The 56,762-nt window shown below is 65.7% G+C and carries 56 protein-coding genes (1 of these 56 running past the window's edge); 34 read left to right on the top strand and 22 right to left on the bottom strand.

The genetic code is table 11. The features are described from left to right. Positions 1–103 carry the 3' end of a universal stress protein gene (locus HQ354_RS16170; protein ID WP_068424587.1) on the top strand. It extends 767 nt beyond the left edge of the window, so the window shows 103 of its 870 coding nt (coding positions 768–870); its start codon lies off the left edge, out of view; the stop codon is at positions 101–103. Here HQ354_RS16170 and HQ354_RS16165 read toward each other — a convergent pair. The 3 genes from HQ354_RS16165 to HQ354_RS16155 form a co-directional block, all read right to left on the bottom strand. After that, complete coding sequence (locus HQ354_RS16165) at positions 100–426, bottom strand: cupin domain-containing protein (protein WP_068424584.1); 327 nt, start codon at positions 424–426, stop codon at positions 100–102. The two genes, HQ354_RS16170 and HQ354_RS16165, sit on opposite strands and share 4 nt — an antisense overlap. A gap of 61 nt (positions 427–487) precedes the next feature. After that, the gene (locus tag HQ354_RS16160) at positions 488–991 is read right to left on the bottom strand and encodes a dihydrofolate reductase (RefSeq protein WP_308115184.1); all 504 of its coding nucleotides are present in this window, start codon (positions 989–991) and stop codon (positions 488–490) included. Further along, positions 988–1,788, bottom strand: coding sequence for a thymidylate synthase (locus HQ354_RS16155; protein ID WP_308115183.1), 801 nt, complete (start codon positions 1,786–1,788; stop codon positions 988–990). The genes HQ354_RS16160 and HQ354_RS16155 overlap by 4 nt, the downstream gene beginning before the upstream one ends. Before the next feature lie 54 nt (positions 1,789–1,842). Here HQ354_RS16155 and HQ354_RS16150 point away from each other — a divergent pair, with 54 nt between their 5' ends. Beyond that, on the top strand, positions 1,843–2,709 hold the full coding sequence (locus tag HQ354_RS16150) for an Fpg/Nei family DNA glycosylase (protein ID WP_167676822.1): 867 nt from the start codon (positions 1,843–1,845) through the stop codon (positions 2,707–2,709). Here HQ354_RS16150 and HQ354_RS16145 read toward each other — a convergent pair. Then, positions 2,702–4,246, bottom strand: coding sequence for a carboxylesterase/lipase family protein (locus HQ354_RS16145; protein ID WP_167676820.1), 1,545 nt, complete (start codon positions 4,244–4,246; stop codon positions 2,702–2,704). The two genes, HQ354_RS16150 and HQ354_RS16145, sit on opposite strands and share 8 nt — an antisense overlap. A 52-nt stretch (positions 4,247–4,298) precedes the next feature. On the opposite strand from HQ354_RS16145, the gene HQ354_RS16140 reads away from it, so the two are divergent. The 5 genes from HQ354_RS16140 (at position 4,299) to HQ354_RS16120 (ending at position 9,478) form a co-directional block, all read left to right on the top strand. Further along, a complete protein-coding gene (locus HQ354_RS16140; RefSeq protein ID WP_167676818.1) occupies positions 4,299–4,889 on the top strand; it encodes a molybdenum cofactor biosysynthesis protein in 591 nt (196 codons plus the stop codon). Positions 4,890–4,975: 86 nt separating this feature from the next. After that, positions 4,976–6,355 carry a GntP family permease gene (locus HQ354_RS16135; RefSeq protein WP_167676816.1) on the top strand — a complete coding sequence of 460 codons (1,380 nt, stop codon included), beginning with the start codon at positions 4,976–4,978 and terminating at the stop codon, positions 6,353–6,355. Between the two features lie 14 nt (positions 6,356–6,369). Next, positions 6,370–7,569 (top strand): CaiB/BaiF CoA-transferase family protein, encoded by a 1,200-nt coding sequence (locus tag HQ354_RS16130; protein WP_167676814.1) that lies wholly within the window; start codon positions 6,370–6,372, stop codon positions 7,567–7,569. Further along, positions 7,569–8,492 (top strand): hydroxymethylglutaryl-CoA lyase, encoded by a 924-nt coding sequence (locus HQ354_RS16125; protein ID WP_167676812.1) that lies wholly within the window; start codon positions 7,569–7,571, stop codon positions 8,490–8,492. The genes HQ354_RS16130 and HQ354_RS16125 overlap by 1 nt, the downstream gene beginning before the upstream one ends. Further along, positions 8,489–9,478 (top strand): D-glycerate dehydrogenase, encoded by a 990-nt coding sequence (locus HQ354_RS16120; RefSeq protein ID WP_167676810.1) that lies wholly within the window; start codon positions 8,489–8,491, stop codon positions 9,476–9,478. The genes HQ354_RS16125 and HQ354_RS16120 overlap by 4 nt, the downstream gene beginning before the upstream one ends. Here HQ354_RS16120 and HQ354_RS16115 read toward each other — a convergent pair. Together HQ354_RS16115 and HQ354_RS16110 are read right to left on the bottom strand one after the other, a co-directional pair. Further along, positions 9,466–10,242, bottom strand: a complete 777-nt coding sequence (locus tag HQ354_RS16115; RefSeq protein ID WP_254303481.1) for an IclR family transcriptional regulator — start codon at positions 10,240–10,242, stop codon at positions 9,466–9,468. The genes HQ354_RS16120 and HQ354_RS16115 overlap by 13 nt on opposite strands. Before the next feature lie 9 nt (positions 10,243–10,251). Further along, the gene (locus tag HQ354_RS16110; RefSeq protein WP_167676808.1) at positions 10,252–11,688 is read right to left on the bottom strand and encodes an NAD(P)/FAD-dependent oxidoreductase; all 1,437 of its coding nucleotides are present in this window, start codon (positions 11,686–11,688) and stop codon (positions 10,252–10,254) included. A 29-nt stretch (positions 11,689–11,717) separates the two neighbouring features. Here HQ354_RS16110 and HQ354_RS16105 point away from each other — a divergent pair, with 29 nt between their 5' ends. Beyond that, positions 11,718–12,476, top strand: a complete 759-nt coding sequence (locus tag HQ354_RS16105; protein ID WP_167676806.1) for an SDR family oxidoreductase — start codon at positions 11,718–11,720, stop codon at positions 12,474–12,476. 10 nt (positions 12,477–12,486) lie between these two features. Here HQ354_RS16105 and HQ354_RS16100 read toward each other — a convergent pair whose 3' ends face one another. Genes HQ354_RS16100 through HQ354_RS16090 form a run of 3 tightly spaced genes read right to left on the bottom strand, consistent with a single transcriptional unit; the run spans position 12,487 to position 14,729 of the window. After that, positions 12,487–12,732: a DUF2630 family protein gene (locus HQ354_RS16100; RefSeq protein WP_068426010.1), complete on the bottom strand. Its 246-nt coding sequence runs from the start codon at positions 12,730–12,732 to the stop codon at positions 12,487–12,489. Positions 12,733–12,747: 15 nt separating this feature from the next. Further along, entirely contained in the window at positions 12,748–13,968 is a 1,221-nt protein-coding gene (locus tag HQ354_RS16095) for a hypothetical protein (RefSeq protein WP_222634660.1), read from the bottom strand. After that, positions 13,965–14,729, bottom strand: coding sequence for a crotonase/enoyl-CoA hydratase family protein (locus HQ354_RS16090; protein WP_222634659.1), 765 nt, complete (start codon positions 14,727–14,729; stop codon positions 13,965–13,967). Before HQ354_RS16090 ends, HQ354_RS16095 begins: the two co-directional genes overlap by 4 nt. Before the next feature lie 61 nt (positions 14,730–14,790). On the opposite strand from HQ354_RS16090, the gene HQ354_RS16085 reads away from it, so the two are divergent. Both HQ354_RS16085 and HQ354_RS16080 read left to right on the top strand, forming a co-directional pair. Further along, a complete protein-coding gene (locus HQ354_RS16085; RefSeq protein WP_222634658.1) occupies positions 14,791–15,390 on the top strand; it encodes a TetR/AcrR family transcriptional regulator in 600 nt (199 codons plus the stop codon). Continuing rightward, the gene (locus HQ354_RS16080; RefSeq protein ID WP_068424554.1) at positions 15,387–17,012 is read left to right on the top strand and encodes an acyl-CoA dehydrogenase family protein; all 1,626 of its coding nucleotides are present in this window, start codon (positions 15,387–15,389) and stop codon (positions 17,010–17,012) included. The genes HQ354_RS16085 and HQ354_RS16080 overlap by 4 nt, the downstream gene beginning before the upstream one ends. A gap of 25 nt (positions 17,013–17,037) precedes the next feature. Here the strand turns inward: HQ354_RS16080 and pgi are convergent, their stop codons facing one another. Continuing rightward, entirely contained in the window at positions 17,038–18,687 is a 1,650-nt protein-coding gene (pgi, locus tag HQ354_RS16075; RefSeq protein ID WP_222634657.1) for a glucose-6-phosphate isomerase, read from the bottom strand. A gap of 80 nt (positions 18,688–18,767) precedes the next feature. Here pgi and HQ354_RS16070 point away from each other — a divergent pair, with 80 nt between their 5' ends. Then, on the top strand, positions 18,768–20,219 hold the full coding sequence (locus HQ354_RS16070; protein WP_068424547.1) for an NAD-dependent succinate-semialdehyde dehydrogenase: 1,452 nt from the start codon (positions 18,768–18,770) through the stop codon (positions 20,217–20,219). A gap of 96 nt (positions 20,220–20,315) precedes the next feature. Here HQ354_RS16070 and HQ354_RS16065 read toward each other — a convergent pair whose 3' ends face one another. Then, a complete protein-coding gene (locus tag HQ354_RS16065; RefSeq protein WP_068424545.1) occupies positions 20,316–20,606 on the bottom strand; it encodes a chorismate mutase in 291 nt (96 codons plus the stop codon). A 316-nt stretch (positions 20,607–20,922) separates the two neighbouring features. Here HQ354_RS16065 and pcrA point away from each other — a divergent pair, with 316 nt between their 5' ends. Beyond that, positions 20,923–23,370, top strand: a complete 2,448-nt coding sequence (gene pcrA, locus HQ354_RS16060; protein ID WP_222634656.1) for a DNA helicase PcrA — start codon at positions 20,923–20,925, stop codon at positions 23,368–23,370. Between the two features lie 296 nt (positions 23,371–23,666). Here the strand turns inward: pcrA and HQ354_RS16055 are convergent, their stop codons facing one another. After that, entirely contained in the window at positions 23,667–24,728 is a 1,062-nt protein-coding gene (locus tag HQ354_RS16055) for a M23 family metallopeptidase (protein ID WP_222634655.1), read from the bottom strand. Between the two features lie 247 nt (positions 24,729–24,975). Between HQ354_RS16055 and HQ354_RS16050 the strand changes: the two genes are divergently transcribed. The 10 genes from HQ354_RS16050 (at position 24,976) to larC (ending at position 37,288) form a co-directional block, all read left to right on the top strand. Beyond that, the gene (locus tag HQ354_RS16050; protein WP_261768838.1) at positions 24,976–26,793 is read left to right on the top strand and encodes a hypothetical protein; all 1,818 of its coding nucleotides are present in this window, start codon (positions 24,976–24,978) and stop codon (positions 26,791–26,793) included. Between the two features lie 146 nt (positions 26,794–26,939). After that, positions 26,940–28,103, top strand: a complete 1,164-nt coding sequence (gene sucC, locus HQ354_RS16045; RefSeq protein ID WP_068424535.1) for an ADP-forming succinate--CoA ligase subunit beta — start codon at positions 26,940–26,942, stop codon at positions 28,101–28,103. Between the two features lie 8 nt (positions 28,104–28,111). Next, the gene (gene sucD / locus HQ354_RS16040) at positions 28,112–29,023 is read left to right on the top strand and encodes a succinate--CoA ligase subunit alpha (RefSeq protein WP_068424533.1); all 912 of its coding nucleotides are present in this window, start codon (positions 28,112–28,114) and stop codon (positions 29,021–29,023) included. Between the two features lie 133 nt (positions 29,024–29,156). Further along, positions 29,157–30,215, top strand: a complete 1,059-nt coding sequence (locus HQ354_RS16035; RefSeq protein WP_222634654.1) for a sugar diacid recognition domain-containing protein — start codon at positions 29,157–29,159, stop codon at positions 30,213–30,215. Positions 30,216–30,310: 95 nt separating this feature from the next. Then, positions 30,311–31,504, top strand: coding sequence for a glycerate kinase (locus HQ354_RS16030; RefSeq protein ID WP_222634653.1), 1,194 nt, complete (start codon positions 30,311–30,313; stop codon positions 31,502–31,504). Positions 31,505–31,523: 19 nt separating this feature from the next. Beyond that, positions 31,524–33,206: an L-lactate permease gene (locus HQ354_RS16025; protein WP_068424528.1), complete on the top strand. Its 1,683-nt coding sequence runs from the start codon at positions 31,524–31,526 to the stop codon at positions 33,204–33,206. 140 nt (positions 33,207–33,346) lie between these two features. Continuing rightward, positions 33,347–34,654: a nickel-dependent lactate racemase gene (larA, locus tag HQ354_RS16020; protein ID WP_261768837.1), complete on the top strand. Its 1,308-nt coding sequence runs from the start codon at positions 33,347–33,349 to the stop codon at positions 34,652–34,654. After that, positions 34,651–35,472, top strand: a complete 822-nt coding sequence (gene larE / locus HQ354_RS16015) for an ATP-dependent sacrificial sulfur transferase LarE (RefSeq protein ID WP_308115182.1) — start codon at positions 34,651–34,653, stop codon at positions 35,470–35,472. Before larA ends, larE begins: the two co-directional genes overlap by 4 nt. After that, positions 35,469–36,143, top strand: a complete 675-nt coding sequence (gene larB / locus HQ354_RS16010; protein ID WP_222634652.1) for a nickel pincer cofactor biosynthesis protein LarB — start codon at positions 35,469–35,471, stop codon at positions 36,141–36,143. The genes larE and larB overlap by 4 nt, the downstream gene beginning before the upstream one ends. Beyond that, positions 36,140–37,288, top strand: a complete 1,149-nt coding sequence (gene larC / locus HQ354_RS16005; RefSeq protein WP_167676787.1) for a nickel pincer cofactor biosynthesis protein LarC — start codon at positions 36,140–36,142, stop codon at positions 37,286–37,288. Before larB ends, larC begins: the two co-directional genes overlap by 4 nt. Here the strand turns inward: larC and HQ354_RS16000 are convergent. The 3 genes from HQ354_RS16000 to HQ354_RS15990 form a co-directional block, all read right to left on the bottom strand. Next, positions 37,282–37,779 (bottom strand): hypothetical protein, encoded by a 498-nt coding sequence (locus HQ354_RS16000; RefSeq protein WP_222634651.1) that lies wholly within the window; start codon positions 37,777–37,779, stop codon positions 37,282–37,284. The two genes, larC and HQ354_RS16000, sit on opposite strands and share 7 nt — an antisense overlap. Positions 37,780–38,077: 298 nt before the next feature. After that, positions 38,078–39,082, bottom strand: a complete 1,005-nt coding sequence (locus HQ354_RS15995; protein WP_167676783.1) for a hypothetical protein — start codon at positions 39,080–39,082, stop codon at positions 38,078–38,080. Between the two features lie 7 nt (positions 39,083–39,089). After that, complete coding sequence (locus tag HQ354_RS15990; protein WP_167676781.1) at positions 39,090–39,605, bottom strand: hypothetical protein; 516 nt, start codon at positions 39,603–39,605, stop codon at positions 39,090–39,092. 286 nt (positions 39,606–39,891) lie between these two features. On the opposite strand from HQ354_RS15990, the gene HQ354_RS15985 reads away from it, so the two are divergent. The 9 genes from HQ354_RS15985 to HQ354_RS15945 all read left to right on the top strand — a co-directional run bounded on the left by HQ354_RS15985 (position 39,892) and on the right by HQ354_RS15945 (position 51,755). Continuing rightward, positions 39,892–41,115, top strand: a complete 1,224-nt coding sequence (locus HQ354_RS15985) for an acyl-CoA dehydrogenase family protein (RefSeq protein WP_167676780.1) — start codon at positions 39,892–39,894, stop codon at positions 41,113–41,115. A gap of 25 nt (positions 41,116–41,140) precedes the next feature. After that, the gene (gene sfnG / locus HQ354_RS15980; RefSeq protein ID WP_222634650.1) at positions 41,141–42,253 is read left to right on the top strand and encodes a dimethylsulfone monooxygenase SfnG; all 1,113 of its coding nucleotides are present in this window, start codon (positions 41,141–41,143) and stop codon (positions 42,251–42,253) included. A gap of 82 nt (positions 42,254–42,335) precedes the next feature. Beyond that, positions 42,336–43,523, top strand: coding sequence for a DUF5336 domain-containing protein (locus HQ354_RS15975; RefSeq protein WP_222634649.1), 1,188 nt, complete (start codon positions 42,336–42,338; stop codon positions 43,521–43,523). 69 nt (positions 43,524–43,592) lie between these two features. Further along, positions 43,593–45,125, top strand: a complete 1,533-nt coding sequence (locus HQ354_RS15970) for a DUF6350 family protein (protein ID WP_261768836.1) — start codon at positions 43,593–43,595, stop codon at positions 45,123–45,125. Positions 45,126–45,240: 115 nt separating this feature from the next. Further along, positions 45,241–45,861 carry a phosphoribosylglycinamide formyltransferase gene (gene purN / locus HQ354_RS15965; RefSeq protein WP_240931091.1) on the top strand — a complete coding sequence of 207 codons (621 nt, stop codon included), beginning with the start codon at positions 45,241–45,243 and terminating at the stop codon, positions 45,859–45,861. After that, entirely contained in the window at positions 45,858–47,408 is a 1,551-nt protein-coding gene (gene purH / locus HQ354_RS15960; protein WP_222634648.1) for a bifunctional phosphoribosylaminoimidazolecarboxamide formyltransferase/IMP cyclohydrolase, read from the top strand. The genes purN and purH overlap by 4 nt, the downstream gene beginning before the upstream one ends. A gap of 148 nt (positions 47,409–47,556) precedes the next feature. Further along, positions 47,557–48,399, top strand: coding sequence for a hypothetical protein (locus tag HQ354_RS15955; protein WP_222634647.1), 843 nt, complete (start codon positions 47,557–47,559; stop codon positions 48,397–48,399). Between the two features lie 21 nt (positions 48,400–48,420). Further along, positions 48,421–49,806, top strand: a complete 1,386-nt coding sequence (locus tag HQ354_RS15950; protein WP_167676772.1) for a sigma 54-interacting transcriptional regulator — start codon at positions 48,421–48,423, stop codon at positions 49,804–49,806. After that, positions 49,806–51,755, top strand: a complete 1,950-nt coding sequence (locus HQ354_RS15945; RefSeq protein ID WP_222634646.1) for a VWA domain-containing protein — start codon at positions 49,806–49,808, stop codon at positions 51,753–51,755. Before HQ354_RS15950 ends, HQ354_RS15945 begins: the two co-directional genes overlap by 1 nt. Before the next feature lie 4 nt (positions 51,756–51,759). Here the strand turns inward: HQ354_RS15945 and HQ354_RS15940 are convergent, their stop codons facing one another. The 7 genes from HQ354_RS15940 to rpmB form a co-directional block, all read right to left on the bottom strand. After that, positions 51,760–52,317 carry a DUF1707 domain-containing protein gene (locus HQ354_RS15940; RefSeq protein WP_068423872.1) on the bottom strand — a complete coding sequence of 186 codons (558 nt, stop codon included), beginning with the start codon at positions 52,315–52,317 and terminating at the stop codon, positions 51,760–51,762. Positions 52,318–52,331: 14 nt separating this feature from the next. After that, positions 52,332–52,793 (bottom strand): hypothetical protein, encoded by a 462-nt coding sequence (locus tag HQ354_RS15935; protein ID WP_068423873.1) that lies wholly within the window; start codon positions 52,791–52,793, stop codon positions 52,332–52,334. A gap of 56 nt (positions 52,794–52,849) precedes the next feature. After that, complete coding sequence (locus tag HQ354_RS15930) at positions 52,850–53,773, bottom strand: AEC family transporter (RefSeq protein WP_068423874.1); 924 nt, start codon at positions 53,771–53,773, stop codon at positions 52,850–52,852. A gap of 113 nt (positions 53,774–53,886) precedes the next feature. Beyond that, positions 53,887–54,141, bottom strand: a complete 255-nt coding sequence (rpsR, locus tag HQ354_RS15925; RefSeq protein ID WP_008719028.1) for a 30S ribosomal protein S18 — start codon at positions 54,139–54,141, stop codon at positions 53,887–53,889. A gap of 14 nt (positions 54,142–54,155) precedes the next feature. Then, positions 54,156–54,461 carry a 30S ribosomal protein S14 gene (gene rpsN, locus HQ354_RS15920; protein WP_068423876.1) on the bottom strand — a complete coding sequence of 102 codons (306 nt, stop codon included), beginning with the start codon at positions 54,459–54,461 and terminating at the stop codon, positions 54,156–54,158. Positions 54,462–54,463: 2 nt separating this feature from the next. Continuing rightward, on the bottom strand, positions 54,464–54,634 hold the full coding sequence (gene rpmG, locus HQ354_RS15915; RefSeq protein WP_174551391.1) for a 50S ribosomal protein L33: 171 nt from the start codon (positions 54,632–54,634) through the stop codon (positions 54,464–54,466). Beyond that, positions 54,631–54,867 carry a 50S ribosomal protein L28 gene (rpmB, locus tag HQ354_RS15910; RefSeq protein WP_019664486.1) on the bottom strand — a complete coding sequence of 79 codons (237 nt, stop codon included), beginning with the start codon at positions 54,865–54,867 and terminating at the stop codon, positions 54,631–54,633. The genes rpmG and rpmB overlap by 4 nt, the downstream gene beginning before the upstream one ends. 110 nt (positions 54,868–54,977) lie before the next feature. On the opposite strand from rpmB, the gene mrf reads away from it, so the two are divergent. The 3 genes from mrf to rpmF are packed head-to-tail and all read left to right on the top strand — an operon-like array spanning position 54,978 to position 56,653. Next, a complete protein-coding gene (gene mrf / locus HQ354_RS15905) occupies positions 54,978–56,228 on the top strand; it encodes a ribosome hibernation factor-recruiting GTPase MRF (RefSeq protein ID WP_068424017.1) in 1,251 nt (416 codons plus the stop codon). Further along, positions 56,225–56,485, top strand: a complete 261-nt coding sequence (locus tag HQ354_RS15900) for a type B 50S ribosomal protein L31 (RefSeq protein ID WP_068423879.1) — start codon at positions 56,225–56,227, stop codon at positions 56,483–56,485. Before mrf ends, HQ354_RS15900 begins: the two co-directional genes overlap by 4 nt. A gap of 3 nt (positions 56,486–56,488) precedes the next feature. Beyond that, on the top strand, positions 56,489–56,653 hold the full coding sequence (rpmF, locus tag HQ354_RS15895; protein ID WP_084423653.1) for a 50S ribosomal protein L32: 165 nt from the start codon (positions 56,489–56,491) through the stop codon (positions 56,651–56,653). Positions 56,654–56,762 lie beyond the last annotated feature (109 nt).

The raw sequence follows: 56,762 nt of genomic DNA, 5'->3' as shown, positions 1-56,762 counted from the left end.
CGGACGCGGCGGGTTCGCCGGCATGCTTCTCGGGTCGACGAGTTACGCGCTCGTCCACACCGCGGACTGCCCGGTCATGGTGGTGCGAGGACCCGGGGGCTAGACCGCCACCGTCAACAGGAACGCGACGTCTTCGATTGCTTCGACGCTGTGACGGGCGTCGGGAATGACGAGAAGGTCACCCGCGGAACCCTTCCAGGACTTCTCGCCGCTGGCGAGTTCGAGTTTGCCGCTGAGAACGAACACCGTGGATTCGCCGTTCAGATCGTGCTCGGCCATCTTGTTTCCCGCTGCGAGCGCGACGACGGTCTGCCGAAGATGCCGTTGGTGACCGCCGTAGACGGTCTGCGAGCTGCGGCCACTGGACGCCCCCACGGCCAGTTTGAGCTGTTGTCGGGCAAGGGCGGTGAGTGACTTCTTGTCCATGTGCCCAGTATGACCCCAATGTCCGTCCGGCAAGAGCGGAGTCGACGGAAGTCGGTGCGAATCAAGCGGTTCGGTAAGCCTTGCCGTACTGGACGAAGCGGTAGCGGATGCCGTCGTTGCTGCTCGTCTGCCACTCTCCGGGGGACGCCGTCCATTCGTCGGACACCTCGGGTGCGACGGTGTCACCCTCGATGTCGAGGTCGATGTCCGTCACCTGAAGCTCCGACGCGAAAGGCAGTGCAGCGCGGTAGATTTCGCCTCCGCCCATGATCCAGACAGTGTCGTCGACCAGTGACAGTGCGTCGTCGATGCTTCCGACCCCCTCGGCGCCGTCGGCCGACCAAGCGGGATCGCGCGTCACGACGATGTTCCGACGGCCGGGCAGGGGACGGAATTTCGGCGGTAGCGAGTCCCACGTCTTGCGGCCCATGACGACGGGGTGGCCCTGCGTCGTCGACCGAAAATGCTTCATGTCCTCGGGGACGTGCCACGGGATGGTCCCGCCGTCACCGATGACACCGCCGCGGGCCTGCGCCCAGATCATGCCGACGTGGCGAGCAGTCACACCGCCACCGGCGCCTTGATCGCCGGGTGGTGCTGGTAGTCCAGGATCTCGATGTCCTCGAATCGGTAGTCGAAGATCGAATCCCGGTGCGCCAGCTTCAGAGTCGGGTAGGCGAACGCCTCACGGGAGAGCTGTTCGGTGACCTGCTCGCGGTGGTTGTCGTAGATGTGGCAGTCACCGCCGGTCCAGATGAACTCGCCGACCTTCAGCCCGACCTGATCGGCGACCATGTGGGTGAGCAGCGCATAGCTCGCGATGTTGAACGGCACACCGAGGAACATGTCGGCACTGCGCTGGTACAGCTGGCACGACAGGGTGCCGTCGGCGACGTAGAACTGGAAGAACGCGTGGCACGGCGCGAGGGCCATCTGCGGGATGTCGGCGACGTTCCAGGCCGAGACGATCATGCGTCGTGAATCGGGATCGGTGCGCAGGGTCTCGATAACCTGACTGATCTGATCGATGTGCTCACCCGACGGCGTCGGCCACGACCGCCACTGCACGCCGTAGACGGGACCCAGTTCTCCGTTCGGACTCGCCCACTCGTCCCAGATGGTGACGCCGTGATCCTGCAGCCACTGCACGTTGGAGTCGCCGCGCAGGAACCACAGCAGTTCGTACACGATGGACTTCAGATGCACCTTCTTGGTGGTGATCAACGGAAATCCCCGAGACAGGTCGAAGCGCATCTGGTGGCCGAAGACACTGGTCGTGCCGGTGCCCGTGCGGTCGGACTTCGGGGTGCCGGTCTCGGACACGAGCCGCAAGAGATCCTCGTACGGGGTTGGAACCATCACGGTGAGCCAGTCTATATCCCGTGCACGAGCACGGCGGGCCCGCATAATGGGGCAATGCCTGAGCTACCCGAGGTCGAAGCGCTCGCCGGGTTCCTGCGCGAGCACGCAGTCGGTTCCGTCGTCGGTCGTGTCGACATCGCGGCGCTGAGTGTTCTGAAGACGTTCGATCCGCCGATCACCGTGCTGCAGGGGCGCGACGTCACCGATGCCGCGCGGTTCGGCAAGCACCTGGCGCTGCAGGCGGGTGACCTCTGGATGATCACCCATCTCTCGCGCGGCGGGTGGCTGCGCTGGACGGACAACCCCAGCGCCGCACCGCCGAAGCCCGGCAAGGGGCCGCTCGCGTTGCGGGTGCACTTCTTCACCCCGGAGGGTCTGACACCCGCGATCGACCTCACCGAGGCGGGCACGAAGAAGCGGCTCGCGGTCTGGGTGGTGCACGACCCGAGCGAGGTGCCGGGCATCGCCCGACTCGGACCGGACGCGCTGGCTGTCACCGAGCCCGAGTTCGCCGAAATTCTCGGCGGCACGACGGCCAGGTTGAAGACGTCGCTCGTCGACCAGGCTCTGATCGCCGGTATCGGCAACGCGTATTCCGACGAAATTCTGCACGTGGCGAAGTTGTCGCCGTTCGCGTCGTCGAGCAAGCTCGATGCGGAGTCCGTTGCCACGCTGTATCGGGCGATGCGCGACGTGCTGACCGATGCAGTCGCGCGCTCGGTGGGCCAGGACGCAGCCCGACTCAAGGGGGAGAAGCGGTCCGGCATGCGGGTACATGCCAGGACCGGCCTGCCGTGCCCGGTGTGCGGCGATCCGGTCCGCGAAGTCTCGTACGCCGAGCGTTCGTTCCAGTATTGCGCGACGTGTCAGACCGGCGGCAAGATCCTCGCCGACCGCCGGATGTCGCGCCTGCTCAAGTAGTGCTCGGCTCGGTCTTCAGGCTCGCGTAGCCGCGGTAGCCCTCCCATGCTCGACGACGGTCACGCCGCGGATCGCGCTGCACACGGGTGCGGGCGTCGAAGATCATCGTCTCGCGGCTCTGCTCGTCGTACTTCGGCCAGGGCGGAAGGGGCGCACCGGTTCTCGCGAACTCGAGCCACTGCGACTGCACACGTTCGGTGACGTCGGCGAAGGCCTTCCGGCCGCCCGGCAGCGTCATCGCTTTGCCGAACGCCGTGTTGCTGATGCCGAACACCGCGAACAATTCGAATCCGTGGGTGGCGTCGAGACCGAGCCACCGCATGATGCGCGGCGCGAAGTCGAAGCGGTAGCTGTAGGTCGGCGCGTACACCGAATGTGCTTCCGCCACTTCGAGCGACGGCTTCCAGAACGTGAAGTCGCCGCCGACGTCGATGGCAGCTGCCTCGGACGGGTAGCCCGGATAGGCTTCCAGCACAGCATCTTTGGCCGACGGGTCGGTCAACGAGAAGAGCTTGTCGATGCGCTCGGGGTTGGTGGGTAACGCGTCGAGCACCTTCGGGAACAGCGTGCCTTCGCGGGCATTCGTACCGATGATCAGGGGGACGCGATGCGCCGACCCGTCCTGGTACGCGTCGAGCGGATTCTTCGGTAGGTAGTCCCCGTCGACGACGGGCCCGAACGGATGCAGACCGGGAGTCGCCGACGCGACCGTGAGGGCTAATTTCGTTCCTGCTCGGCCGAGACGCGTGACGTCGGCGGTGTCGAGTGCGTGGGCAGGGTCGCCGTCGTGGCCCAGGAAGTCGAGGAACTGCGTGGCCCACTGCGTCGCGTTCGCGTGCGTGCCGACGAGACCGGGTGCCGAACTCTCCGCGATCGCCTGCGTGAAAAGCCCTTTCGCGGCGGGCGTCGCCAACAAGGTCGTGACGGCGTTTCCTCCGGCGGACTCCCCGAAGATCGTCACGTTGTTCGGATCTCCGCCGAACTGCGCGATGTTCCGCTGCACCCATTCGAGGGCTGCGACCTGATCTCGCAGACCCAGGTTGGAGTCGAATTGCCGTGCCTCGGTGGAGAACTGGGTCATGTCCAGATAGCCGAGCGCACCGAGCCGATAGTTGATCGACACGTAGACGATGCCGTGAGAGTCCTTCAGCGACCGTCGGACCAGTGAGCCGCCGCCGTACAGGGGCGTCGCCGACGTGCCGAGCGTGTACGCGCCGCCATGGATGAACACCATCACCGGCCGTGGCGTCGCACTGCGCCTGCCAGGGGCCAACACGTTGAGCGTCAGGCAGTCCTCGCTCGACGGCTGATACTTGCCGATCGAGAGCATCGTGCCGCGCTTGTGCTGCACCGACGCGTTACCCCACTCGGTCGCGTCGCGAACTCCTGTCCACGGCTCGACAGGCTGAGGCGCGCGCAGCCGACGTGGTCCGACGGGTGGCGCCGCGTAGGGGATGCCGCGCCAGGTGACGAGATCGCCCACGGTCTTGCCCTCGACGACGCCGTCCAGCGTGGCGATTCTGGTGTTGAAAGCCATGTCGGCGAGTGTACAAATTTCCCCACGCCGACGGTCGTGGACACTGAAGGTCATGGTGTTCGAATATCGAGCCGACATTCTCCAACTCCTGGTCTCACCTGCCCATGCGTATTTCGGTAGGTCGAAGGACGGGCCTGCCGACGACGTGAGTACCGACCTCGTCGAGCGGGTCGAGATCGTCGCGAACAAGGGCATTCGCGGCGACCGATTCTTCGGCGTCAAGGCCCATACCGAGGCCGCGGTGACGTTCTTGGCCGTCGAGGCGTGGGAAGCCGTCGGCGACGCGTTGGCGACGGAGATGCCCGACACAGCCGTGGCCAGGCGAAACATCGTCGTACGCGGTATCGAACTCGACCCGCTGCGCGGCGTCGAATTCGAGCTGGATTCCGGTGACGGCCCGGTTCGCTTCCGTGGCGGCAGACCGGCCCATCCGTGCGCCTGGATGGATTCGATGATCGTCGACGGTGCCCGAAAAGCGCTCATCGGGCGCGGCGGCCTGCGGGCGGAGCCGCTGACCGACGGGATGTTGCGGACTGGGCCGGTGATCGTGCGGTCGCCCGTCGAGCTGGACGCGTCGAAGGCAGCGGCGCAGGTGACAAGGGCCCAACCGCAGGTGGCGCAGCCATCCTTGCCCATGAAGTGAATCTGTGCCCATAATGTGGGTGATGGTGTGGCTCGTCACATCTACGCGCCTCGGATGGCGCCACTCACTACGTGGAAAGAACCCAAATGTCCGATATGTGGATCGTGATTCATACGGTGATCGCCGTACTCGCGGTGGTGATCTTCATCGTGCGCTTCCATTTCAACCCTGTGGTCTCGCTGGTGCTGGGCGCCGCCTACCTCGGGCTTGCGACGAAGCTCGGGGTGTCGACGACCGTCGAGACCATCACCGGAGGCTTCGGCGAGATCATGGCCGAGGTCGGTCTGCTGATCGGGTTCGGAGTGCTCATGGGGGCGGTGCTCCAGGAGATGAAGGCGATCCAACGCCTCGTCGGGACGCTGTTGAAGACGTTCGGCCCCAAGAGGCTGCCGTATGCGCTGTCCCTGACCATCGCGACCGTGCTGCAGTCGATCTTCCTCGACGTTCTGCTGGTCATCTCGGCGCCGCTCGCACGCAATCTCGCACCGAAGATCGGCAAGCTCGGCACCGCGCGCATGGCGACGGCGCTCGCGATCGGTCTCGAATGCGGCATCGTCTTCATGGTCCCCGGCGTCGCGGCGCTGGCCCTCGCCGGACTGCTCGGCGTACCGCTGGGGAAGATGATGATCTACGGCCTGATTCTGATCGTCCCCGTCGTGATCATCTCGATCGCTGTCATGACGTTCGCGTTCCGCCGCGGATGGTGGAACGAGGAGAAGGACGAGCAGGAGTTCATCTCCGTCGCGGTGGAAGAAGACGAGGATCCCGCCGACGAGCCGTTCGTTTCCGGCGGAGTCGCGCAGGCCGTACGCGCTGAGAAGCGCACGCGTCTCGTCGTGCTGTTGTCTCCTCTGCTTCTGGCGCTCGTGCTCATCGCGACCGGAGCACTACTCGAGGTAGCCGAAATCTCCATCCCCGTCGTCGAATTCGTTGCGAGTCCGGTGATCGCACTGCTCATCGGACTGGTCGGAACGTGCCTCGTCGCGCGCTACACCGTCGGCCAGAAGCGCGTCGAGAAGGCGTTGGCCCGTGGTTTCGCCGAGAGCGGCCAGATCCTGATCCTGACGGGCGTCGGTGGTTCGCTCGCCGCGATGATCAAGGAAGCCGGGCTCGGTGACATTCTCGGTCAGTACTTCACGGCGAGCACGGCGGCGCCTCTGCTGATGGTGTGGGTCATCGCCGCTGCGCTGCACATCGCCGTCGGCTCGGTGACGATCTCGGCCATCACCTCTGCAGGCATTCTCGCTCCCGTCGCGCCGCTGATCGGCCTCGACCCCGTGTTCATCGCGCTCGCGGCGGGCGCAGGATCGCTGTTCGCGGTGCACGTCACGAGCAACACGTTCTGGCTGCTGCAGTCGTTGATGGGACAGAGCACGAGGGGCACACTGAAGACGTGCTCGGTCGGCGTGTCCGTCGCCTCCGTCGTCGCCATCCTGCTGATCCTGCCCATGAGTCTGGTTCTCTGAGAGGGTAATTGACCATGAACGCACTCCCACTGAGCGGAGTTCGAGTACTCGAACTCGGTAACTACATCGCCGCACCGACCGCGGCCCGAATGCTGGCCGACTTCGGCGCCGAGGTGATCAAGGTGGAGCGTCCCGGTACCGGCGACGAACTCCGCAACTGGCGCCTCTACTCCGGCACGACGTCGATGCTGTACCGCACGATCAACCGCAACAAGAAGTCGATCGTGCTGGACCTGCGCACCGAGCAAGGCCGGCAGGACGTCATCGACCTCGCCGCGAAGTGCGACATCGTGCTCGAGAACTTCCGGCCGGGGACACTGGAGAAATGGGGGCTGTCGCCCGAGATTCTCAGCGAGAAGAACCCCGATCTGATCATCACCCGCATCTCGGCGTTCGGGCAGACCGGACCGATGTCGGAACGGCCGGGCTTCGCCGCGGTCGCCGAGTCCTACGGAGGATTCCGCAACCTCGTCGGCGATCCCGACCGGCCGCCGGTCCGCGTCGGCGTGTCCATCGGAGACTCGATCGCAGGCCTGTACGCCGCATTCGGTTGTGTCATGGCCCTTTTCCAGCGGCAGACAGCCAAGGACACGCTGTCGCTGGAGCAGCGCTCGATCGACGTCGCTCTCAACGAGTCGATTCTGTCGATGATGGAGTCGCTCATTCCCGACTATCTCGCGTACGGCGTCGAACGCGAACGCACCGGCGGCCGCATGGAAGGTATCGCGCCGTCGAACGCGTACATGTGCAACGACGGCAAGTCCGTCGTCGTAGCGGGCAACGGCGACGCCATCTTCCAGCGCTACATGAACACGATCGAACGTCCCGATCTCGGAGCCGATCCGGAACTGGCGACCAACGCAGGTCGCTGGAAGCGTCGTGACGAACTCGATGCGGCCATCAGCGCGTGGACCGGAATGCGTTCTCGTGACGAAGCTTTGAAGCAGCTCGACGCCGCAGGAGTGCCGTCGGGACCGATCTACACCGCGGCCGACGTCGTCGCCGACGAACAATACGCGGCACGAAACATGATCCAGCACTTCGAGGTCGACACCGGCGCGGACGAGCCGGCCGACGTGGGGTTCGTCGGGGTGGTGCCCGTCATCGGCGACCGCTCGCTCCCCATCCGATCGGTGGGCCCCGACCTCGGCGAGCACACCCGCGAAGTACTCTCGACCTTGCTCGGACGCACCGACGAAGAGATGGACGCCTGATGTTCCAGTTCACCCCCACCGCCGAACTCCGGGACGTCACGTTGCGTGACGGTCTGCAGCTGACCGGAAAACTACTGTCGACGGAAAGAAAGCTCGACGTCGCCAGAAGCCTGCTATCAGCCGGTGTTCCGTCGCTCGAGATCGGATCCATGGCACGCGGTGATCTGGTGCCGCCGATGGCGAACACGCTCGAGGTCATCGGCGAACTGACGGACGAGGAACTGGAGAAGTGCTGGGTCTGGGTGGCCACGCCCCGGCACATCGAGAAAGCCGCCGCGGCAGGGGCGCGCAAGTTCCAGTACTGCTTCTCGGCGTCGGATTCCCACAACAAGGCCAACATCGGCCGCCTCACCGAGGACAGTCTCGCGGCGATGCCCGACGCCGTGGAGATCACCCGCAGCGTCGACGGGCAGATCCAGCTGTGCATCGCGACGTCGTTCACCTGCCCGTTCGAAGGACAGGTGCCGCAGGAGCGTGTACTCGACATCGCCCGCGACGAGCGTACGCACGGGGCAACGGACATCGTCGTCTGCGACACCCTCGGGCAGGCCGTTCCGGCGCAGGTATCGTCGCTGATCACCCGCGTCGTCGACGAAACACCGCAGCGCCGCATCGTCTTTCACGGTCACGACACGTGGGGACTCGGTGTGGCAAACACCCTCGCTGCCATCACCGCGGGCGCCGCGATGGTCGACGGCTCACTCGGCGGCCTGGGCGGGTGCCCTTTCGCACCCGGTGCGAGCGGCAACACCTCGAGCGAGGACATTCTGTTCGCGACGCGACCCGACTGGTTCCAGCCCGATACTCTGGCCACCATGGTGGATTTGTCGGAGAAACTCCTCGCCGAACTGGGCGAGCCCATGCGCTCCAAGACCGTTCAGGGTGCGCATTCGTCAGCAGACAAGTTCGAGTGGGTGCTATGAGCCGCATCCTCGTCACCCACCCGATTCCCGCGCCCGGCATGGACATTCTCGCCGCGGCAGGCGAGGTGGAGGTCCTCGAACTCGGCCACGACGGCTTGGTGGAGCGATGCGCCTCCGGTGACTATTCGGTCGTCGTGTCGCAACTGCGCGACAAGTTCGACGCCGAGCTGCTGGCGTCGGCCAAGCTCGTCGGCATCTCGAACTATGCCGTCGGATTCGACAACATCGACGTCGCCGCGGCCACGGCGCGCGGCATCACCGTCGGGAACACGCCTGGGGTACTGACGGATTCGACCGCCGACATCGCGCTGTTGCTGATGCTGGCGACCGCGCGGCGTGCGATCGAGTCGGACAACCTCGTCCGTTCCGGCGGATTCACCGGGTGGAAGCCCGAATTCATGCTCGGCACCGACGTGTCCGGTCGTGTTCTCGGGCTCGCAGGGTTCGGCCGGATCGCACGGGCGACGGCGCGTCGAGCTCTCGGATTCGGCATGACCGTCAAGTTCTGCCCACGCCCGCCGTCGGACCGCGAGGTCAGCGACGAGGAATTGGGTGAGTTCGCCGGACGCGTCGAACACGTGTCGTGGGACGAGCTCGTCGCGACGAGCGACTTTCTGTCCCTGCACGTTCCGCTGAGCGAGTCGACGCATCACCTCGTCGACACACGGGTGCTGCACGCGATGAAGAACTCCGCGATCCTGATCAACACCGCGCGCGGGCCTGTCGTCGACGAGGCTGCGTTGGTGACGGCGTTGCGCGAGAGAGTCATCGCGGGTGCGGGCCTGGACGTGTACGAGCGGGAACCGGAGTTGGAACCGGGGCTCGCGGGATTACCGAACACGGTGTTGCTACCGCACGTCGGGAGCGCGACGGTGTCGGTGCGGTCGGAAATGGCCCGATTGTGCGCCGAGAACGCGGCAGCCATGGCGACCGGCTCGCTACCGCCGCATCCCGTCAACCCCGAAGCGTGGGGTCACGCCGGGTAGCGGCCACCGAGGGTTCGGGTGATCTGCTCGGCGTGCGAGACGAGCAGGTCCACCCATTCCTCGCACTGCGACAACGGCATTCGAAGTGTCGGGCCGCTGATGGTCACGGCACCGATGATGTCGGCGGCGGAGTCGAACACCGGTGCCGACAACCCCGACGCACCGGTCTCGCGTTCACCGGTCGTGATGGCGTAGCCGTCGGCGCGGGCCCGGTCGACCGCGGCGCGCAGCGTGTCCTTCTGCGTGATCGATTCGGCCGTCATCTGTTCGAGGGTGCCCGACAGGATGCGGTCCGCGAGTGCCGAATCGTAAGCGAGCAGCACACGGCTCGCCGATCCGACGTTCAGCGGAATCACCTTGCCGACGTACATGTCTCGGCGTAGTGCATGCTTCGTCTCGGCGATCGCGACGCACACGCGATAGTTCTGTTCCGGCCGGAAGAAGCAGGCGGTTTCGCCCGTGAGGTCTCGAACCTCCTTGAGTACGGGGTTCACGATGGAGAGGACGTCGAGATCCTTTGTGGCCGTTGCTGCCCAGTACGCCATCCGGACGCCGATGCGGATCCGATCTCCGGCGCGGTCGAGAAAACCCTGTGCGACGAGGTTGGTGACCAGGCGTTGCACCGTCGACGTCGGAATCCCGGTGCTCTGCTGGATCTCACCGAGCGTCAGCGACGGACGGTCGAACGAGAACGCGTCGAGAATCTCGGTGATCTTGCCCAACACCAACAGCGGCTGCTGCTTCGATCCGGTTTCCTGGCTCACGCGTCCAATCTACGTCCTGCGAGACTCGAGCAGCCGCAACCACACCTCGCTCACCGTCGGGTACGACGGGACCGCGTGCCACAGGTCGTCGAGAGTCACCTTGCCGACGACGGCAACCGTTGCGGCATGGACCAACTCGGCGACGCCGGGTCCGACGAACGTGGCTCCGACGACGATGTCCTTCGCCCGGTCCACCACCAGTTGCGCGTGCCCGGAGAAGTTGTCCTGCTGCAGCGACGACCCGGCCACCGCGATGTCGACGCCGAGGATCTCCACGTCGATGCCCGCGTCGCGCGCGTTCTTCTCGGTCTGCCCGACGGACGCGACCTCGAGCGCGGTGAATACGACCTGCGGGATCTGCCCGTGATCTGCCGTCGCCGAGAATCGCTTGCCGTCGAGCGGCGTGCCGTCGGCACGTGCCGCGATGACGTCGCCCGCGACGCGTCCCTGGTACTTGCCCATGTGAGTCAGCTGCGCGCGGCCGTTGACGTCGCCGACCGCGTAGAGCCACGGAATTCCAGGCACCTGCAGGTGGTCGTCGACCTCGACGGTGGCGCCGTCCTCCAACCCGACTGCCGACAGTCCGACATCGCCGCTCGTCGGCTTCCTGCCTGCAGCGACGACGATTTCGTCGACGGTGATCGTCTCGCCGCCCACGGTCAGTTCGGCAGGGCCGCCGTGGATCCTGCCGATGCCCGTGTCGTTCACGTCGGGGCGCGACACGTTCGTCACGTCCGCGTGGAACACGATCTTCGCGCCTCGCGCACGCAGTGCGTCCGCGACGAGTTCGCTCGCGAACGGCTCGGCGTTCGACAGCAACGACCCGCCGCGCACGAGCATCGTCACCTCGGCACCGAGCGACAGCAACCATGTCGCGCTCTCGCTGGCGACGACCCCGCCGCCGATGACTGCGACGCGCGTCGGCACCTCGTGCATGTTGGTCGCGTCGCGCGAGGTCCACGGCAATGCCTCGCGCAGACCGGGAGTGCCGGGAATCGACGCCGTCGTACCGGTCGCGAGAACGACGGCATGTCGCGCGGTCAACGTACGGCCGTCGACATCGACGGTCTTCTCACCCGAGATGCGGCCGTGGCCACGTACGACGGAAATGCCCTCGGACTCGGCCCAGTCGACCTGCGACGAATCGTCGAGCGAATGCGTGAACGAGTCTCGACGCGCAAGGACGGCAGGCACGTCGAGCGGCTTGTCGCCGACCAACTCCAGGACGCCCGGCATGTTGCGCGCGGCGTCGAGCACCTGGCCCGGACGGAGCAGCGCCTTGCTGGGCATGCACGCCCAATACGAGCACTCGCCACCGACGAGTTCGTGCTCGACGATGACGGCAGTGCGGTCACTGCCGGCGATGGCGTAACTGGCCGCGTTCTCGCCGACGGGTCCGCCGCCGATGACGATGACGTCGAATTCGTCCGTGCTTGCTGAGGTCATTTCTCAAGAGTGACATAGGCTCGTCGGCCATGGGGCAGAGGAGACAGAAGATTCTGATCACCGGCGCGAGCTCGGGCCTGGGGGAGGAGATGGCCCGGCGGTTCGCCGCGAAGGGCCGTGATCTCGCATTGTGTGCGCGGCGACTCGACCGGCTGGACAGCCTGCGCGAAACATTGATCGCGCAGCACCCCGGCATCACGGTTGCCGTTCGAGCGCTCGACGTGACCGACCACGAAGCCGTCGTCGCCGTGTTCGGTGAGCTTCGAGACGAAGTGGGCGGACTCGACCGGGTCGTCGTCAACGCGGGCCTCGGCAAGGGCGCCAAGATCGGAAGCGGCCGCGCCGACGCGAACCTCGCCACTGCTCGAACCAATTTCATCGGTGCCCTGTCGCAGACCGAAGCAGCGCTCGAGATCTTTCGGGCGCAGAAGTTCGGACACCTGGTGCTCGTGTCGTCGATCAGCGCGGACCGCGGCCTCCCGGGACCGAAGGCCGTCTACTCCGCCAGCAAGGCAGGCGTCGCCGCACTCGGTGAAGCGCTGTCGGCGGAACTGGCAGGCACCGACATCGCCGTCACGACGCTGTTGCCCGGCTTCATCGCCACCGACATGTCCGCGAAAGCAGGCGACGCGTCGTCGATGACGGCAAGCCTGGACGCGGGCGTCACCGCAATGGTCGACGCCATCGAGAAGGAATCGCGACGCGTCGCCCTGCCCGGCCTGAAGTGGCAGGGCATCGACCTGGCCCTGCGCTTCCTGCCCAACGAACTCACCAACCGCTTCGTGTAGCTGTTCTTCGCTACTGCAGGTAGTGCTCGACCTGTTCGACGCTGTTGACCTGGGCGTCGTCCGGGTTCTGTCCCGCATCGAGACGGGCGCGGCGCTGACGCAGCAGGTCCCAGCACTGGTCGAGCGCACGCTCGATCGATGCCAGCTGGGCCTTCTCGTCACTCGGGTCGATCTCGCCGGCTTCGGTCTGCGACCTGAGCTTGTGCTCGGTGGCGACCAACTGCTCGATCTTGCTGTAGATGTCGTGCTCGCTCATGAGTTCACGGTAGTCCTATCTCCACGATCGAGCATCGAGTCGCCGACGGGCCAGCACCGCCTCGGCTCCTCGACGCACGTCGTCCGACGACGATGCGAGAGTCGCGTCGGTGCCGACGAGGGACAGTGTGCATTGTCGATCCGTGTATGCGAGATATGCGGACAGCGACGTCGCGGTGATCGACCTGTCCGCCCCGGGATGCAGTGCCCGCGTCGCGATGGACCTGACGCGGTGAGGCCCTATCTCCATGATCGAGTCGGGAAGCCGACCGATGTTGGAGCACAGCACGCGTGCGCGTCCGGGTTTCGACGTCAACGTCGCCGCGAGACGGTCGGGCAGCAACTGCACCGTCTCGGCGGGGAAACCTCCTGGCGCGCCGGCAGGATTCGCGAACGCGGCCGTGTACGCGGTCTTGATCTCGTCGACGGTGTCCCCTGGTGTCACGTCGATGGTCACCATGCCGATCCTGTTGGCGCCCTGGGTCGGTACTCGGAACGGCATGTTGACCGACACCGGAGCGTCGAGCCCCAGTTCGACGGCGATGTCGCTCACGATCGCGACGAACTCGGCATTGTTCGGTGTGGCCGCGACGTCGAAAACGGCTGTGGCGATGGCGACGTCGTGAGACGCGGTACGGTCGGATCCACCGATGTACCCGTTCAGTTCGCGCCGCGATTCCGGGTCGCGGACGAGGCCTGCCAACGCTTTGACCGAGCCGGCGGTAACCGTCGTTCCCAGCTTCACGGCGTCGGCCAGATCCGATGTCCGTCGTGAGAAGCGCTGTGGCGCAGAGCCTTCGAATGCGCAAGCAGCAGCCGCGATCAGTCCCGCTGCGTCGGCCAGCGCATGAGAGCACACGAGCGACACGACGGTGCCACCGCCGCGTGTCGTCGTCGCCGACAGTCGCCAGCCCGGTCCGTTCTCGGGATCGAGGTCGACGTCGCCCTGTGCATCCGCCCAGTCCAGCACGTCGGAGTCCGGGATGCGGCCGTCGTCGACGACGAGGGGGAGCGTCTCGCTCGACGGGACCCAGCGCCGTCGTGCACCGGGGATCGACGGGGTGACGACCCGTCGGCCCAAGCTGCCCAAAGCCAGATTGGCATGTATCGCAGCAAGATCCACGCGCGCGACGACCTCGTCGGTGCGCAGAATTCCCTGAAGAACGATCGGCAGGCCGTAGCCTCGATGAGTCCGCAGGAAGATCTCGTCGACGACGGACAGGCGATCCGTGGTCACGGTGCGCTTGCCCCATGCCTTCCGGCGCCTGCGGCGAACGCCTGCGCACCGTTCAGTGCGTCGGCCGACATGGAGATGACGCCGTGTCGGAATTCGTTCACGAGGGCTGCATCCTCGACGAGCCCGTCCTGTTCGAGCAGAGACAGCCTGTCGTGTCGCATGCAGGTCTGCGGGTACGAGGCGAGCGCCCCGGCCAACTCTTCGGCTTCCCGACGCGCATGCCCGACGGGCACGACCCGGTTGGCCAGGCCGATCGCGAGCGCCTCGTCGGCGTCGACCGCGCGGCCGGTCAGAATCAGATCCATCGCACGGGACGCGCCGATGAGCCTCGGCAGGCGCACGGTTCCTCCGTCGATCAACGGAACGCCCCACCGGCGGCAGAACACGCCGAACGTCGCGTCGGCCTCGGCGACACGGAGATCGCACCACAGCGCGAGTTCGAGTCCCCCGGCGACGGCGTACCCGGACACCGCGGCGATGACCGGTTTGGACAGGTGCATGCGGGTTGGTCCCATCGGACCGTCGCCGTGTTCCGTTGCGTGATTGGATCGTTCGGTGCCGAGCGCCTTGAGATCGGCGCCCGAGCAGAACGTCCCGCCTTCGCCCCACAGAACTGCGACGGCCGCGTCGTCGTCGGCATCGAAATCCTCGAACGCGGCGACGAGCTCGGCCGCTGTCGGACCGTCGACGGCATTCCTGGACTCGGGACGCGACAGCACGATCGTCGTGACGGGCCCGGAGCGCTCGATCCTCACTGTCATGCAGTCGACGGTACCCAGCAGGCCTTGCTTGAAGCAATGAATCAATGCTTCAATTCTTGACATGCCGTACCGCCGCACGGAGTCCGTGCAAGCCAGGCTCGACGCCGGCAGAGAGAAACTGTTCGCGTCCGCCGTCGAGGTGCTGTCGACGCAGGGTTACAAGGGTCTGTCCATCGCCTCCGTCGCCGCAGCGGCCGGCGTCTCGGCGGGCAGCGTCTACACCCATTTCGAGAACAAGTCCGATCTGGTCGTCGCGATCTTCCGGGACGTGTGCGGCCGCGAAGTACAGGCCGTCGCCGACGCGGGTGCACGCGGCACCGTCGTCGAGCGGGTCACGGCCATCGTCGAGACGTTCGCCGGCCGCGCGATGAAGAACCGGACCATGGCCTACGCGCTGCTCGCCGAACCCGTGGATGCCGCCGTCGACGCCGAACGGCTTGTCTTCCGCCGAAGCTTCACCGACGCCATCGCCGGCGCGATCACCGCGGGCATCGCCGCGGGTGACGTGCCCGAACAGAACGCACAGCTGGCGGCGGCCGCACTCGTCGGTGCCGTCGGCGAAGTTCTGGTGGGGCCGCTGAGTCCGGATCGACCGCCGGGCCCGGACGTCGTCCCCGATCTCGTCGCATTCGCCCTCCGCTCGTTAGGAGTTCGTCCATGACATTCCCCGCCACGCACAGCGTCTTCAATCAGGTCCCGGATCTACTGCCCTACGACACGTCCGACGACTTCTCGCTGCTCGAAGGTCTCGCGCGCGAGGGAGCGCAGTGGGCGTACGACGATCTCCGCGAGCTCGGCGATCTGGCCGGCAGTGTCGAGGCACAGGAGTGGGGCCGACTGGCCAACGAGCATCCACCCGTGCTTCACACACACGACCGTTACGGCAACCGCATCGACGAGGTCGAGTTCCATCCGCACTGGCACAACCTGATGTCGGTGGCTGTCGCGGGCGGTTTGCATGCCACACCGTGGCAATGCGACCGTTCCGGCGCCCACGTCGCACGGGCCGCGAAGTTCTACGCGTGGGGCCAGGCCGACGCCGGACACATGTGCCCGATCTCGATGACGTACGCGGCAGTGCCTGCGCTGCGGCACAATTCGGAACTGGCGGCGTTGTACGAGCCGTTGTTGGCGTCGACGCACTACGACTTCGGACTCCGCGTGCCGACGGAGAAGCGAGGCCTCATCGCAGGGATGTCGATGACGGAGAAGCAGGGTGGCTCCGACGTACGCGCGAACACGACCACGGCGGTGCCGTCCTCGGACGGGACCTTTTCGATCGTCGGGCACAAGTGGTTCACGTCTGCCCCGATGTCCGACATGTTCCTGACGCTCGCGCAGGCACCCGGAGGGCTGTCGTGCTTCCTGCTGCCCCGCGTCCTTCCCGACGGTTCGCTCAATCGCATTGCACTGCAACGACTCAAGGACAAACTGGGGAACAAGTCCAACGCGTCGAGCGAGATCGAATACCAGGGTGCGACGGGATGGCTCGTCGGCGAGGAAGGACGCGGCGTCCCGACCATCATCGAGATGGTGAACATGACGCGGCTCGACTGCGTCATCGGCTCGGCGGCCGGTATTCGTGCGGGGACGATGCGGGCGGTGCACCACGCTCGGCATCGCGAGGCGTTCGGTGCGGCATTGGTCGATCAGCCACTGATGCGGAACGTGTTGTCGGACTTGATCATCGAATCCGAAGCGGCAACGACCGTGATGATGCGGTTGGCCGGGGCGACCGACCGTGCCGCCTCGGGTGACACGCAGGAAGCCGAACTGCGTCGAATCGCGTTGGCCGTCACCAAGTACTGGGTGTGCAAGCGGGCGCCGTCGCACGCGGCCGAGGCGCTCGAATGTCTCGGCGGCAACGGCTACGTCGAGGAATCGGGCATGCCCCGGCTGTACCGGGAGTCGCCGCTCATGTCCATCTGGGAAGGATCGGGCAACGTCGCGGCACTTGACTCCCTACGCGCTTTGGCCAAGCAGCCCGACACCGTCGAGGCGTATTTCACCGAGGTCGGCCTCGCAGCAGGCGCGGACTCTCGACTCGACGACGCCATCGCCCGCGTCGGCAAGGAGCTGGCCGACCGGTCCGACATCGAATACCGCGCCCGACGCGTCGTCGAGTCGATGGCCCTCGTGCTGCAGGGGTCCCTGCTCGTGCGTCACGGAGATCCCGCGGTTGCCGACGCCTTCTGCGCCAGCAGGTTGGCAGAAGACTGGGGCGGGGCCTTCGGCACCTTGCCGACGGGGGTGGATACCGCAGCGGTGTTGGCGAGGGTGTAAGCGGGGCTGCTCCCGAGCGGCGTAGCTACTTCGCTCGACCCCGCTGATCCCGGTACCACCGGACCAACGCGTCGGTGGACGAGTCGGATTGCGCTGCAGGTGCTTCGGCGTCGGTCAAGACCGGTGTCAGTTCCAGTGCCTGCGTCTTGCCGAGTTCGACGCCCCACTGGTCGAACGGGTCGACGCCCCACACCATGCCCTCGACGAACACCTGGTGCTCGTACAGTGCGATGAGCTGGCCGACGACCGACGGCGTCAACTTCGGAGCGAGAATCGACGTCGACGGACGATTGCCCGGCATCACCTTGTGCTGCACCACATCCGACGGCGTTCCTTCCGCGGCGATCTCGTCGGCGGTCTTGCCGAATGCGAGGACCTTGGTCTGTGCGAAGTAGTTGCTCATCAGCAGGTCGTGCATGCTGCCGCTGCCGTCGCGCGTCGGGAGATCGTCGGTGGGCTCGGCGAATCCGATGAAGTCGGCCGGGATCAGTCGTGTTCCCTGGTGCAGCAACTGGTAGAACGCATGCTGACCGTTGGTTCCCGGCTCACCCCAGAAGATTTCGCCGGTCGACGTCGTCACGGGTGATCCGTCGGCCTTGACGGATTTGCCGTTGGACTCCATCGTCAGCTGCTGCAGATACGCAGGGAAGCGCGCGAGATCGTTCGAATACGGCAGCACCGCACGGGTTTCCGCGCCGAAGAAGTTGTTGTACCAGAGTCCGATGAGGCCGAGCAGCACCGGCGCGTTCTCGGCAAGGGGAGCGGTACGGAAATGCTCGTCGACGCGGTGGAAGCCGTCCAGGAATTCGCCGAACGCCTCCTTTCCGATGACCGCCATGACCGACAGGCCGATCGCGGAGTCGACCGAGTATCGTCCGCCGACCCAGTCCCAGAATCCGAACATGTTGTCGGTGTCGATACCGAAATCGGCGACGCGTTCCGCGTTGGTCGACACTGCCACGAAATGCTTGGCGACGGCGTCCTCGCCGAGCGAGTCGACGAGCCAGCGTCGCGCAGCTGTTGCGTTGGTGAGCGTTTCGAGAGTCGAGAAGGTCTTCGACGCGATGATGAACAACGTCGTCGCCGGGTCGAGTCCGTCGAGCGCCCCGACGAGATCGGCAGGGTCGACGTTGGACACGAATTTCGCCGAGATGCCTGCGTCGGCGTAGTGGCGCAGTGCCTGATAGACCATGACGGGTCCGAGGTCGCTGCCGCCGATACCGATGTTGACGACGGTCTCGATCTTCTTGCCCGTCGCGCCGACCCATTCGCCGGAGCGGACGCGATCGGTGAATTCGCCCATCCGAGTGAGGACTTCGTGAACATCGGCGACGACGTTCTGTCCGTCTACTTCCAACCGAGCGTCGGAGGGAAGGCGCAACGCGGTGTGCAGAACTGCCCGATCCTCGGAGGTGTTGATGTGCTCGCCCGCGAACATCGCGTCGCGACGGCCTTCGATGTCGGCTGCGCGGGCGAGTTCGACGAGAAGAGACACGGTCTCGCGGTCGATCCGGTGCTTGCTGTAGTCGATGTGCAGATCGCCCGCGGTCAAGGTGAACTCGCGGCCGCGATCCGGGTCGTCGGCGAACAGAGTTCGCAGGTCGGTCTCGCCGATGGAGGAGTGATGCGCCTTCAGGTTCGTCCAGGCCTCGGTGCCCGTGATGTCACTGCTCATATCGACAAACCCTAGTGGGCGGACGGCCCGAGTGCGCGCCTTCTCGTTTGCTGTGCAGACAGCAAGGGCAGACTGAAGGGATGCACACCTCCAAGCTCATCGAATCGATTCCTGCGAAATTGTGGATCGGCGGCCTCGCGGTCGATGCCGAGAACGGTGCGACGTTCGAGGTCAAGGATCCTGCTACCGGCAAGCCTCTCACCCGGGTCGCCGACGCCAGTGCGGGCGACGCGATCAAGGCGCTCGACGCGGCCGCCGGCGCCCAGAAGTCCTGGGGCAAGACTCCCGCTCGTGAGCGCGGTGAGATTCTGCGCGCGGTCTTCGAGAAGATCACGGCACGCGCCGACGACATCGCGGCCGTCATGACGCTCGAGATGGGTAAGGCTCTTGCCGAATCGAAGGCCGAGGTCAAGTACGGTGCCGAATTCTTCCGATGGTTTGCGGAAGAGGCCGTTCGCGTCGACGGCCGCTACACCCCGGCGCCTGCGGGCAACGGACGCATCCTGGTCACCAAGGTGCCCGTCGGGCCGGTTCTCGCCATCACACCGTGGAACTTCCCGCTCGCGATGGGGACTCGGAAGATCGGACCTGCGCTGGCGTCGGGATCGACGATCATCGTCAAGCCCGCGAGCGAGACGCCCCTGACCATGCTGTTGCTCGCGCAGCTGTTCGCCGAGGCAGGACTGCCCGAGGGTGTCCTGTCCGTGCTGACGACGTCGAAGTCCAGCGCGGTCAGCGCACCCTTGTTGGAGGATCCGCGGTTGCGGAAGCTGACGTTCACCGGCTCGACGGAGGTGGGTCGCAAGCTCGTCGAACAGTCTGCGGGCAGCTTGTTGCGGACGTCGATGGAGCTCGGCGGCAATGCGCCGTTCGTCGTGTTCGACGACGCGGACATCGACGCGGCCGTCGACGGTGCGATTCTCGCCAAGCTGCGCAACGGCGGCGAGGCGTGCACCGCTGCGAACCGTTTCCACGTCGCCAACAGCGTTCGCGAAGAATTCACGGCGAAACTCGTCGAGAAGATGAAGACGTTCACGCTCGGACCCGGCATCGATCCCGACACCAAGCTCGGGCCGCTGATCAACGCCGACCAGCTGAGCAAGGTCCAGGAACTCGTGGACGACGCCGTGAACGCCGGTGCGACGGTGGCGCTGGGCGGCGAGGCCGCAGGCGGTGACGGCTACTTCTATCCCGCGACCGTTCTCACCGACGTTCCTGCGAAAGCACGAATTCTGAAGGAAGAGGTCTTCGGACCCGTCGCACCGATCGTCGGATTCGACACCGAGGAAGAAGGAATCGCGGCCGCGAACGACACGGAATTCGGTCTCGCGTCGTACATCTACACGCAGGGGCTCGATCGAGCGCTACGGGTCGCCGACGCCATCGACAGCGGCATGGTGGGCGTCAACCGCGGAGTCATCTCGGACGCGGCGGCGCCGTTCGGTGGTGTGAAGGCTTCCGGCTTCGGTCGCGAAGGGGGAAGCGAGGGGATCGAGGAGTACCTGGAGACCAAGTACATCGCTCTGAGCTGACCGAAACGCTCGTTGTGCACGGGTTGCCGTGCACAACGAGCGTCGAGGTTGTCAGCTACCGGACGTACAGGGCCCGGCGTCCAGCGGCCCGGGTGTCTAGCGGCCGAGACGTCCGCGGCCGAGGCGGAGAAGAAGCATTGCAAGCGTGTGCCCTTCCTGGCCGAGGGCGCTGAAGCGGTCGAGAACCTTCATCTCACGGCTGTGGACCATGCGAGGACCACCCGAAGCCATGCGGGTGCGGCCGATCAACTGCGAGACCTCGGTGCGGCGCTGGATGGCGGCCAGGATCTCGGCGTCCAGGCGGTCGATCTCCTGGCGGAGATCGTCGATCTCTGCCTCGGTCGACGGCAACGTGGATTCGGAGTCGCTCTGCGTGGTGGATGCCATTTTCTCTCCTAGTGTCACTTCGTGGATCGTTGGCTTGTTCGTCACCGTTACGCGGGTGCGTGGGTCGGAATGTCGGCAATTACATGAAGAAACCCCGGACCCTCGTCGAAAAGAGGACCTCGGGGCGCGCACTGCTACCGACAATCCCCTTGTCTCGTCGCTGGTAGATCGACCGACGGCAGGAGGCGGCGACGGACGGCTGTTTCGATCACCGATCCAGTTTGCCACTCGGATGCCGCCCGTGAAAAGTCGGCTGTTCGTGCGACGTCCTCGGCGATGACGTCCTGTCGGTCCCCACCGGTAATCTGGTTGCGCGATGAACACGAATCTTCAGGTTGTACCGATGCCAGGTAAGAGCAAATCGGAAGCGCTGTTGGAGGGGCTGAATCCCCAGCAGCGCGAGGCCGTGGTGCATTCTGGATCGCCGTTGCTCATCGTTGCAGGTGCAGGCTCGGGTAAGACGGCCGTCCTGACGCGTCGCATCGCCTACCTTCTGGCCGAGCGGGGCGTCTCTCCCGGGCAGGTACTGGCCATCACGTTCACCAACAAGGCTGCCGCCGAGATGCGTGAACGTGTTGCAGGTCTCGTCGGTCCACGCGCCAACAGCATGTGGGTGTCGACGTTCCACTCCAGCTGCGTCCGCATCCTGCGCAGCCAGGCATCGTTGCTGCCGGGTCTGAACTCGAACTTCTCGATCTACGACGCCGACGACTCGCGTCGCCTGCTGACGATGATCTCCAAGGATCTGCAGATCGACACGAAGAAGTTCTCGGCGCGGTTGTTGGCCACGCACATCTCCAACCTGAAGAACGAGCTCATCGGCCCCGAGGACGCCGCAGCGGACGCGGAGAAGGAGACCGTCGAGCTGCCGAAGCTCATCGCGCGCGTCTACGGCCACTATCAGCAGCGCCTCCGCGCCGCGAATGCCATGGACTTCGACGACCTGATCGGCGAGACCGTCGGGCTGCTTCAAGCTTTTCCACAGGTCGCCGAGTACTACCGTCGACGGTTCCGCCATGTGCTCGTCGACGAGTACCAGGACACCAACCACGCTCAGTACATGCTCGTGCGTGAGCTCGTGGGCCGTGAGGATTCCGACGGGGCACTCGAGGGCACCGTCGAGCCGGGGGAGCTGTGTGTCGTCGGTGACGCCGATCAGTCCATCTACGCATTCCGTGGCGCGACGATTCGCAATATCGAGGAGTTCGAGCGCGACTACCCCGATGCGCGCACCATCCTGCTAGAGCAGAATTACCGGTCGACGCAGAACATTCTGTCGGCGGCCAACTCCGTCATCTCGCGTAACGCGGGCAGGCGCGAGAAGCGGCTGTGGACCGACTCCGGTGAGGGCGAGCTGATCGTCGGCTACGTCGCGGACAACGAGCACGACGAGGCGTCGTTCGTCGCGTCGGAGATCGATCGGCTGGTCGACGGCGAAGGAGTTCGCTACGACGAGGTCGCGGTCTTCTATCGCACCAACAATTCCTCCCGTGCGCTCGAAGAGATCTTCATCCGCCTCGGGCTTCCGTACAAGGTCGTCGGCGGCGTTCGGTTCTACGAACGCAAGGAGATTCGCGACATCGTCGCCTACCTGCGTGTGTTGTCCAACGAAGACGACACCGTCAGTATGCGTCGCATTCTCAATGTGCCCAAGCGCGGAATCGGCGATCGCGCCGAGGCGTGCGTGGCCGTGCATGCCGAGCAGCGCGACATCAGCTTCGCTCGGGCTCTGCGCGACGCGGCCGACGGCAAGGTTGCGCTGCTCAACTCGCGTGCGCAGAAGTTGATCGGTCAGTTCCTCGATCTGCTCGACGAACTGCGTGACGTACTCGGCACCACGGACGGTGACGGCAACGACATCGCCGACATCGGTGACGTCGTCGAAGCCGTGCTCGATCGGACGGGCTACCGCGCCGAACTCGAAGGCAGCAGTGATCCACAGGACGGCGCGCGTCTCGACAACCTCAACGAATTGGTCAGCGTCGCAAGGGAGTTCACGTCGGAGGCGCGAAACCTGGCGGCCGTCGAGGCGGAGCTCGACACCGATGACGTCGTCGACAAGGATGCCGCCGACGAGGGTCTGCCCGAGCCCGGTTCGCTCGCGGCCTTCCTCGAACGAGTGTCCTTGGTCGCCGATACCGACCAGATTCCGGACTCCGGTACAGGCGTCGTCACGCTGATGACGCTGCACACCGCGAAGGGGCTCGAATTCCCGGTCGTCTTCGTGACGGGCTGGGAAGACGGTCAGTTCCCACACATGCGGGCACTCGGTGATCCGCACGAACTGTCAGAGGAACGCAGGCTCGCGTACGTCGGCATCACTCGGGCGCGCCATCGGTTGTACGTGACGCGCGCGATCATGCGTTCGGCATGGGGTCAGCCGATCAACAACCCCGAATCGCGCTTCCTGCAGGAGATTCCGCAGTCCTTGATCAATTGGAAGCGCGAGGATCCGGGTATCTCCGGCCGCGCGATCGGCGGTGGACGGCCGCGGTCCGGATTCGGCGGGGGCTTCGGCGGTGGCGGCTTCGGCGGCGGTGGGTTCGGCGATCGGCCGTCGACCCCCAGCTTCGGTGCGCCCCGACCCAAGAACAACACGCTGGTGCTGGCCGTCGGCGATCGCGTCAACCATGACAAGTACGGCCTCGGAACGGTCCTCGAGTCCACCGGAAGCGGTACGTCGGCCATGGTGCTCGTCGACTTCGGCACGTCCGGTCGCGTCAAGATGATGCTCATCGGTGGCGTGCCGATGACCAAGCTGTAGCTCCGCGATCCTGGGGTGGCGAGTGGCGCGGGGTGAGCGAATGACGCCTTGGGTCACTCTGAGTGACCGGATGAGGCCCTCGGTTGGGCGCGGGGCGCGGCGCGAGCGAATGACGCCCTGGGTCACTCTGAGTGAGCGAATGAGGCCCTCGGTCGGCGCGGAGCGCGGGGTGAGCGAATGACGCCTTGGGTCACTCTGAGTGACCAAATGACGCCCTCGCTCCGCCAAAGGTGACCGAATGTCACATTCGGTCAGAAAAACCAGGGGCCAGAGAAGGCGTACGACGCCGACTGAACTCAGTCCTGCTCGGGACCGAGGCTGATGCCGCGGGATGCCAGCCAGGGCAGCGGGTCGATCTTGTTTTCGCCGGGCAGGTGCACCTCGAAGTGCAGGTGAGGTCCGGTGGAAAAACCGCGGTTACCCATGCGCGCGATCTGGTCGCCTGCCATGACTTCCTGGCCGACGGTGACGTTGGCGCTGTCGATGTGGCCGTACACCGTGATGGTGCCGTCGGCGTGCTGCAGACGAACCCACATGCCGAACCCGGATGCAGGACCGGCGTCGATGACTTTGCCGTCGGCGACGGCGAGGATCGGTGTACCGATGGCGTTCGCGATGTCGACACCGGCGTGGAGGACGCCCCAGCGGATGCCGAAGTTGGATGTGTAGGTTCCGACCGCCGGGAGGACGAACAGCGGGCGTCGTGCCGCTGCTTCGCGGGCGGCGCGTTCTTCGCTGAAGCGCTGGCCCTTGGCGAGCAGGTCGTTGAACTGGCTGAGATCGACCGGGTTCGCGACGTTCAGGATCTGCGGGGCCGACGACGGCGAAGCCGCAGCAGTGTCCGTTGCGTAGTCGGCGGCCTCGGGGGTGGTCGTCGCGGCGATGCCGGGGGCTGCGGGAGCCGCTCCGGCTGCGAGCGCAACCTCCTCGGACGAGCTGGCGGCGGCGGGTTCGTGATCGACGACGGCCTGGCCCGCTGCGACAACGGCACCGGCGGCAACGGCGAGAACCGCTGCGCGGCCCTTGAGTGCGGTGGGAGGCGTCGGAATGCGGTGCGCTCCGCCTCGGCGGGCGACGGCCTCGATGGTTTCGGTCACGGAGTCGTCGGCTGCGTCGTCCATCTCGGACACATGCAGCTCGGAGTCGTGATAGGTCTTGGCTGCGCCGTAGCTGCTGGCGAAGTAGTCGTACCGGCTCGACTCGAGGTTCTCGGCCTCGGAGCCCCAGCTGGTGTCCCGGGTGTACACGGTGTCCTCGATGAACACGGTGTCGGGCGAGTAGACGGCAGGTGCGCTGTCGGTAACCGCTGCCGGCTTGACGAATCGGCTTGCGGTGAAGGACGCGCGGTGTTGCGACAAGACCTGCGGCCTCCGTTTCGTGATCTGCTCGTGACTTAAGACTCGGCAGACGGTAACGAAACGATTGCAAGCGGCGCAAGTTTTACGGGCCCCGCGGTCGGATATGTGAGATGGCTCACAACGCGAACAGGCGAAACGCGGAGACGCCCTGGGGTCTCCGACAACGCCGGAGTACCCCCGATTCCGTTGTCGAAACACGACGAGCGCATCACGTGTTCCCGGGGCGACGAACGATAGCGTCTGTCGTGTGGCGTCCTCATCTCAGATCCACCGGTCCGACAAGGCTTCCCCTCGAGTGATCGAGGGCAGGGCACAGGACGACAAGAGCGCTCGCCCTCCCGCGATCGCGGCCGCGGCGGTCGCGTCGATCGCAGCGGTTCTCGCGCTCGCCGCCGTCGTTCTCGACCCCGTGACTGCGACGTCGGGTGATGGCCCGACGGGCGGCGTCGTCGGCGCGAGTCTGGTGGCGTCCGTCCTTCTCGCGGTCGTCGCCGTCGGCGCCTGGCTGGCGGTCGTTCGCAGTCCTGCCCTGGCCGGAGCCGTGACGGCGGGATACGGGGCGGTGGCCGTCGGACTGACCGTTCTCGATCTCGGCCTGCTCCTGGATCCGATCGACGCGAACCGGCTGGAGCTGTTCCGCCCGATCACCGCAGCGGTGCTCGAGCCGAGCGCAGGCGCCTATGTGGTGGTGGCGTCGCACGCACTCGCAGTGCTTGCCGGCCTGCTCGGCTGGATCGCGGTCGGTCGAGCATCGCTGAGCGACGGGTACGGCCAGTCGGCCAGCCCGGACCTGACCGGGCGCGCCGCCGCCGCACGCGTCGGCGGTCTGCTGTCGACGGTGGCCGTGGTGGCGGCCGTGATCGGCGCGGGGGCCCTGTTCGTTCCGCCGTTCGTCTCGACCGATTCGATCGTGCTCGTGCCTGCGGTCGTCGAGTCGCCGTGGACGACGGCCGTCGGCTCGGCTCTCGCCGCATTGGCAGTCCTCGTCGTCGCGGCGTCGGCACTGGCATCGATCTCGCCCGTCGTCGCGTCGGGCGCGTTGTTCGGTGCGGGTGCGGCACTGATCGGTCTGACCGGGTCGCGGCTGCTCGCCGGTCTGGCGTCCGGCCCCGGGATCGAGGTGTCCCCGGGCTCCGTCGCGGGGACGGCCGCTGCCGTCGTCCTTCTCGCCGCCGGGGTCACGGCATGGCCGGTGGCAGCCGCGCGTGAGCGTCGGGCAGGGTCCGATCGCGTCCGTCGGTCGGGGCTCGACGACGGACATCTGTCGTCGACGCGGTGGCACGTCGTCGCAGGTGTGGCCGGTGTCGTGTCCGGCGTGGCGTCGATCGCAGGTGGGCTGCTAGCTGTTCTCGTCGTTCCCGACGGTCTGCCGACACCGACGATCCTCGCGACCCGCACCGCCGTCATCGCCGGGTTCGTTCTCGTCGTCGCGTCGGTGCCGCTGTTCTTCTCGCTGTTCGCGGCAACGGTCCGCCCTGCAACGGGTGTGCTGAGCGTGTCCGTCGTGATGACGGGCGCCGGCGTACTGCAGGCCGTCGTGCTCGCAACGGACATCGACGGCATCGCGATCGGATCCGGCGGGCTGGCGATCATTGTCGCCGTCGTCGCGGCCGTGGTGTGCGGTTCCGCGACGCTCCTGGCGGGAAGCGCGGAGCGTGACGACGTCGACACGTCCGACACGACGGGAGACCGCGTCGTCGGCGCGGTTGCCTTGCTCGGTGCCGTCGTCGCCGCGATCGGTCTCGCGCTCCCGCTCTACAGCGGCTCCGACGTCACCGCAGCCACGGTGACCGAAATCCCGTGGGGTTGGGACGTGTGGGGCCAGATGGCTCTCGCGGTGACATTGGTGGTTGCGGCCGTCGTCGCTGCCCGTTCGAGGCCTGCGCGCGGTGCCGCGCTTCTGGCGGGCGGGTCGGCGGCCGTCGTCGTCTACGTGGTGGGCTGGCCGCTGACTTCCGGGCGTGCGACGGACCCGACGGTCGGTCCAGGTGTCGTCGCCGGAGCCCTCGGCTGCGTGATTCTCGTTGTGGCGGCGCTGCTTTCGGCTCGACGGCGCGCTCGATGAGACCTGGGACACATGCCGCGTACCGGTGAGATAGACCACATAGGTTCCGGGTGGGCGATGAAGCCTCCGGGCACCTGGATAAAGTCGATGACCGGACCCGCTCACACCCCTTGAGCGGGCGTCAACGTAGACGAGACGGTGAGCTGATGGATCTCTTCGAATACCAGGCGAAGGAATTGTTCGCCAAGCACGACGTACCCACGTCCGCAGGCCGTGTCACCGACACGGTTGCTGGTGCAACTCAGATTGCCGAGGAAATCGGCAAGCCTGTGATGGTCAAGGCACAGGTCAAGGTCGGCGGTCGAGGCAAGGCCGGCGGCGTCAAGTACTCCAAGGACGTCGCGGCAGCTACCGAGAACGCAGAAGCGATCCTCGGCCTCGACATCAAGGGCCACGTCGTGAAGAAGCTTCTCGTTGCAGAAGCCTCCGACATCGCCGAGGAGTACTACATCTCCTTCCTGCTCGACCGCACCAACCGCACCTACCTCGCGATGTGTTCCGTCGAGGGTGGCGTGGAGATCGAGGTGACGGCCGAGGAGAACCCGGACGCACTCGCGAAGATCCCGGTCGATGCCGTGAAGGGCGTCGACCTCGCATTTGCTCGTGATATCGCTGAAAAGGGCAAGCTGCCCGCCGAGGTGCTCGACGCCGCTGCGGTGACCATCCAGAAGCTGTGGGAAGTCTTCATCAAGGAAGACGCGCTTCTCGTCGAGGTCAACCCGCTGGTTCGCACCCCCGACGACCAGATTCTCGCGCTCGACGGAAAGGTCACGCTCGACGCGAACGCAGACTTCCGCCACGAAGCCCACGCGGACTTCGAGGACAAGGACGCGGCCGATCCTCTCGAGGCCAAGGCCAAGGAGAACGACCTCAACTACGTCAAGCTCGACGGACAAGTCGGCATCATCGGCAACGGCGCCGGACTGGTCATGTCCACGCTGGACGTCGTCGCATACGCCGGTGAAGCGCACGGTGGCGTCAAGCCTGCCAACTTCCTCGACATCGGAGGCGGCGCCTCCGCAGAGGTCATGGCTGCAGGCCTCGACGTGATCCTCGGTGACGAGCAGGTCAAGAGCGTGTTCGTCAACGTCTTCGGTGGCATCACCGCGTGTGACGCTGTCGCCAACGGCATCGTCGGCGCGCTGAAGAAGCTGGGCGACGACGCCAACAAGCCGCTGGTAGTGCGTCTCGACGGCAACAAGGTCGAAGAGGGACGCAAGATTCTCGCCGACGCCGCGCACCCGCTGGTGACGCTCGCCGGAACCATGGATGAAGGCGCCGACAAGGCCGCCGAGCTGGCAGCGAAGTAGAGGAAACCATGTCTATCTTTCTGAACAAGGACAACAAGGTCATCGTCCAGGGCATCACCGGTGGCGAGGGAACCAAGCACACCGCCCTGATGCTCAAGGCCGGCACCAACGTCGTCGGTGGCGTCAACGCACGCAAGGCCGGCACGACGGTCAAGCATGTCGACGCACAGGGCAACGACATCGAGCTTCCCGTGTTCGCTTCGGTCGCCGAGGCAATCGAGAAGACCGGTGCGGACACCTCCATCGCGTTCGTTCCCCCGGCATTCTCCAAGGACGCCATCGTCGAGGCGATCGACGCGGAGATCCCGCTGCTCGTCGTCATCACCGAGGGCATCCCCGTGCAGGACTCCGCTTACGCGTGGGCCTACAACGTGGAGAAGGGCAAGAAGACCCGCATCATCGGCCCGAACTGCCCCGGAATCATCACGCCCGGTGAGGCTCTCGTCGGCATCACCCCGGCGAACATCACCGACAAGGGACCCGTCGGCCTCGTCTCGAAGTCCGGCACCCTGACCTACCAGATGATGTACGAACTCCGTGACTTCGGCTTCTCGACGGCCATCGGCATCGGTGGAGACCCGGTCATCGGTACGACGCACATCGACGCCATCGAGGCGTTCGAGAACGACCCCGAGACCAAGCTGATCGTCATGATCGGTGAGATCGGTGGCGACGCCGAAGAGCGTGCGGCCGACTACATCAAGGCCAACGTGACCAAGCCGGTCGTCGGCTACGTCGCAGGCTTCACCGCTCCCGAGGGCAAGACCATGGGCCACGCAGGCGCCATCGTCTCCGGCTCGTCGGGCACGGCTCAGGCGAAGAAGGACGCGCTCGAGGCTGCAGGCGTCAAGGTCGGCAAGACGCCGTCCGAGACCGCTGCACTCGCTCGCGAGATCCTGGAATCGCTTTCCGTGAAGTAAGCAGTTCCTGTCGAAAGGGCCCGTCGCGTCAGCGACGGGCCTTTTTCGTACGCTCTATCGGCATCGATGTCACGTGGCAACCGATAGACGGTTGTGGTGGTCCATCGATGCGGTCGTGGAAGGGAGTACCAGCGTGCTGACTGCAGAGCTCGCCCAGCGAGTCGTCGACCAGGTGCGTCCCGTGGTCGAGCACAACGTCAACATCATGGACGACCGCGGCGTCATCATCGCGTCGGCCGACCCGTCCAGGCTCGGAACGAGTCACGACGGGGCCATCGCTGCGCTCGCGAAGCGAGACATCGTCCGGATCGCGCGCGACCGCGAGCAGTCCAAGGCCGGTGTCAACGTGCCCCTGGTGATCGACGGGGAAGCCGTCGGGGTGGTGGGCGTGACGGGCAAGCCGTCTGTCGTCGAACCCGTTGCGCGCGTGGTCGTCCTGACGGTGATGCTGCTGGTGCGTCAGGAACAGCAGCTCGTCGATTCTCATTGGCGGGCATCGACTTTGCGAGATTTGCTGAACACGCTGATCAGTGAACCGAGAGTGTCCGAGACGCGTGTGAGCGCCGTGCTCGACGATGTGGGACGCCCCAGTCGTCCTCCGTGGAGTGTGCTGGTCGCGTTCGACACGGCAGGCACGGACGCACAGCCGTCGAGGTTGGAGTCCTCGATGACGGGACTCGACAACGTCGTCGGCATCGAACGCGCCGGTGTCGTCTGGTTTCTGCTCGGACGAGCGAACGACGGAGTGCGGAGCGTGGTGCTGGACAGGCTGCGCTCGCGTGGTGCGACGGTCGTCGCCGGACGTCCGTCCGCGACGACCGCGGAGCTCGTCGTCGACGCCAAACGTCTCGACATTCTCACTCGCACAACGAAAGTGAACGACGGTGGCGTTCACGAGCTGAGTGGGTTCGCTCTCGAGATCCTGCTGGCGCAGCAGGCGACGGAACTGTCCACGGACTGCGCGTCGCGCACCCTCGGTCCGTTGTCCGCCACGTTGCGTCACACGGCTGCGGTCGTGTTGGCGCACGATCTTTCGGTGGTGGCGTCGGCAGCGGCATTGCACGCGCATCGCAATACCGTCGTGCAGCGGTTGAACCGCATCCAAGCTCTGACCGGGCTCGATCTCCGTACGTTCGACGATGCGGTCACGATGCGCATCGCATTGGCAGCTGAATCGATCAACAGAGCGTAAAGAGTGCGCGACGCACTGATGTTTGGGTGAAATCGATCCGATCTATGTGTCCGACGCCTATATCTGGCCGAATCTTTGTGACCTAGCCTACAGAGATGGAGCAAAAGAGACTTACCGTCGTCACGGCTCCGGACTCGTTCAAGGGCTCCTGCTCTGCGGCGGAGGCCGCTGCGGCCATGGCCGACGGAGTACGGGACGCCCTGGGTCCGGCGGTGACGGTGATCGAATGCCCGCTGGCGGACGGCGGGGAGGGCACGCTCGACGCTCTCGCGGCGGGATTGAACGCCGATATCCGTGAGGTCGATACCGTCGACGCCATCGGGCGCCCTCGTCGTGCCCGGGTTGCCGTATCCGCCGACGGCACAACAGGAGTCATCGAGGCCGCGGAAGCGAACGGACTTCCGCACGTGTCCGATGTGGACCTCCAGCCGATGCGCGCAGACAGTTACGGGGTCGGGATCCTGGCGCGTCATCTGATGGACGAGGGTGTCACCGACATCCTGCTGTGCATCGGCGGCAGCGCGAGCAACGACGGAGGCATGGGCTTCGCGAGTGCGCTGGGTGTGAAGTTCCTCGACGAGTCCGGGGTCGAAGTCGCCAGCGGTGCACAGGGGTTGGGCGAAATTCGCTCGGTCGACATGACGGGTAGGCATCTGCGTGCAGCCGACGTGCACTTTCGCGTCGCGCTTGACGTCGACAACCCGCTGCTCGGAAGCCGCGGCGCTGCATCGGTTTTCGGGCCGCAGAAAGGCGCGACTCCGGAGCAGGTTCGGGTCATCGACGCCGGGCTCGCGAATCTCGCGGCGGTTCTTGCCGATTCGACGGGTGTCGATGCGCGCGAGCTGTCGGGCGCGGGTGCTGCAGGCGGAATGCCTGCGTGCCTGTCCGCAGTACTGACGACGGAATTCCTTCCGGGCTCCGAACTCGTGATGGGCGCCGTCGGATTTCGTGAGCTCTGCGCGCAGGCGGATCTCGTCCTGACCGGCGAAGGCTCGTTCGATTCGCAGTCGTTGAACGGAAAAGTCGTTGCGGGCGTCGCCGGTGCGGTACCGTCCGGATGTCCTGTCGTCGTGGTGGCGGGGCGAGTGATGCTGGATCCGAAGGAAGCTCGGGATGCGGGCATCACCGCAGCCGTGTCGATCGCCTCCGGACCGTCGACTCTGGTCGAGATGACCGATGAGGCAATCGATCTGATTCGTAGCAGCGCCTCGCACATCGCCGCCATGTACGGCACCTTCTCCCCCTCCCTGGGTCATTCCGCAGGCTCCACTCCTGCAGCTGATTGCTAGAAAAATCGAAAGAGACCTGATGTTTCAACAGATCAACGATCCCGTCGGCGGGTCCCTGGCCCTGTCGGCCCTGGTCGCTGCCATCCCCCTCGTCACGATGTTCGTGCTGCTCGGCGTGTTTCGCGTCAAGGCGCACCTGTCGGCCCTGACCGGACTGGCCATCGCGCTGATCCTGGCCGTGGTGGTGTGGAGCATGCCCGTCGGGCAGACTCTCAGTGCGGCGGCCGCCGGTGTCACCTACGGCCTGACCCCGATCCTCTGGATCTTGATCACCGCATTGTGGATCTACCGACTCAGCGCCGACACCCCGTGGTTCGAGACGCTGGGAACGACCATCCGGTCGATCTCCAACGACCTCCGAATCCTGGCTGTTCTCATCGCCTTCTGCTTCGGAGCCCTGCTCGAGTCGCTCGCAGGCTTCGGTGCGCCCGTTGCCATCACGGCCGCAATGCTGATCGCGACGGGCATGAATCCGATCAAGGCCGCAGTCATCTGTCTGCTCGCCAACACCGCGCCGGTCGCGTTCGGATCGATGGGTACCCCGATCATCGCACTGAACGGCGTCACGGGAATCGAGCTGCACGAACTGTCCAGCATGGCCGGTCGTCAGACACCGCTCGTCGCCATCATCGTGCCGATGCTGCTCGTCCTCCTGGTCGACGGCAAGCGCGGCATCAAGCACACGTGGCCGGTCGCGCTCGTCGCGGGCTTCGTCTTCGGTCTCGCTCAGTTCCTGGTGTCCAACTACATCGCGGTCGAGCTGACCGACGTGCTCGCCGCAGTCGCGACGATCATTGCGGTACTGGCGTTCCTCCGCGTCTGGCAGCCGAAGGAGATCATCTCCAGCACAGAGCCCACGGATGCCGATCGCATCGAGACCGGCGGAATCGACGGCGGCGGTACCGGATCGTCCGGCACCGCGACGGCGGTCACCGGCGCAGTCGTCGTCAAGCGGCCCCCGCTGCGTCACGTTCTGATGGCTGCAGCTCCGTACCTCGTCGTCATCGTGATCTTCTCGATCGCTCAGATTCCGGCCGTCAAGTCCGCTCTCGTGGGAATCGGTAGTACGACGTTCCAGTGGCCGGGTCTCGACGTGGTCGATGCCGACGGAAATGCCGTTGCCGCACAGAAGTTCAAGTTCGACCATCTCGCCGCGACGGGAACCCTGCTGCTGCTCTCGGGCATCATCACGATGGGTATCTACAAGATCAGCCCGATGCGGGGCATCCGCACGTTCGGCGCCACCCTCGTGCAGCTCAAGTGGACGATCGTCACCGTCACGTCGGTGCTCGCGCTGTCGTTCGTCATGAACCTGTCGGGTCTGACCACATCGCTCGGACTGGCGCTCGCGTCGACCGGCGCGTTCTTCGCCGTCCTGTCGCCGATCATCGGTTGGCTGGGCGTCGCGCTGACCGGCTCCGACACGTCGTCGAACTCGCTCTTCGGCGCCATGCAGGTGACCGCGGCCGATCAGACCGGCTTGTCGGCCACGCTGATGGCAGCGTCCAATTCGTCGGCAGGCGTCATGGGCAAGATGCTGTCGCTGCAGAACCTGGCCGTCGCATCCGCCGCGGTGGGCGTCGTCGGCTCGGAGAGCACACTGTTCCGCAAGCTGCTTCCGTGGAGCCTCGGACTGCTGGCCGTCATCACGGCGCTGATCGTGCTCCAGTCCACACCGGTCCTCGGCTGGATGGTTCCGTAGCAACTCGCCACGGTAGCGTCGTAGACACAGCCATCGAAAGCCCGCGTGGGGCAGTCCGTTCCTCGGGCTGCCCCATTCGGCCGCGGTACGGGTGAGTAGATCCGCCGCGTGCACCACGAACACGAGAACGAGGAGTAGTCATGACCGAACGAGACGGCGAGTCCCGGATTCCGGTGGAACTCGCCTACGGCAGAACCGGTCTGACGATCGAACTGCCCGAGCACCGCACCACCGTCGTCGCGCCCACCTACCAGCCCGCATCCGACGACGTTCCGAGCCTGCTGCGTCAGGCGTTGGCCAAGCCGGTTGCAGGGCCGCCTCTGCGCGAGGTGGTCAAGCCGGGCCAGAAGATCGCAGTGTCACTGTGCGACCTGACCCGGCCACAACCCCGTGAACTGATGGTGCGTGCGCTGCTCGCCGAGCTGGAGGGCATCTCCACCAAGGACGACTTCACGCTGCTGGTCGCCACCGGAACCCATCGTGGCAACACCGACGAAGAACTGCGGATCATGCTGGGCGACGAGCTCGTCGACACGATGCGCATCGTCAATCACGATGCACGCGACGACGATTCGCTGAAGTGGATGGGCACCTACGGTGACGGGGTGCCGGTCTGGCTGAACCGGATCTGGGCCGAGTCCGACGTCAAGATCACTACGGGCTTCGTCGAGCCGCACTTCTTCGCTGGGTTCAGTGGCGGCCCGAAGCTCGTGGCGCCCGGGCTCGCCGGCCTCGACACGGTCCTGACCCTGCACAACGCGGCCCGCATCGGTAGTGAGAAGGCGACATGGGCTGTCTGCGAGGGCAATCCGGTGCACGACGACGTGCGTGCGATCGCGTCGGGCACGGGCGTCGATTTCGCTCTCGACGTCGTTCTCAACCGCGAGCAGAAGGTCGTCGCAGCATTCGGCGGTGAACTGCTGGCGATGCACGAGACGACACGCGAGGTGGTGCGAGAGCTGTCGATGGTCCCGGTGCCGCAGCTGTACGACGTGGTCGTCACCACCAACTCCGGCTTCCCTCTGGACCAGAGCGTCTACCAGGCAGTGAAGGGAATGACCGCTGCCGCAACGGTAGTCAAGCCCGGTGGTCTCATCATCTGCGCCGCCGAGTGCAGCGACGGTTTCCCCGATCACGGATCGTTCCGTGAGGTCCTCGCCTCCGAGTCCACGCCCGCCGAACTGCTGACGGCCATCTCGGCACGTGAGAAGACGGTGCCGGATCAGTGGCAGGTTCAGGTACTCGCGCGTGTACTCGCCAAGGCGCGCATCGGCATGCACACGACGTTCCTGTCCGACGAGGAACTGCGCACCGCGCATCTTTTCCTCGTCGAGGACATAGCTGCCGCAGTCGACGAAGAGCTGCGACGCGTCGGACCCGAGGCTCGTGTCTGTGTTCTTCCCGAAGGGCCGCAGACCATTCCGTACGTGTCGGCGGTGCAGTCGTGACTGTGTCGGACGCAGCCGAACGCTTGACGGCTCGGCTGGCAGGGGAAGAGAAGCTGTTGGTGGCGTTCTCGGGCGGCGCGGATTCCGCGTTGCTCGCGACGGCAGCGCATCGCGTGCTCGGTGACCGTGCAGTCGCCGTCACCGCGGTGTCGGCGAGTCTGCCGTCCGCCGAACGTGCCGCGGCACGCCGGTTCGCCCGCGAGCAGGGCATCGCTCACGTGGAGGTCTGCACGGATGAACTCGACGATCCGGAGTACGTCGCGAACACCGGAAACCGGTGCTTCCATTGCAAGAGTGCGCTGTTCGACGCGTTGACTCCGTTGGCGACGTTGATGGGTGCGCGTATGGCCCTCGGCACCAATCTGGACGATCTCGGCGATCACCGCCCAGGCCAGACCGCTGCGGCACAGCGCGGTGCCATCGCGCCGATGGTCGATGCAGAACTGACCAAGGCAGATGTGCGAGCAATCAGCGCCGAGTGGGGTCTGGTCACGGCGGACAAGCCTGCGGCGGCGTGCCTCTCGTCGCGCATCGCATACGGCGACCGGGTGACGGCCGAGGTGCTCGGTAAGATCGAGCACGCCGAGCAGGCGCTGCACGACCTCGGGTTCCGAGAGCTCCGAGTGCGTACCCACGCCGACGGTACGCTCGCGCGCGTGGAGGTAGCCGAGCGAGACATGGCTGCTGCGTTCGACTCTCGCGACGACATTCTCCGCATCCTCGACCGAGCGGGATTCGTGTTCGGTTCGCTCGATCTTCGCGGCCTGAGAAGCGGAAGCATGAATGCGCTGCTGAGCCTGACGCCGGTCGTGCGATGATGCGCGAGCCGAACTACACCGTCGACCTGGATCGCGAACGTCGGCAGGGACTTCCGGAGGTCGTGTACGGACCGGGCAAGACCGATGTCGAGATCGTGCGCATCGTCGAGCTGTTGCTGCAGAACAACTCCGGGCCGGTGCTGGTCACCCGGGTCTCCGCGGACACAGCAGCGGTAGTGGGGGACGCGGTTCCCGGTTCCACATACGACACCGTCGGCCGCGTGCTCGCCTGGCGTAGCGCGGCACCGGAGGCGTTCACGCTCGGTGTCGTCACCGCGGGCACTGCCGACGGTCCGGTCGCGTCGGAAGCAGCGGCGGTCGCGTCGGCGATCGGGTTGTCGGTCACCGAGATTCGCGACGTCGGAGTCGCCGGAATCCATCGGATCATGGCCCGCGTCGACGAAATTCGTGCCTTCGACGCCGTCGTGGTCGTCGCCGGTATGGAAGGTGCGCTGGCCAGTGTCGTCGGAGGGCTCGTCGCGAGTCCGGTGATCGCGGTGCCGACCTCCACCGGATACGGCGCCGCGTTGGACGGTGTCACCGCGCTGCTGGCGATGATGACCTCGTGCGCCGCGGGCGTGACCGTCGTCAACATCGACTCCGGTTTCGGTGCTGCCATGGCTGCGTTCCGGTTGGCGCAGTCCTACACGCGAACGAAGGCCGTCGAATGATTCTGTGGCTCAACCCGATTGCAGGAATTTCGGGGGACATGATGCTGGGCGCGCTGCTGGACCTCGGTGCCCCGATCGACGTCGTTCGCGACGCGATCGAGTCCACGGGCATCACCGGCTGGACGCTCGAGACCGAGTCGGTGGAGAGGCAGGGGGTGCGCGCGACGCACGCGATCGTCACGGTCGACGACCACGTTCCCGCCCGTCACGCGTCGGAGTTGCTGGACATGGCCTCACGGGCTGTGCCGGAACAGGTTTCGCAGTTCGCGGTCCGCGCGATCCGCTCGGTTGCCGAGACCGAGGCGAAGATCCACGACTCCACCGTCGAGAAGGTACATCTGCACGAGTTGGGTGGCGTCGACACGATCGTCGACACCGTGGGCGTCGCTGCTGCGTTGGCGGCGCTCGACATCACGGCGGTGTATTCCGGCGCCGTCGGTCTCGGCATCGGGCAGACGCACGCTGCGCACGGGCTGCTGCCGGTGCCCGCGCCTGCCACGCTCGGCCTGCTCCGGGGCGCGCGTGTCGTGGGAGTGGACACGGACACCGAGACGGTCACCCCGACCGGTGCCGCGTTGCTCGCCACCTCGGGAACGCGGTACGGTCCGGTCCCCGCGATGACGATGCACAGCGTCGGATACGGTGCGGGCACGCGGGACACCCCGGGCCGGCCGAACGTCCTGACCGCGGTCCTGGGGACGCCGGTGTCCGACGCGGATCCCGTCGACGCGATGGTCGTGCTCGAGACCAACCTCGACGACGTGACGGGCGAAGTGCTTGCTGTCGTCGTCGAGCGTCTGCTCGCCGCAGGCGCCGCCGATGCCTGGATCTCGCCCGGAACCGGCAAGAAGGGCAGGCCGATGCACACCGTCTCGGCGCTGTGCTCACAACTGGCAGCGGCGACGGTCGAGGAACGGCTGCTCGCGGAGACCGGCACGCTCGGTGTGCGTCGTACGATCGTCGACCGTCGTACGTTGCCTCGTCGGTGGATCGACGTCGAAATCGAAGGCATGACGGTGCGGGTCAAGGTCGGGCCGCACCGCGCGAAGCCCGAGCACGACGATCTGCACCGCGTATCCGACGCAACGGGAATCCCGGTCCGGACCCTCGCGGACCGAGTGATGGCGTCGATACCGGCTCAGTAGATCGAATGGGTAAGAGTCGCGGAGTAGGTGTCGGCGAGTAGGTCGGTGTCCGGGACAAAGATGTCCACAGTGGCAGTCCAGCTGGTCAGGCATGCCACACCGCCCCCTGCCTTGGCGTCGACGGCAGTCGGTCCCAGCGGCTTCTTGTTGACCGCAGGCGACTTCGCCAACAGGAGAGTGCAATTGGTCTCCGGCGCCGAGTAGTACGCAACAGGCTGCACGGTCTTGTTTGTTCGTTCCCCGCGGAACGGCGACAGGCTTACCGTCGACGTCCATGGCCCGAGAACATTGACCACACTGACACCGATGGTGCCGGACCACTGCGATCCGGGCTGGATGGGGCCTTGCCCCACCAATTCGCTGCCCAGCTGGATGTTCAGCAGGCTCGCAGCCGGTGCTGCGGCCGGGCGCGGAGCTCCAGCCCGTGCTGCCGACGTCGTTGTGGCCGGCGTCGTCGAAACAATCGGGGCGGGTGATGTCGTCGATGGCAAGGCGGTCGTGGTCGAAGCAGCCGTCGTGGTCGGAACTGTGGTGCTCGGGAGCGTGGCCTCAGTCGTCGTCGGCAACGATGCTGTTGTGGGAATAACTGTGGTCGCCGGAGTTTCGTCTACTACAGGCTCACAGGGAACAGGTGAAGCAGTTGTCTCGGCGACGGGCGTCGGCACCGGAGTCGTCGTAGGGACGACGTCGATGCAGTCTGCCCCCGCCGCCGGCTGAGCGGCGGCGAGGGGAGACATTGCACCGACAATCGCGACCGTCAGAGCAAGGACCGTGACGAAAGGCCTCACGTCAGTCGGCCTTTCGACGCCGAACTGCAAGGGCGGCCCCGGCTGCAGCAACGACAACGACTGCGGCCACGACGATCCACACCCAGACAGGGACGCCGCCGGACTCGCCGGTGGAAACTGTGGTCGAACCTTGTTCCGGGAACGTGAGATCGACGGTGGTCGACTTGTTCACGAGGCCACTCGCAACGGATACCGCTGCCTGCCACGGTCCCGCTGGAAGTGCGGGGTCCAGTGTGAACAAGACCTGACCCGATTGCCCGGGAGCGATGGACCCGCCCGATCCTTGGATCGGTTCCGTCGCGATCCCTCCTGGACCACCGGACAGTGTGACGGTCCCGCTGGGGTCGAGTGCTCGGCCGCCCTTGTTCGACACGGATGCAACGACTTTCGGTGCCCCGTCATCACCACGTTCGGCAGTGACGCTGTCAATGGACAAGTCTGCCGGTGGTCCGTTGCCCGGGCCGACCGATAGATAGGTTCGGATTCCGACGCGGCTGACGTTCTGGATGCCGGTGGCGTCGGGCGCTCCTGCGGTCTGCGCCCATACGACGGCGTACTGCTCGCCTTCCGGCGCGTCAGCAGGGACAGCGATCGTGACGACGGCCTCCGCCGTCGAGTTCGGCGCGAGAGTGACGTCGGTCGGCTCGACCGACATCCAAGTGGTCAGCTCATTGGCCGTTCGATCCTCGGCGACTTCGAAGCCACTCCCGCCGTCGCCGATGGACGCGGCGGCGGGATACAGAGAGATCGCCTGCTCTTGATCGCTGCTGTTGCTCACCTCGATACGACGAGTGATCGTCGTCCCGGGTGGCAGGTTGTCGATGATGTACGCCAGCGCTCGCGGGTCGTCCTGCAACGACACTGGAGCCTCGAGCAGTCGGATACCGACGCTGCCGACGGGCTCTGGAGTTGAATCTTGTGCGGCTGCCGGAGCCTGGGCGACGATCGCCGAAGCGAACGCCAGAAATGCCAGGACTCCGGCCGCCAATCCCCGATTACGTGACATGAACGGATCAGGCCACCGAATGCGTGATGGTTCCGGTGTACACGCCTGCCACGACGTCGGACGGCAGTGTGACGGTGACGGCGCCGTTCCACGTCGCCGTGTTCGCTCCAATGACTGCGGTTGCGACCTGAACGTTCTTGTTCGTGTCCAAGACGACCGGAAGCAGCGAAGGAGTGACGACGGCGACACCGGTCACGGCCGGCAACGACCCCTGATAAGTGACAGCCGTCGCGGGGATGGTGGCGGGATCGGGCGCAGGTTTGGTGAAAGCCGTGCTGATCGCCGACGCCGTCCAGCCGTTGATGCCGCGACGCTGGTCCGACACGACGACCGGGGTGATGCTTCCGGCCGCCTGGTCGCCATTGACCGTGAGGGTCTGGCTCGCGGGAGCGGTGATGTTGAGAGCGCCACCGGCGACGGTGAACGTCACGACCGTGTCGGCGGCGGTTGCTACGCCTGGAGCGATGACTGCTGCAGCGAGTGCGCCCGAAACGGCGACTGTTGCGAAGAGGGACTTGCGCATGGAGTGTCCTTGGGGAAGACGGGCGGACCCATCGGTATGTGGTTTGCGTCACTAAGATCGGCGCGGCTTGGGCAATGTTACGGATACGAACGAAATTTCTCGAGATAAGTCACGAAAAATGTTTGTCTTGCGAAAACCTGCAGCCGGTCGGTACGTCTGAACACCCTGTCGGAAGCATGAGGTCTGCTTGCGCGCCGCAATCGAGCCGCCACCACATAGACGGAGTCTCAGAATCACCCTGATCCGAACTGTGTTCATCGCTGCGGGCAACGGTTTCACTGGCTGCATGACAACCACCGAGAACCGAGCTCTGCACAAGGACTGGCCGGATGCCCCGACGTCGCCCGAGGGGTGGATCACGCGGGCGGGGGAGGTGGCGCAGTTGCTCGCCGTCGACGCCGTCGCGCGAGACCGAGGCACCGAACCGCCGCACGACGAGGTCCAGTTGCTGAAGGATTCCGGCCTCGTCACCCTTCTCGGGCCCGTCGAACACGGCGGAGCCGGGCAGGACTGGCCGACGGCGTATCAGGTCATCCGGCGGGTCGCAGCCGCCGACGGGTCGATCGGTCAGCTGCTCGGGTACCACCTGCTGTGGTTCTGGGCGGCACGGCTCGTCGGGACCCCCGAACAGATCGACGCCGTCGAAGCCGACGCGACTCGGAACAAGTGGTTCTTCGGCGGCGCGGTCAACCCGCGGGACCGCGATGTCGTCGTCACCGACGAGGGCGACACCATCGTCTTCGACGGCGCCAAGACGTTCTCGACGGGCAGCCGCGTCTCGGACGTGACGGTGCTCGAGGGGGCGTTGTCCGGTAGCGACGCCCACGTCTTCGCGATCGTGCCGTCGAACATCGAGGGTCTGACGTTCCACGACGACTGGGACAACATCGGCCAGCGCCGGACGGAGAGCGGCAGCGTCACCATCGACAAGGTGCGCGTCGACTGGGCGAGCGCAGCAGGCTTCGTGGACAAGCAGTTTCAGCCCCGGGTCTACAACACGCTCAACGTACCGACGATCCAGTTGGTGTTCGTCAACTTCTACCTCGGTATCGCGAGGGGTGCTCTCGAGGAAGCGGCGGCGTACACCAAGGACAAGACGCGTGCGTGGCTGCACAGCACGGTCGACCGCGCCGTCGACGAGCCCTACATCATCGACATCTACGGGGATCTGACGTCCAAACTGTGGGCCGTCGAAGCACTCGCCGACGCAGTTGCGTTGGAAGCGCAGCGCATTCACGACGACGCATGGAACGTGACGGCCGAGGAGCGAGGTGACCACGAGGTCCGCGTCGCCGCCGTGAAAGCGCGTGCGACCGAAGTGTCGCTCGAGATCACGTCGACCGTGTTCGAGGCTCTGGGTGCACGGGCGACGGCAGGCAAGTACGGATTCGATCGCTTCTGGCGCAACGTCCGTACCCACACGTTGCATGACCCGGTCGCGTACAAGCGGCGCGAAGTGGGCCGCTGGGTTCTGACCGGCGAACTGCCCGAACCGACCTGGTATTCGTAACAGGCGCGCCGCACCAAGGAGAGACATGAGCACCGAAAAAATCGCCGACGCAATCAAATTCGCCTATTGGGTCCCGAACGTCAGTTGCGGACTGGTCACCAGCGACATCGAGCAGCGCACCAGCTGGGACTACGAGTACAACAAGAAGCTGGCGCAGACCGCAGAGAACAACGGCTTCGAGTACGCGCTGAGTCAGGTGCGCTACGAGGCGAGTTACGGCGCCGAATACCAGCACGAGTCGACGAGTTTCAGCCTCGCGCTGTTGCTCGCCACGGAACGGCTCAAGGTCATCGCCGCCGTCCATCCGGGACTGTGGCAGCCGGGCGTTCTCGCCAAGCTCGGTGCGACGGCGGACCATCTGTCCGGTGGGCGCTTCGCCGTGAACGTCGTGAGTGGCTGGTTCAAGGACGAATTCACTCACCTCGGCGAGCCCTGGCTCGAACACGACGAGCGGTACCGGCGCAGCGCCGAATTCCTCCAGGTGCTGCGCAAGATCTGGACCGAGGACGACGTCGACTTCCGCGGCGACTTCTACCGGATCCACGACTTCACGTTGAAGCCGAAACCGCTGAACACGCCGGAGCGGCCCAATCCCGAACTGTTCCAGGGCGGCAATTCGACTGCAGCGCAGGAGAACGCGGGACGCTACTCCGACTGGTACTTCAGCAACGGTAAGGATTTCGACGGCGTCACCGAGCAACTCGACAACATTCGACGCGTCGCTCGCGAACATGATCGCGAGGTCAAGTTCGGCCTCAACGGATTCATCATCGCTCGCGACACGGAGAAGGAAGCGAAGGACACTCTGCGGGAAATCGTCGACAAGGCGAACCGCCCCGCGGTCGAAGGCTTCAGAAATGCTGTGCAGCAAGCGGGTTCGTCGACGTCCGACGGCAAGGGGATGTGGTCGGACTCGTCGTTCGACGATCTCGTGCAGTACAACGACGGATTCCGCAGTCAGTTGATCGGGACGCCGGAACAGGTGGCGGAACGCATCGTCGAATATCGCCGACGCGGAGTCGACCTGATTCTGGGCGGTTTCCTGCACTTTCAGGAAGAGATCGAGTACTTCGGAGCGAAAGTTCTGCCGTTGGTACGAGAGTTGGAGAAGGCGTCGACCTTGGTGGATGCGCACTGACTTCTCGACGGCGATACACCGTGTCGGGTCCGTAGACTAGTTTGGTCTACGGACCCGATCTTTCGTTTTCGAGGAGTGTGTCATGACTTATTCACCCGAGGGCCCAGGCTCTGGTGGCGCCGGTTCACCCGGATACGGATCGGGTGGATACGGCGGCTACGGATCGACGCCGGGTTCGACGCCTCAGCAGAACACGCCGGAATCCCAGCACGGCCAGTCCCCGTACGGCCAGCAGTCCCCGTATTCACCGCCTTCCTACGGGCAGTCGCAGCAGCCCGGGCAGGGGCAGTACTCGCAGAACCCGTACGCGCAGGGTCAGTACCCGGGTCAGCCGGGGCAACAGAATCAGACCGGCCAGCCGTCGCAGCCCGGGTCGTACAACCCAGTTCTCGCCGCAGCCAAGGCGTCGCCGCTGCCGCGCATCCTGACCCTCGTGGTCGTTGCGTTCGGCATCGTCAACCTGTTCGCGGGTCTCGCGGGGCAGTACTCGGCGTTCGACATCGCGAACAACTTCTTCCTTCCGGGCAACGGTGATCCGACGTCGATCGCGTTGCTGCTCGCGTCCGGCCTCGTCGCCGCCGTCGGACTGCTGCCGAAGCAGCCGAACACGCTGGGCATCGCGACGGCATTGGCATTCTCCGGGTGGCTCGTCCTGGTGTTCCAGGCCTTCAATGTCGACACCGGCAGTGGCGTCGGCAGCTCCATCGGTCTCGGGGCAGGCGCGATCACCGTGCTGGTGTTCGGCTTCCTGCAGACCGCCGCTGCTCTCGCCGCAACTCTGTTCGCGGCGGACATCCTGAAAGCGCCTGCGGCCAAGCCTGTTTCGTACGGCCAGCAGAATCCGTTCCAGGGATACGGTCAGCAGAACCAAGGTCAGAACCCCCAGCCGCAGAATCCGCAGGGCTACGGTTACGGACAGTCGCCACAGTCCTACGGCTCGTCGAGCCAAGGTGGCGGGTACACGCCGCCGACCTACAGCGGTCCGTCCGGCACGCAGAACGCCACGGGCGGCCTCGGCTATCCGGTCGGCCAGTCGAAGAGCGAGTCCGGGTCAAGCGGGCTCACCGGACCTGCGGGACAGAATTCCCCGTACAGCCAATACCAGTACGGCCAGCCGCCGGTCGGCGCATCCGGCCAGGGTGCAGCTCAGCATGCGGTTCCGTCGGAGTCGCACACCGAGCGCGAGGAGGATTCGTCCTCCGAGCAGACCCCGTACAGCGCCCCGACTCAGGCATTCGGGACCACACCGGACAAGGACGACCAGAAGTAGCTCGCAGAATGGGCAGGTGTCGGCGCGCCTGAGTGACCGGCTCGTCGGTTGGTGCAACGCTCGTATGCGATGAGCGCTCTACTGAACGACGAGAAGCGGCGGGCCCCTCGTACGCCCCGCGCGCCCAAGCGGGCACCGCTGCTGACACCGGACGAATCCCGGCTGCTGGTGCGGATCGGCTTCCGAAAGCCCGGGGTACTGATCGCAGTGATCGCTGCGGTGGTTCTGATCACGCTGGTGTCCGCCAACAGCGAGTTGACGGGCACGTTCGGTGCCATTGCGGGCATGTGGTTCGCGGTCCACCAGGTTCCGATGACCATCGGAGGTACTGCGCTCGGGGTGCTGCCCCTGTTGCCGACGCTCGTGCTCATGACGACCGTGGCGCGCGGCGTCGCTGCGGCGGTCGGCGAGTCGACGTCGCGCCGGACACTGTCGATGATCGGCGGTGCCGCCGTTCTGGGGCCGGTGTCGGTCACGGCGGTAGCACTCGCCGTCGCAGCCGACGCGTCGAGAACCATCGGGCTGTCGAGCCCGAATGCGCTACTCGCGTTCGTCTGGGTCGCGGCCGTCCACGGAATCGCCGCGGGCATCGGCATCGCCATGGGAACGTGGCACCTCGACGTCACCGGCGCGCTTCCCGAATGGGTTCGAAGCACACTGCGCCCGATGCTGCGCGCGGCGATGGTTCTGGTCGCAGGCGCGGCCGGCATCGTGCTCGCGTCGATGCTGGCGTCGTGGTCGACGACCGAGATGCTGTTGACCGCGGGCAACGGATTCGTCGGTGTCCTCGGCCTGACCGTCCTGTCGATTCTCTATCTTCCGAACGTCGTGCTCGGCGCGCTTGCCGTCGCGGTCGGATCCGAAGCGCAAGTCGGCGACGTCGTCGTCAGCTTCTTCGCCACGACCGGGGGACCGGTTCCGCCGTTGCCGGTGCTGTCCGTCCTGCCCGAGGGACCTGCGCAGAGCATCTGGTTCCTGATGCTGGTGGTGCCGCTGACGGCGGGAATTCTGCTCGGCAGGGATTGTGCGCACCGGACCGTCGACCTGCACTACGCGCTGTCGTCAGTGTGGCTGGGGTCGGCGGTCGTCGGCGTCGCGACGCTTCTGCTCGGGGTCGCGGCGGGCGGCAGTCTCGGAACGTTCGGGACGGTGCAGGTCACCGTCTGGTCGCTCGGTTTGCTGACGTTCGCGTGGCTCGCCGTCGTCGGTTCGGTGTCCGCAGCGATCACCGCCTGGCGTGGCGGCTCGAAGCAGCCGGCCGTCGACGCCGAGCCCGAGCCGGCGCGCACGGACGAGCCGGTGGCCGCCATCGCCGCCCCCGTCGTCCACGAGGAACGCGCGGTCGATGCCGAGGTCGTTGCGGAAGCCGACGCAGTTCCGTCGAAGGACACCGCCTCGTCGAAGGACACCGCCTCGTCGCAGGACGAGGAGAACGTCGTCGAAGCAGAGGTCGTCGAGGCCGAAGTCTTCGAAGAGCGGGCCGCGGAGGAGACTCCCGAGCAGGCTTCGGAGGATTCGGTTGCCGCCGATGCCGAGGTCGTGGAGGCGGAGACGACCGAGGATGTGGACGCGCCGTCGAGCTCGGACGTACCCGAGAAGTGAGCGTCGACGAAACCCGACCTGCCTGAGAACGCTGCATACCGCAGCGACTACGCTCCTGAGTGGCCCCGGTACCGACACGACCGGGCGTCCCCCGACGAAACCCAGGAGAACTGCGCTGACAGCCACACGCGTGCACCCAGCACGAGTCGTCGTCCTCGCCTCGGGGACGGGCTCGCTGTTGAAGGCACTCATCGACGCGGCGCAGGGCGACTACCCGGCACGGATCGTGGCCGTCGGCGTCGACCGTGATTGCGACGCGGCCCGGCACGCGCACACCGCTGGAATCGAGCATGTCCGCGTCGGCCTACGCGACTACGCGGACCGCGCCGAATGGGACGCGGCCCTCGCGGAGACCGTCGCGAAGTACGAGCCGGATCTGGTCGTCACCGCAGGTTTCATGAAGATTCTCGGACCGCGATTTCTCGACGCGTTCGCCGGCCGCATCGTCAACACGCACCCGGCGTTGCTGCCGTCGTTCCCGGGCGCGCACGCGGTACGTGACGCGCTGGAGCACGGCGTCAAACTGACCGGGTCGACGGTCCACCTGGTCGATGCCGGTGTCGATACCGGGCCCATCCTGGCTCAGGAAGCCGTGCCCGTGCAGGAGGGCGACGACGAAGCGTCGCTGCACGAGCGAATCAAGACTGTGGAACGCAGGTTGTTGGTCGAGGTGATCGCGGCCGTCGCTACCCGAGGTGTTGTCTCCGATGGACGAAAGGCTCAGATAAGGCGATGAGTGAACGTAAAGCAGTGCGGCGTGCGCTGGTCAGTGTCTACGACAAGACGGGACTGATCGAGCTCGCCACCGGCTTGCACGAGGCGGGCGTCGCTCTGGTCTCCACCGGATCGACGGCGTCGAAGATCGCCGACGCGGGCATCCCGGTCACCAAGGTCGAGGATCTCACCGGTTTCCCGGAGACGCTCGACGGTCGCGTCAAGACGCTGCACCCGCGCGTGCATGCGGGCGTGCTGGCGGACACGCGTCGTCCGGAGCATCTGCAGCAGCTCGAGGAGCTGGGTGTCGAGGCGTTCGAGCTCGTCGTCGTCAACCTGTACCCGTTCACGGAGACGGTCGCCAGTGGCGCGACGCCCGACGAGTGCGTCGAGCAGATCGACATCGGCGGTCCGTCGATGGTGCGTGCCGCCGCGAAGAACCACCCGTCGGTGGCCGTCGTCGTCGACCCTGCTCGGTACGCCGATGTGCTGGACGCCGTCAAGGGTGGCGGTTTCACGCTGGCCGAGCGCACTTCGCTTGCGGCACAGGCTTTTCAGCACACCGCCTCCTACGACGTCGCCGTGGCCTCGTGGATGAGCAGCACTCTCGTCGAATCCGATTCGCAGTTCCCCGAGTGGCTCGGCGGAACCTGGGAGCGCTCGGCAGTGCTGCGGTACGGCGAGAACCCGCACCAGGCTGCCGCGCTGTACGTTTCACCGTCGAACGACGGCATCGCGCAGGCCGAGCAGTTGCACGGTAAAGAGATGTCGTACAACAACTTCACCGATGCCGACGCCGCATGGCGCGCCGCGTTCGATCACGACGCTCCCGCCGTCGCGATCATCAAGCACGCCAACCCCTGTGGCATCGCCGTCGGCGCGGACATCGCCGAGGCGCACCGCAAGGCGCACGCCTGCGACCCCGTCAGTGCCTACGGCGGCGTCATCGCGGCCAACCGCGAGATCACCGTCGAGATGGCCGAACAGGTCGCCGAGATCTTCACCGAGGTCGTCGTCGCCCCGTCGTACGCCGACGGTGCACTCGGAGTTCTGCAGCGCAAGAAGAACGTTCGCGTTCTGCTGGCCACGCCGCCGTCCGCCGGTGGAGTCGAACTCAAGCCGATCTCCGGTGGCACCCTGCTGCAGCAGCGGGACGCGATCGACGCCGACGGCGACAACCCCGCGAACTGGACCCTCGCGGCCGGCGAGCCCGCGGACGCCGAGACCCTGAAGGATCTCGAATTCGCTTGGCGCGCAGGACGAGCCGTCAAGTCCAACGCTATTCTGTTGGCCAAGGACGGCGCCTCGGTCGGCGTCGGTATGGGGCAGGTCAACCGCGTCGACGCCGCTCACCTGGCTGTCCAGCGCGCGGGTGATCGGGTGGCAGGCTCGGTTGCGTCGTCGGACGCGTTCTTTCCGTTCCCCGACGGCCTCCAGGTGCTGCTGACCGCAGGCGTCAAGGCCGTCGTTCAGCCCGGCGGATCCGTCCGCGACAACGAGGTCATCGCAGCAGCGCAGGATGCCGGTGTGACGCTGTACCTCACGGGTTCGAGGCACTTCGCGCACTAGGTTTCACGCCGAGTCCGCACTTGTGCAGCCGAATACACCATATTCTCCTGCATAAGTGCGGATTCGCCTGTTTGTGGATAACTGATCGCGCTATCCACATTCTTTCTCCGGCGCGTTTTCGAGCCCATTTCGTTGACATCGTCGGCGGGTGCAACTCGACCATCCATTCCGAGGATCCCAGGCTGTCCGCGACGGTCTTCTGACGCGTCACGCGCTCGCCGCCGACTTCCAGCGCGTCTACCGCGATGTGTACGTTCCGAAGGCAGTAGAGATCGACGCGGTCGTCAAAGCCCGTGCAGCACAGGTGTTCGCGGGCGACGACGCAATAATCTGCGGACTGTCGGCGTCTGCAGTGCACGGGGCGAAATGGATCGATGCGCGTGAACCGGCCGAACTGATCTGGCCCCAGCGAAAGCGGCAGCTCGACGGGATTCTCGTTCGCTACGATTCGCTCGCGGATGCCGACGTCACGTCACTCGGCGACATGACGCTGACCACCGTTCCTCGCACGATGTTCGATCTTGCACGTCGGTTGCCCCGACTCCGCGCTCTCCAGTCGGTCGACGCGTTGGCGAATGCGAGTGGTGTTTCGGTCGACGAAGCACAAGAGCTGGTCCGGACGAATCCGGGAGCACGGGGCGTCACCCGCGCGGCGGAGGTGCTGAGCCTGGCCGACGGGGGTGCGGAGTCTCCCCAGGAGACCCGGGTCCGACTGTTGCTTCTCGATGCAGGACTCCCACGGCCGGAAACCCGGGTCCGCATTCGTGACGAGTTCGGTCACGTGTTCGCGTGCTGCGACCTGGGGTGGAGACGGTGGAAGGTCGCGGTGGTGTACGACGGTTCACCCCACCGGACGCGGGAGCGGATCGACCGAATCGACGAGGTCGACTGGGCCGTCGTGCGCGTCGACTCCGATCAGCTGAAGTTGCGGCCGTTCGCCGTTGTCGAGCGGGTCCGGGCGACGCTGCGCGCAGCCGGGGCACCGGTATGACGACCGGCGTACTTTGAAGAAGTGACCTCTACCAAACCTGGCATCACTACCGTCGGCGAGTTGCGCGCGTCCGGACACGTGCAGCGTTCGGTCAAGGAAGAACTCCGGGACAATCTGCTCGAGGCGCTTCGGGAGGGCAAGAACGCGTGGCCGGGAATCCTCGGATTCGACAGGACGGTCCTGCCCCAGCTCGAGCGGGCCATTCTTGCTGGTCACGACGTCGTGCTGCTCGGTGAACGCGGGCAGGGCAAGACGAGGCTGCTCAGAACACTCAACCTTCTGCTCGACGAGTGGGCACCCGTCATCGCGGGCTCGGAACTCGGTGAGCATCCCTACGATCCCATCACCCCGGCCAGCATCCGCCGGGCGCGAGAGCTGGGCGACGACCTCGACGTCGAGTGGCGTCACCGCAGCGAGCGCTATGCCGAGAAATTGGCGACGCCCGACACGTCGGTGGCCGACCTGGTCGGCGACGTCGACCCGGTGAAGGTGGCGGAAGGTCGCAGCCTGGGTGATCCCGAGACCATCCACTTCGGCCTCGTGCCGCGCAGCCACCGTGGCATCGTGGCGATCAACGAGCTGCCCGACCTGGCCGAACGCATTCAGGTGTCGTTGCTCAACGTCATGGAGGAGCGCGACATCCAGGTCCGCGGCTACACGCTGCGACTTCCGCTCGACGTGGTTCTCGTCGCCAGCGCCAATCCCGAGGACTACACCAACCGCGGACGCATCATCACCCCACTGAAGGACCGATTCGGCGCCGAGATCCGTACCCACTACCCACACTCGCTGAACGACGAGGTCTCCGTCATCGAGCAGGAGGCGAACCTCCCGGCGACCGTGCCGTCGTACCTGCTCGAGGTGCTGGCCCGGTTCACCCGATTGCTGCGCGAGTCGCCGTCGGTCGATCAGCGGTCCGGTGTGTCGGCGCGCTTCGCGATCGCGGCCGCCGAGACCATCGCCGCCGCTGCCGTGCATCGCTCCGCAGTCCTCGGCGAAGCCGAGGCCGTCGCGCGACCTGTCGACCTCGGCACCGTCATCGAGGTGTTGCGCGGCAAGGTCGAATTCGAATCCGGCGAAGAAGGCCGCGAGGTCGAGGTGCTCGAGCATCTGCTGCGACGCGCGACCGCGGATACCGTCCGCGACCGGCTCGGCGGAATCAATCTGGCGCCGTTGGTCACCGCGATCGAGGACGGTGAGCCAGTCGTCACCGGTGATCGCATCGCGGCCAAGACGTTGATCGCCGAACTGCCCGACCTCGAGGTGCTGCAGGAGATCGACGAGCGCCTCCACGCGAAATCCGACGGCGAACGGGCGTCGGCCACCGAATTGGCGTTGGAGGGGCTGTATTTGGCGCGCCGAATCGCTAAAGATCCCGACGACGACGGACAGACGGTGTACAGCTGATGCCCGCCAGCAGATACGGGAGATACCACGGGGGCCCTGATCCGCTGGCCCCACCGGTGGATCTACGCGAGGCGCTCGACGCGATCGGTAACGACGTGCTCGAGGGGTCGTCGCCGCGTCGGGCAATGCAGGAGATGCTCCGACGCGGTACTCAGAACATGCGCGGACTCGACGATCTCGCGGCAGATGCGCACCGTCGTCGACGAGATCTGTTGCGCAAGAACAATCTCGACGGAACCTTGCAGGAAGTCCGTGAGTTGCTCGACAAGGCGGTACTCGAAGAACGCAAGGCCCTCGCGCGGGCACTCGACGACGACGCACGGTTCCAGGAGATGCAGATCGGCGATCTGTCGCCGTCGACAGCGCAAGCGGTGCAGGAGCTTTCGGACTACGAGTGGCGGTCGTCGGAGGCTCGCGAGAACTACGAGAAGATCAAGGACCTGCTCGGACGCGAGATGCTGGACCAGCGCTTCGCGGGAATGAAGAAGGCGCTCGAAGGGGCGACGGACGAGGACCGTCAAGCCATCAGCGACATGCTGAAGGACTTGAATTCGCTTCTCGACGCGCACAATCGGGGCGAGGACACCGACCGGCAGTTCGACGAATTCATGCGCAAACACGGTCAGCATTTCCCGGAAAATCCATCGAGCATCGACGAGCTTCTCGACGCGTTGGCCCAGCGCGCGGCAGCAGCTCAGCGGCTGCGAAATTCCCTGAGCCCCGAGCAGCGGGCCGAGCTGGATGCGTTGGCGCAGCAGGCCTTCGGAGACGCCGACCTGCTGAGCCAGCTCGACCAATTGGATCAGAACCTGCAGCAGGCACGTCCCGGTGAGGACTGGGACGGTTCGCAGAACTTCCGCGGCGAGAACGGCATGGGACTCGGTGACGGCACCGGCGCACTGCAGGACATCGCGGAGCTCGAAAACCTCGGCAACCAGTTGTCGCAGCAGTACAACGGGGCCGCGCTCGACGACATCGACGCGGAGTCGCTCCTCCGTCAGCTGGGGCCGGAGGCCGCGGCCGATGCGAAGATGCTGTCCGATCTCGAAAAGGCGCTGCAGCAGCAGGGTTTCATGGACAAGGGCAGCGACGGTCAGTGGCGACTGTCCCCGAAGGCGATGCGTCAACTCGGCCAGTCCGCACTGCGTGACGTCGCCGGCAAGATTTCCCGACGCGGCGGCGAGCGAGACACACGCAAGGCCGGCGCGATGGGAGAGCCGACGGGGGCGTCGCGGACGTGGGAGTTCGGGGACACCGAACCGTGGGACGTGACGCGGACGGTGGGCAACGCGGTGCTCAGGACGGCCGCGGAGGGTTCGACGTTCCCGGTTCGGTTGCAGGTCACCGACGTCGAGATCAGCGAAACCGAGACGCGCACGCAGGCAGCCGTGGCGTTGCTCGTCGACACGTCGTTCTCGATGGTCATGGACGGACGTTGGGTGCCGATGAAGCGCACTGCGCTGGCATTGAATCACCTTGTCGGTACCCGCTTTCGGGGTGACGATCTTCAGCTGATCGGATTCGGCAGGCACGCGCAGAAGCTGACGGCGTCGGAGTTGGCCGGTCTCGACGGCGCCTATGACCAGGGCACAAATCTGCATCATGCCCTGCTGCTCGCGGGTAGGCATCTGCGTCGCCATCCGAATGCGCAACCCGTCGTGTTGATCGTGACCGACGGGGAGCCGACGGCCCACCTCGAGCCGGACGGTCACGCGTTCTTCGACTATCCGCCGCATCCACGGACGCTCGGGCTGACGGTGCGGGAGCTCGATACCATCGCGAAACTCGGTGCGCAGGTGACGATCTTCCGGCTCGGCGACGATCCGGGGCTCGCGCGAGTGGTCGACCGAATGGCCGAGCGCGTGGGCGGACGCGTCATCGCACCGGATCTCGACGGGCTCGGTGCCGCCGTGGTCAGCGACTACCTGAAGCGGCGGAGGAAGTCGTGACGCGTCAGTCCTCGACCTTGATCTCGACGCCACCCCAGAACGCGAAACCGGTGACGACGACGAGCGGCGCACCGGGCTGACCGACCTGGCTGAGGTGGTCGAAGCCGCCCATGATCCCAGCCCCGCGGACCTCGACGCGGATGGTCGACGGCACGGTGATCTCGATACCGCCCATGATGGCGATGCAGTTGATGGTCGCCTCGGGGGCGCTGAACCGCGCTCGTCGCAGGTCTATTTCACCGCCGCCCCAGAATGCGACGGCGTCGACGCGTCTCGCCACGGTCCATTCGCCCTTGCGGGTGAAGCCGCTCATGATGGCGATGGCGCGGTCGTTCTCGGGGCCGTCCACCGGGCTCGGCGTCGTCAACGCGAGGTCGCCCGTCAGTACGTCAAGCTCGCCGTATGTCTTGGCCTTGTACGCGGCCGCGGTGCGTGCGTCGTACTCGGACAGGGAGAGTTGACCGTCGGCCAAGGCGTCGCTCAGAAGCTTGGCGACCAGAGCTCGGTCGGCGTCGGCCGCACGAACAGTGGCTCGGTGGTTGTCCGGGAGCTCATCGGTCACGACGAGCAGTTTACTCAGGCTGCGTTGACCACCGCTCGGTCACCGAGTGGCGATTGCAGCGTCATCTGCATGGTTCCGTAGACGGCGACCATGATGCACGACTTGTCTGCTGCCTCTGGAAGGGTGCCGGTCCGCAGAGCGATGACCACATGTGAGTCGGTCTCGGTGACCTGGGCTTCGGCGCCGTAGCACTCGGGAGTGCCCGTGACGAAATGGATGGCGATGGTGTTGGGGGAGACCTGACTCCACGACTCGAACGGCGTGGCCGTCGCGCGCACCAGACCGGGCGTCGAATCGAACATCGTGCCCACCTCGCCGACGGGGACCTCGATCGGAACCGGTGGTGCACTGGGGCTGTGCATGAGTCCTGCGGGTGCATTCGTCGGCCCGTCGGCATCCGCGTCGTCGGAGACCGCCTGGCTGCTACAGCCGCCGAGCAGGACGCACAGCATCAGTCCTGCAGCCACTTTCCTCATGCCACCAAGGTAGCGCCGAGAGCTGAGTACAACCTTTGAGCATGCATAAAGTCTGCTCAGGCCAGCAGTGCCGTCACGAGCGCGATGACCGGGATGGAGACGAGCGTCGTGACGAAGGCAGTATCCCTGGCCAGTACGACACCGCGGTTGTAGCGGTGAGCGAAGACGAACACGTTCTGCGCGGTGGGAAGTGCAGAAATGACGGTGATCGCGAACAGCTCGTGGCCTTCGAGGCCCATGGCCAGAGCCATCAGGAACCCGAGCAGCGGCTGCAGAATCATCTTGAGCGACGACGCGATCACGACGTCGCGCCTAGGGCTGCTGCCCTTCTCCAGCACTCGCGTTCCGTACAGCGACAGTCCGAACGCCAGGAGCGCTCCGGGCACTGCCGCGCCGCCGACGAGATCGAACGGCTGCATCAGCGCTTCCGGCAGCTCGATTCCGAAGACGGACAGCAGCAGGCCGGCAGCGCCCGCGAGGACGATGGGGTTCTTGAACGGCGTGACCACGATGTTTCGGATCGACGCCTTCTTGCCCATCGTCGACAGATCCAGAATCGTCAACGCAAGCGGTGAATACACCATGATCTGGAACAGCAGCAGCGGCGCGACGAAATTCGCGTCGCCGAGCACGAAGACCGCGATCGGAATTCCGAGGTTCGCGGCATTGACGTACGACGACGCAAGCCCGCCGATCGTCGCCTCGGGCACGTCACGTTTCAACACGAACTTGGCGACGACGAAGTAGATCGCGCCGACGGCGAGAGCTGTCACGCCCGCGACGACGAGAATCGGCGACAGGATGACCGACAGGTCCGACGTGGCGAGCGTGACGAACAGCAGCGACGGAGTGGCGACGTAGAAGACGAGCCGGCTGAGCACGAACTGACCGTGTGGGCCGAGAACCCCGAGACGCGCGAGCAGGTAGCCGAGCGCGATGACGATGAAGATGACCGTGAAACCCTCGAGTACTCCGGACATGAGGGCTACGGATCTCGTTTCTTCGCTTCGTCTACAGTGCGAGCCAACTCTAGTGCTTACACAGAAAGGCCACGCACCCGAGGAGGGTGCGTGGCCTTTCCGATCTGAACGATCTAGCGGCTGGTGAAGGGTAGCAGTGCCATCTCACGAGCGTTCTTGACCGCGACCGCAACCTGACGCTGCTGCTGCGGGGTCAGGCCGGTGACGCGGCGGCTGCGGATCTTGCCGCGGTCGGAGATGAACTGACGAAGGAGGTTGATGTCCTTGTAGTCCACCGTGGTGACCTTGGCGGCGTTCAGCGGGTTCTTCTTGGGTCGACGGCCTGCCTCGGCGCGGACCTTCTTCGACGGTGCTCTCTTGACTGCCATCTCTACCTTTTCCCTTACCAGCTCGACTTGTGGACGCCTGGCAGCTCCCCCCGGTGAGCCATCTCGCGCACCTTCACGCGTGACAGTCCGAATTTCCGGAGGTGACCGCGCGGACGTCCATCCGCAGCGTCACGATTGCGCAATCGTACCGGACTCGCGTCGCGTGGTAGACGCTGCAGTGCCGCCTGGGCCTCCGCGCGCTCGGAATCGGGTGTCGACGGCTTCCTGATCAGCTCTTTGAGCTCGGCGCGTCGGGCGGCGTAGCGGGCGACGACGAGCTTGCGCTGCTCGTTCTTCTCGATCTTTGACTTCTTCGCCATCGCTATCGCTCTTCCCTGAAGTCGACATGCTTGCGGACGACCGGGTCGTACTTCTTCAGCACGACGCGGTCGGGATCGTTGCGACGGTTCTTCCTGGTCACGTACGTGTATCCGGTCCCGGCCGTCGACTTGAGCTTGATGATCGGGCGGACGTCTGTGCTCTTGCCCATCAGAGTTTCTCCCCTCGTGCGACCAGCTTGGCGACGACCGCGTCGATGCCGTCACGGTCGATCGTCTTGATGCCTTTCGCCGACAACGTCAGCGTGACGCGTCGGCCCAGGCTCGGAACGAAGTACGTCTTCTTCTGGATGTTCGGGTCCCAGCGGCGGCTGGTCCTGACGTGGGAGTGCGAGACGGACTTACCGAATCCCGGCTTTCTCCCCGTCACCTGGCAGTGCGCGGACATGCGCGCTCCTCTCTTGCCGTTTATGACAATCGTTTTCGACAAAGCGTTGATTCGAATGTAGCGTGCAGCGAGAAGAAATGACAATCGTTGTCGAAAGAAGGGGTCTGCTCGTGGACGGTCGCACGCCACTCGTGCTCGTGTCCGGTTGGACGGGAGCCATGGAGGATGTGACGACGGCACTACTCGCGCCAGGAACCGTCGCCGTCCGTCACGACCTCGGCCGGGTCTACGAGGGCGTCGTCCGTCGCACTCTCTACGCGGCAGGGGAGGCTCCGCGTGAGACGATTCTCGAACTGGCACACGGCTGCGTGTCGTGCACGTTGCGCGAGGACCTGCTGCCGCTGCTGCGCGCCTTGTCCGCCCGCAGCTCGGTGCAGCGCATCGTGCTGGCGATGGATCCGGCGCTCGAACCGGAGGCGCTGTGCTGGGCGATCGAGAACGTCGTCGTCGCAGGCGTCGTCGGACAGATCGACGGACCTGCCGCGCGGGACGTGCGTATCTCCGCGGTCGTCGACTGTCTGGATGCCGCGACGTGGCTCGCCGACGCGACCGGTGACGACGCGCTGGCCGACCGGGGCATCGTCGCGAGCGGGGACGACGACCGTACCGTCGCGCAGGTGGTCGTCGGACAGGTCGATTACGCCGACGCGCTGGTCGTCTCGGCAGGCCCGGAGGTCGACGGCTGGGAACGCGCGAAACTGGCGGCCGTCCTCGCGCGTCTCGCACCCGGCGCACCGGTCGCGTGGGTCGGGCCGGGGGACACGCTCGACGTCGAAGCGCTCCTCACAGCGGTGCCGTTCGACGCGCGACGCGGAGAGATCACCGACGCCCATTCGCCGCTGCTACGCGGACAGCCGCCGCTGACGGCCGACTGCGGAGTCACGCTCGTCGAATTCGCTGCGACGCGCCCGTTCCATCCCGAACGTCTGCACGAGGCGATCGACGTTCTGCTCGACGGCGTCGTCACCGCCCGCGGGCGAGCCTGGGTCGCAACGCAACCCGACGAAGCGCTGTGGATCGAATCCGCGGGCGGGGGTCTGCGCGTCGCGAGTGCCGGAAAGTGGCTCGCCGCAATGACTCCCGAGGAACAGGAACAGGTCGGCACGATGCGTCGTGCGATGGCGGCGCTGCGGTGGGACGACGAGAACGGCGATCGCGACACCTCGCTCGTCGTGCTGGTGCATGCCGCCGACCCGTCGGAGATCGATCGAACTCTGCAGTGGGCTCTGGTGTCCGACGACGAGATGACCTCGCCCGACGAGTGGTCGTCCTGGACCGATCCGTTCGGGCAATTCCACGAGGACCCATGCGAGACAACAGAATCTCCGTACTCGGAGCAATCGAGAGAGGCGAAGGAATGAAGCAGGGAATTCACCCCGACTACCACCCGGTGGTCTTTCAGGACGCGGGCACGGGAAGTAAATTCCTGACCCGGTCCACCATCACGTCCACCCGCGAGATCGAATGGGAAGACGGCAACACCTACCCGCTCGTGATCGTCGACGTCACCAGCGAATCGCACCCCTTCTGGACCGGCGCCGCGCGCATCATGGACACCCAGGGTCGCGTCGAGAAGTTCGAGAAGCGCTACGGGCGCCGCACCCGAAAGGAAGCCTGAGCCATGGCCGTTCCGAAGAGAAAGATGTCCCGCTCCAACACGAGGAGCCGTCGGGCGCAGTGGAAAGCCGTCGCACCGGATCTCGTCACCGTCCGGGTAGGTGGGCAGGAGTTCAGGGTTCCTCGTCGATTGGTGAAGGCCGTGCAGACGGGTGTGTATACGCCGTAGTTTCGCCCGCCGGCTCCTCGTGTTGGAGCGGGACATCTTTCTCTTCGGAACGGCCATGGCTCAGGCTTCCTTTCGGGTGCGGCGCCCGTAGCGCTTCTCGAACTTCTCG

The sequence above is a fragment of the Rhodococcus sp. BP-261 genome (genome assembly GCF_019835205.1).
Taxonomy (GTDB): Bacteria; Actinomycetota; Actinomycetes; order Mycobacteriales; family Mycobacteriaceae; genus Rhodococcoides; species Rhodococcoides kyotonensis_B.
The sequence above is the reverse complement of the archived record's forward strand: the minus strand, read 5'-3'. Positions and strand labels throughout refer to the sequence as shown.

Excerpts from the sequence above, each read along its gene's own strand:
- HQ354_RS16165 (WP_068424584.1), bottom strand. The coding sequence starts at position 426 with ATGGACAAGAAGTCACTCACCGCCCTTGCCCGACAACAGCTCAAACTG.
- HQ354_RS16150 (WP_167676822.1), top strand. The coding sequence starts at position 1,843 with ATGCCTGAGCTACCCGAGGTCGAAGCGCTCGCCGGGTTCCTGCGCGAG.
- HQ354_RS16145 (WP_167676820.1), bottom strand. The coding sequence starts at position 4,246 with ATGGCTTTCAACACCAGAATCGCCACGCTGGACGGCGTCGTCGAGGGC.
- HQ354_RS16140 (WP_167676818.1), top strand. The coding sequence starts at position 4,299 with ATGGTGTTCGAATATCGAGCCGACATTCTCCAACTCCTGGTCTCACCT.
- HQ354_RS16135 (WP_167676816.1), top strand. The coding sequence starts at position 4,976 with ATGTCCGATATGTGGATCGTGATTCATACGGTGATCGCCGTACTCGCG.
- HQ354_RS16130 (WP_167676814.1), top strand. The coding sequence starts at position 6,370 with ATGAACGCACTCCCACTGAGCGGAGTTCGAGTACTCGAACTCGGTAAC.
- HQ354_RS16125 (WP_167676812.1), top strand. The coding sequence starts at position 7,569 with ATGTTCCAGTTCACCCCCACCGCCGAACTCCGGGACGTCACGTTGCGT.
- HQ354_RS16120 (WP_167676810.1), top strand. The coding sequence starts at position 8,489 with ATGAGCCGCATCCTCGTCACCCACCCGATTCCCGCGCCCGGCATGGAC.
- HQ354_RS16110 (WP_167676808.1), bottom strand. The coding sequence starts at position 11,688 with ATGACCTCAGCAAGCACGGACGAATTCGACGTCATCGTCATCGGCGGC.
- HQ354_RS16105 (WP_167676806.1), top strand. The coding sequence starts at position 11,718 with ATGGGGCAGAGGAGACAGAAGATTCTGATCACCGGCGCGAGCTCGGGC.
- HQ354_RS16100 (WP_068426010.1), bottom strand. The coding sequence starts at position 12,732 with ATGAGCGAGCACGACATCTACAGCAAGATCGAGCAGTTGGTCGCCACC.
- HQ354_RS16090 (WP_222634659.1), bottom strand. The coding sequence starts at position 14,729 with ATGACAGTGAGGATCGAGCGCTCCGGGCCCGTCACGACGATCGTGCTG.
- HQ354_RS16085 (WP_222634658.1), top strand. The coding sequence starts at position 14,791 with ATGCCGTACCGCCGCACGGAGTCCGTGCAAGCCAGGCTCGACGCCGGC.
- HQ354_RS16080 (WP_068424554.1), top strand. The coding sequence starts at position 15,387 with ATGACATTCCCCGCCACGCACAGCGTCTTCAATCAGGTCCCGGATCTA.
- pgi (WP_222634657.1), bottom strand. The coding sequence starts at position 18,687 with ATGAGCAGTGACATCACGGGCACCGAGGCCTGGACGAACCTGAAGGCG.
- HQ354_RS16070 (WP_068424547.1), top strand. The coding sequence starts at position 18,768 with ATGCACACCTCCAAGCTCATCGAATCGATTCCTGCGAAATTGTGGATC.
- HQ354_RS16065 (WP_068424545.1), bottom strand. The coding sequence starts at position 20,606 with ATGGCATCCACCACGCAGAGCGACTCCGAATCCACGTTGCCGTCGACC.
- pcrA (WP_222634656.1), top strand. The coding sequence starts at position 20,923 with ATGAACACGAATCTTCAGGTTGTACCGATGCCAGGTAAGAGCAAATCG.
- sucC (WP_068424535.1), top strand. The coding sequence starts at position 26,940 with ATGGATCTCTTCGAATACCAGGCGAAGGAATTGTTCGCCAAGCACGAC.
- sucD (WP_068424533.1), top strand. The coding sequence starts at position 28,112 with ATGTCTATCTTTCTGAACAAGGACAACAAGGTCATCGTCCAGGGCATC.
- HQ354_RS16030 (WP_222634653.1), top strand. The coding sequence starts at position 30,311 with ATGGAGCAAAAGAGACTTACCGTCGTCACGGCTCCGGACTCGTTCAAG.
- HQ354_RS16025 (WP_068424528.1), top strand. The coding sequence starts at position 31,524 with ATGTTTCAACAGATCAACGATCCCGTCGGCGGGTCCCTGGCCCTGTCG.
- larA (WP_261768837.1), top strand. The coding sequence starts at position 33,347 with ATGACCGAACGAGACGGCGAGTCCCGGATTCCGGTGGAACTCGCCTAC.
- larB (WP_222634652.1), top strand. The coding sequence starts at position 35,469 with ATGATGCGCGAGCCGAACTACACCGTCGACCTGGATCGCGAACGTCGG.
- larC (WP_167676787.1), top strand. The coding sequence starts at position 36,140 with ATGATTCTGTGGCTCAACCCGATTGCAGGAATTTCGGGGGACATGATG.
- HQ354_RS15995 (WP_167676783.1), bottom strand. The coding sequence starts at position 39,082 with ATGTCACGTAATCGGGGATTGGCGGCCGGAGTCCTGGCATTTCTGGCG.
- HQ354_RS15990 (WP_167676781.1), bottom strand. The coding sequence starts at position 39,605 with ATGCGCAAGTCCCTCTTCGCAACAGTCGCCGTTTCGGGCGCACTCGCT.
- HQ354_RS15985 (WP_167676780.1), top strand. The coding sequence starts at position 39,892 with ATGACAACCACCGAGAACCGAGCTCTGCACAAGGACTGGCCGGATGCC.
- sfnG (WP_222634650.1), top strand. The coding sequence starts at position 41,141 with ATGAGCACCGAAAAAATCGCCGACGCAATCAAATTCGCCTATTGGGTC.
- HQ354_RS15975 (WP_222634649.1), top strand. The coding sequence starts at position 42,336 with ATGACTTATTCACCCGAGGGCCCAGGCTCTGGTGGCGCCGGTTCACCC.
- HQ354_RS15970 (WP_261768836.1), top strand. The coding sequence starts at position 43,593 with ATGAGCGCTCTACTGAACGACGAGAAGCGGCGGGCCCCTCGTACGCCC.
- purH (WP_222634648.1), top strand. The coding sequence starts at position 45,858 with ATGAGTGAACGTAAAGCAGTGCGGCGTGCGCTGGTCAGTGTCTACGAC.
- HQ354_RS15945 (WP_222634646.1), top strand. The coding sequence starts at position 49,806 with ATGCCCGCCAGCAGATACGGGAGATACCACGGGGGCCCTGATCCGCTG.
- HQ354_RS15935 (WP_068423873.1), bottom strand. The coding sequence starts at position 52,793 with ATGAGGAAAGTGGCTGCAGGACTGATGCTGTGCGTCCTGCTCGGCGGC.
- HQ354_RS15930 (WP_068423874.1), bottom strand. The coding sequence starts at position 53,773 with ATGTCCGGAGTACTCGAGGGTTTCACGGTCATCTTCATCGTCATCGCG.
- rpsR (WP_008719028.1), bottom strand. The coding sequence starts at position 54,141 with ATGGCAGTCAAGAGAGCACCGTCGAAGAAGGTCCGCGCCGAGGCAGGC.
- rpsN (WP_068423876.1), bottom strand. The coding sequence starts at position 54,461 with ATGGCGAAGAAGTCAAAGATCGAGAAGAACGAGCAGCGCAAGCTCGTC.
- rpmB (WP_019664486.1), bottom strand. The coding sequence starts at position 54,867 with ATGTCCGCGCACTGCCAGGTGACGGGGAGAAAGCCGGGATTCGGTAAG.
- HQ354_RS15900 (WP_068423879.1), top strand. The coding sequence starts at position 56,225 with ATGAAGCAGGGAATTCACCCCGACTACCACCCGGTGGTCTTTCAGGAC.
- rpmF (WP_084423653.1), top strand. The coding sequence starts at position 56,489 with ATGGCCGTTCCGAAGAGAAAGATGTCCCGCTCCAACACGAGGAGCCGT.